54 protein-coding genes and 1 tRNA gene (2 of these 55 cut by a window edge) are annotated in these 57,671 nt (G+C 48.6%); 32 read left to right on the top strand and 23 right to left on the bottom strand.

Annotation, left to right across the window (positions count from 1 at the left end):
* The 6 genes in view from mggS to TRQ2_RS08185 are tightly spaced (at most 42 nt apart) and all read right to left on the bottom strand, a layout consistent with a single transcriptional unit that may run on beyond the window.
* Positions 1–350, bottom strand: partial view of a mannosylglucosylglycerate synthase gene (gene mggS, locus TRQ2_RS08210; protein ID WP_012311202.1) — the beginning only. The gene continues 934 nt to the left of window position 1, outside the view; 350 of the gene's 1,284 nt are visible here — the first part of the coding sequence; the start codon lies at positions 348–350; its stop codon lies off the left edge, out of view.
* The gene (locus TRQ2_RS08205; RefSeq protein WP_012311201.1) at positions 347–2,845 is read right to left on the bottom strand and encodes an alpha-mannosidase; all 2,499 of its coding nucleotides are present in this window, start codon (positions 2,843–2,845) and stop codon (positions 347–349) included. The genes mggS and TRQ2_RS08205 overlap by 4 nt, the downstream gene beginning before the upstream one ends.
* On the bottom strand, positions 2,842–3,909 hold the full coding sequence (locus TRQ2_RS08200; protein ID WP_004080048.1) for an ABC transporter ATP-binding protein: 1,068 nt from the start codon (positions 3,907–3,909) through the stop codon (positions 2,842–2,844). The genes TRQ2_RS08205 and TRQ2_RS08200 overlap by 4 nt, the downstream gene beginning before the upstream one ends.
* A gap of 13 nt (positions 3,910–3,922) precedes the next feature.
* A complete protein-coding gene (locus TRQ2_RS08195; protein ID WP_010865285.1) occupies positions 3,923–4,720 on the bottom strand; it encodes a carbohydrate ABC transporter permease in 798 nt (265 codons plus the stop codon).
* Positions 4,717–5,562: a carbohydrate ABC transporter permease gene (locus tag TRQ2_RS08190; protein ID WP_004080044.1), complete on the bottom strand. Its 846-nt coding sequence runs from the start codon at positions 5,560–5,562 to the stop codon at positions 4,717–4,719. The genes TRQ2_RS08195 and TRQ2_RS08190 overlap by 4 nt, the downstream gene beginning before the upstream one ends.
* Before the next feature lie 42 nt (positions 5,563–5,604).
* On the bottom strand, positions 5,605–6,867 hold the full coding sequence (locus TRQ2_RS08185; RefSeq protein ID WP_004080042.1) for an ABC transporter substrate-binding protein: 1,263 nt from the start codon (positions 6,865–6,867) through the stop codon (positions 5,605–5,607).
* Between the two features lie 155 nt (positions 6,868–7,022).
* Between TRQ2_RS08185 and TRQ2_RS08180 the strand changes: the two genes are divergently transcribed.
* A complete protein-coding gene (locus TRQ2_RS08180) occupies positions 7,023–8,090 on the top strand; it encodes a radical SAM protein (protein WP_004080040.1) in 1,068 nt (355 codons plus the stop codon).
* A 4-nt stretch (positions 8,091–8,094) separates the two neighbouring features.
* Here the strand turns inward: TRQ2_RS08180 and TRQ2_RS08175 are convergent, their stop codons facing one another.
* From TRQ2_RS08175 to TRQ2_RS08160, 4 genes are read right to left on the bottom strand one after another with little or no spacing between them, the layout of a single operon-like run.
* Positions 8,095–10,041, bottom strand: coding sequence for an ATP-dependent helicase (locus tag TRQ2_RS08175; protein ID WP_011943957.1), 1,947 nt, complete (start codon positions 10,039–10,041; stop codon positions 8,095–8,097).
* Positions 10,042–10,050: 9 nt separating this feature from the next.
* Positions 10,051–10,419, bottom strand: a complete 369-nt coding sequence (locus TRQ2_RS08170) for a divergent PAP2 family protein (protein WP_011943956.1) — start codon at positions 10,417–10,419, stop codon at positions 10,051–10,053.
* Positions 10,412–11,494: a redox-regulated ATPase YchF gene (gene ychF / locus TRQ2_RS08165; RefSeq protein WP_012311200.1), complete on the bottom strand. Its 1,083-nt coding sequence runs from the start codon at positions 11,492–11,494 to the stop codon at positions 10,412–10,414. The genes TRQ2_RS08170 and ychF overlap by 8 nt, the downstream gene beginning before the upstream one ends.
* A 9-nt stretch (positions 11,495–11,503) precedes the next feature.
* Positions 11,504–11,926, bottom strand: a complete 423-nt coding sequence (locus TRQ2_RS08160; protein ID WP_011943954.1) for a hypothetical protein — start codon at positions 11,924–11,926, stop codon at positions 11,504–11,506.
* A gap of 126 nt (positions 11,927–12,052) precedes the next feature.
* Here TRQ2_RS08160 and TRQ2_RS08155 point away from each other — a divergent pair.
* From TRQ2_RS08155 to TRQ2_RS08100, 12 genes are all read left to right on the top strand, one after another.
* A tRNA-Pro gene (locus TRQ2_RS08155) sits at positions 12,053–12,129 on the top strand.
* A gap of 114 nt (positions 12,130–12,243) precedes the next feature.
* Positions 12,244–12,936, top strand: coding sequence for a phosphoribosylaminoimidazolesuccinocarboxamide synthase (locus TRQ2_RS08150; RefSeq protein ID WP_012311199.1), 693 nt, complete (start codon positions 12,244–12,246; stop codon positions 12,934–12,936).
* Complete coding sequence (purS, locus tag TRQ2_RS08145) at positions 12,912–13,160, top strand: phosphoribosylformylglycinamidine synthase subunit PurS (protein ID WP_004080026.1); 249 nt, start codon at positions 12,912–12,914, stop codon at positions 13,158–13,160. The genes TRQ2_RS08150 and purS overlap by 25 nt, the downstream gene beginning before the upstream one ends.
* Positions 13,157–13,798, top strand: a complete 642-nt coding sequence (purQ, locus tag TRQ2_RS08140; RefSeq protein WP_004080023.1) for a phosphoribosylformylglycinamidine synthase subunit PurQ — start codon at positions 13,157–13,159, stop codon at positions 13,796–13,798. The genes purS and purQ overlap by 4 nt, the downstream gene beginning before the upstream one ends.
* Complete coding sequence (gene purL, locus TRQ2_RS08135) at positions 13,798–15,609, top strand: phosphoribosylformylglycinamidine synthase subunit PurL (protein ID WP_148202955.1); 1,812 nt, start codon at positions 13,798–13,800, stop codon at positions 15,607–15,609. Before purQ ends, purL begins: the two co-directional genes overlap by 1 nt.
* 4 nt (positions 15,610–15,613) lie before the next feature.
* The gene (gene purF, locus TRQ2_RS08130; protein ID WP_004080018.1) at positions 15,614–16,909 is read left to right on the top strand and encodes an amidophosphoribosyltransferase; all 1,296 of its coding nucleotides are present in this window, start codon (positions 15,614–15,616) and stop codon (positions 16,907–16,909) included.
* Positions 16,870–17,487, top strand: a complete 618-nt coding sequence (purN, locus tag TRQ2_RS08125) for a phosphoribosylglycinamide formyltransferase (protein WP_012311197.1) — start codon at positions 16,870–16,872, stop codon at positions 17,485–17,487. Before purF ends, purN begins: the two co-directional genes overlap by 40 nt.
* Positions 17,468–18,826, top strand: coding sequence for a bifunctional phosphoribosylaminoimidazolecarboxamide formyltransferase/inosine monophosphate cyclohydrolase (locus TRQ2_RS08120; RefSeq protein WP_004080014.1), 1,359 nt, complete (start codon positions 17,468–17,470; stop codon positions 18,824–18,826). The genes purN and TRQ2_RS08120 overlap by 20 nt, the downstream gene beginning before the upstream one ends.
* Positions 18,827–18,838: 12 nt before the next feature.
* Positions 18,839–20,032: a phosphoribosylamine--glycine ligase gene (purD, locus tag TRQ2_RS08115; RefSeq protein ID WP_004080013.1), complete on the top strand. Its 1,194-nt coding sequence runs from the start codon at positions 18,839–18,841 to the stop codon at positions 20,030–20,032.
* Positions 20,029–20,964 (top strand): phosphoribosylformylglycinamidine cyclo-ligase, encoded by a 936-nt coding sequence (purM, locus tag TRQ2_RS08110; RefSeq protein ID WP_004080012.1) that lies wholly within the window; start codon positions 20,029–20,031, stop codon positions 20,962–20,964. Before purD ends, purM begins: the two co-directional genes overlap by 4 nt.
* 2 nt (positions 20,965–20,966) lie before the next feature.
* A complete protein-coding gene (locus tag TRQ2_RS08105; protein ID WP_004080011.1) occupies positions 20,967–21,542 on the top strand; it encodes a hypothetical protein in 576 nt (191 codons plus the stop codon).
* Positions 21,508–23,238: an NAD+ synthase gene (locus TRQ2_RS08100; protein WP_012311196.1), complete on the top strand. Its 1,731-nt coding sequence runs from the start codon at positions 21,508–21,510 to the stop codon at positions 23,236–23,238. Before TRQ2_RS08105 ends, TRQ2_RS08100 begins: the two co-directional genes overlap by 35 nt.
* On the opposite strand, the gene TRQ2_RS08095 is transcribed toward TRQ2_RS08100, so the two are convergent.
* Positions 23,222–23,872, bottom strand: a complete 651-nt coding sequence (locus tag TRQ2_RS08095) for an HAD family phosphatase (RefSeq protein WP_012311195.1) — start codon at positions 23,870–23,872, stop codon at positions 23,222–23,224. The two genes, TRQ2_RS08100 and TRQ2_RS08095, sit on opposite strands and share 17 nt — an antisense overlap.
* A gap of 108 nt (positions 23,873–23,980) precedes the next feature.
* Between TRQ2_RS08095 and aspC the strand changes: the two genes are divergently transcribed.
* From aspC to TRQ2_RS08080, 3 genes are read left to right on the top strand one after another with little or no spacing between them, the layout of a single operon-like run.
* Positions 23,981–25,114 carry an aspartate aminotransferase gene (gene aspC, locus TRQ2_RS08090; protein ID WP_011943945.1) on the top strand — a complete coding sequence of 378 codons (1,134 nt, stop codon included), beginning with the start codon at positions 23,981–23,983 and terminating at the stop codon, positions 25,112–25,114.
* Positions 25,089–26,822 (top strand): ABC transporter ATP-binding protein, encoded by a 1,734-nt coding sequence (locus TRQ2_RS08085; RefSeq protein WP_012311194.1) that lies wholly within the window; start codon positions 25,089–25,091, stop codon positions 26,820–26,822. Before aspC ends, TRQ2_RS08085 begins: the two co-directional genes overlap by 26 nt.
* A gap of 4 nt (positions 26,823–26,826) precedes the next feature.
* Positions 26,827–28,662, top strand: coding sequence for an ATP-binding protein (locus TRQ2_RS08080; RefSeq protein ID WP_011943943.1), 1,836 nt, complete (start codon positions 26,827–26,829; stop codon positions 28,660–28,662).
* Here the strand turns inward: TRQ2_RS08080 and TRQ2_RS08075 are convergent.
* Genes TRQ2_RS08075 through TRQ2_RS08045 form a run of 7 tightly spaced genes read right to left on the bottom strand, consistent with a single transcriptional unit; the run spans position 28,655 to position 34,229 of the window.
* Positions 28,655–29,614 carry a HAMP domain-containing sensor histidine kinase gene (locus tag TRQ2_RS08075; protein WP_004080004.1) on the bottom strand — a complete coding sequence of 320 codons (960 nt, stop codon included), beginning with the start codon at positions 29,612–29,614 and terminating at the stop codon, positions 28,655–28,657. The genes TRQ2_RS08080 and TRQ2_RS08075 overlap by 8 nt on opposite strands.
* Complete coding sequence (locus TRQ2_RS08070) at positions 29,595–30,275, bottom strand: response regulator transcription factor (protein ID WP_004080003.1); 681 nt, start codon at positions 30,273–30,275, stop codon at positions 29,595–29,597. The genes TRQ2_RS08075 and TRQ2_RS08070 overlap by 20 nt, the downstream gene beginning before the upstream one ends.
* On the bottom strand, positions 30,250–30,948 hold the full coding sequence (phoU, locus tag TRQ2_RS08065) for a phosphate signaling complex protein PhoU (protein WP_012311193.1): 699 nt from the start codon (positions 30,946–30,948) through the stop codon (positions 30,250–30,252). Before phoU ends, TRQ2_RS08070 begins: the two co-directional genes overlap by 26 nt.
* Before the next feature lie 13 nt (positions 30,949–30,961).
* On the bottom strand, positions 30,962–31,717 hold the full coding sequence (pstB, locus tag TRQ2_RS08060) for a phosphate ABC transporter ATP-binding protein PstB (RefSeq protein ID WP_012311192.1): 756 nt from the start codon (positions 31,715–31,717) through the stop codon (positions 30,962–30,964).
* Positions 31,701–32,531, bottom strand: coding sequence for a phosphate ABC transporter permease PstA (gene pstA, locus TRQ2_RS08055; RefSeq protein ID WP_012311191.1), 831 nt, complete (start codon positions 32,529–32,531; stop codon positions 31,701–31,703). Before pstA ends, pstB begins: the two co-directional genes overlap by 17 nt.
* Complete coding sequence (locus TRQ2_RS08050; RefSeq protein ID WP_012311190.1) at positions 32,528–33,355, bottom strand: PstC family ABC transporter permease; 828 nt, start codon at positions 33,353–33,355, stop codon at positions 32,528–32,530. The genes pstA and TRQ2_RS08050 overlap by 4 nt, the downstream gene beginning before the upstream one ends.
* 49 nt (positions 33,356–33,404) lie before the next feature.
* Positions 33,405–34,229, bottom strand: coding sequence for a phosphate ABC transporter substrate-binding protein PstS (locus TRQ2_RS08045; protein WP_012311189.1), 825 nt, complete (start codon positions 34,227–34,229; stop codon positions 33,405–33,407).
* 225 nt (positions 34,230–34,454) lie between these two features.
* Between TRQ2_RS08045 and TRQ2_RS08040 the strand changes: the two genes are divergently transcribed.
* The 6 genes from TRQ2_RS08040 to aar all read left to right on the top strand — a co-directional run bounded on the left by TRQ2_RS08040 (position 34,455) and on the right by aar (position 39,905).
* Positions 34,455–35,618, top strand: coding sequence for an ATP-binding protein (locus TRQ2_RS08040; protein WP_012311188.1), 1,164 nt, complete (start codon positions 34,455–34,457; stop codon positions 35,616–35,618).
* Between the two features lie 141 nt (positions 35,619–35,759).
* Positions 35,760–36,008, top strand: coding sequence for a TM1266 family iron-only hydrogenase system putative regulator (locus TRQ2_RS08035; protein ID WP_041434417.1), 249 nt, complete (start codon positions 35,760–35,762; stop codon positions 36,006–36,008).
* A 5-nt stretch (positions 36,009–36,013) separates the two neighbouring features.
* Positions 36,014–37,429, top strand: coding sequence for a [FeFe] hydrogenase H-cluster radical SAM maturase HydG (hydG, locus tag TRQ2_RS08030; protein ID WP_012311186.1), 1,416 nt, complete (start codon positions 36,014–36,016; stop codon positions 37,427–37,429).
* Positions 37,416–37,661: a hypothetical protein gene (locus TRQ2_RS08025; protein WP_012311185.1), complete on the top strand. Its 246-nt coding sequence runs from the start codon at positions 37,416–37,418 to the stop codon at positions 37,659–37,661. Before hydG ends, TRQ2_RS08025 begins: the two co-directional genes overlap by 14 nt.
* Positions 37,662–37,668: 7 nt before the next feature.
* A complete protein-coding gene (gene hydE / locus TRQ2_RS08020) occupies positions 37,669–38,715 on the top strand; it encodes a [FeFe] hydrogenase H-cluster radical SAM maturase HydE (protein WP_012311184.1) in 1,047 nt (348 codons plus the stop codon).
* A gap of 50 nt (positions 38,716–38,765) precedes the next feature.
* Positions 38,766–39,905 carry a bifunctional L-alanine/L-glutamate racemase gene (aar, locus tag TRQ2_RS08015; protein ID WP_012311183.1) on the top strand — a complete coding sequence of 380 codons (1,140 nt, stop codon included), beginning with the start codon at positions 38,766–38,768 and terminating at the stop codon, positions 39,903–39,905.
* Positions 39,906–39,928: 23 nt separating this feature from the next.
* On the opposite strand, the gene TRQ2_RS08010 is transcribed toward aar, so the two are convergent.
* Together TRQ2_RS08010 and TRQ2_RS08005 are read right to left on the bottom strand one after the other, a co-directional pair.
* Positions 39,929–42,991 (bottom strand): endo-1,4-beta-xylanase, encoded by a 3,063-nt coding sequence (locus tag TRQ2_RS08010; protein WP_012311182.1) that lies wholly within the window; start codon positions 42,989–42,991, stop codon positions 39,929–39,931.
* Between the two features lie 143 nt (positions 42,992–43,134).
* Complete coding sequence (locus TRQ2_RS08005; protein ID WP_012311181.1) at positions 43,135–43,602, bottom strand: type II secretion system protein; 468 nt, start codon at positions 43,600–43,602, stop codon at positions 43,135–43,137.
* A gap of 214 nt (positions 43,603–43,816) precedes the next feature.
* On the opposite strand from TRQ2_RS08005, the gene gatA reads away from it, so the two are divergent.
* The 5 genes from gatA to TRQ2_RS07980 all read left to right on the top strand — a co-directional run bounded on the left by gatA (position 43,817) and on the right by TRQ2_RS07980 (position 48,912).
* A complete protein-coding gene (gene gatA, locus TRQ2_RS08000) occupies positions 43,817–45,235 on the top strand; it encodes an Asp-tRNA(Asn)/Glu-tRNA(Gln) amidotransferase subunit GatA (RefSeq protein WP_012311180.1) in 1,419 nt (472 codons plus the stop codon).
* Positions 45,232–46,680 carry an Asp-tRNA(Asn)/Glu-tRNA(Gln) amidotransferase subunit GatB gene (gatB, locus tag TRQ2_RS07995; protein ID WP_012311179.1) on the top strand — a complete coding sequence of 483 codons (1,449 nt, stop codon included), beginning with the start codon at positions 45,232–45,234 and terminating at the stop codon, positions 46,678–46,680. Before gatA ends, gatB begins: the two co-directional genes overlap by 4 nt.
* A gap of 4 nt (positions 46,681–46,684) precedes the next feature.
* Positions 46,685–47,422: a hypothetical protein gene (locus tag TRQ2_RS07990; protein ID WP_011943932.1), complete on the top strand. Its 738-nt coding sequence runs from the start codon at positions 46,685–46,687 to the stop codon at positions 47,420–47,422.
* 120 nt (positions 47,423–47,542) lie between these two features.
* Positions 47,543–47,806 (top strand): type II toxin-antitoxin system Phd/YefM family antitoxin, encoded by a 264-nt coding sequence (locus TRQ2_RS07985; protein ID WP_011943931.1) that lies wholly within the window; start codon positions 47,543–47,545, stop codon positions 47,804–47,806.
* Positions 47,807–47,808: 2 nt separating this feature from the next.
* Positions 47,809–48,912, top strand: a complete 1,104-nt coding sequence (locus TRQ2_RS07980; RefSeq protein ID WP_011943930.1) for an ABC transporter ATP-binding protein — start codon at positions 47,809–47,811, stop codon at positions 48,910–48,912.
* A 14-nt stretch (positions 48,913–48,926) separates the two neighbouring features.
* On the opposite strand, the gene TRQ2_RS07975 is transcribed toward TRQ2_RS07980, so the two are convergent.
* Genes TRQ2_RS07975 through TRQ2_RS07965 form a run of 3 tightly spaced genes read right to left on the bottom strand, consistent with a single transcriptional unit; the run spans position 48,927 to position 53,572 of the window.
* On the bottom strand, positions 48,927–50,921 hold the full coding sequence (locus TRQ2_RS07975) for a cell division protein FtsA (protein ID WP_012311178.1): 1,995 nt from the start codon (positions 50,919–50,921) through the stop codon (positions 48,927–48,929).
* The gene (gene mutS2, locus TRQ2_RS07970; RefSeq protein WP_012311177.1) at positions 50,918–53,191 is read right to left on the bottom strand and encodes an endonuclease MutS2; all 2,274 of its coding nucleotides are present in this window, start codon (positions 53,189–53,191) and stop codon (positions 50,918–50,920) included. The genes TRQ2_RS07975 and mutS2 overlap by 4 nt, the downstream gene beginning before the upstream one ends.
* A gap of 3 nt (positions 53,192–53,194) precedes the next feature.
* A complete protein-coding gene (locus TRQ2_RS07965) occupies positions 53,195–53,572 on the bottom strand; it encodes a hypothetical protein (RefSeq protein ID WP_011943927.1) in 378 nt (125 codons plus the stop codon).
* Between the two features lie 46 nt (positions 53,573–53,618).
* Between TRQ2_RS07965 and TRQ2_RS07960 the strand changes: the two genes are divergently transcribed.
* The 5 genes from TRQ2_RS07960 to TRQ2_RS07935 all read left to right on the top strand — a co-directional run.
* Complete coding sequence (locus tag TRQ2_RS07960) at positions 53,619–54,578, top strand: N-acetylglucosamine kinase (RefSeq protein ID WP_011943926.1); 960 nt, start codon at positions 53,619–53,621, stop codon at positions 54,576–54,578.
* Complete coding sequence (gene bglT, locus TRQ2_RS07955) at positions 54,575–55,822, top strand: 6-phospho-beta-glucosidase BglT (RefSeq protein ID WP_012311176.1); 1,248 nt, start codon at positions 54,575–54,577, stop codon at positions 55,820–55,822. Before TRQ2_RS07960 ends, bglT begins: the two co-directional genes overlap by 4 nt.
* 36 nt (positions 55,823–55,858) lie before the next feature.
* Positions 55,859–56,593, top strand: coding sequence for a glycosyltransferase family 2 protein (locus TRQ2_RS07950; protein ID WP_369700801.1), 735 nt, complete (start codon positions 55,859–55,861; stop codon positions 56,591–56,593).
* Positions 56,594–56,782: 189 nt separating this feature from the next.
* Positions 56,783–57,541, top strand: a complete 759-nt coding sequence (locus TRQ2_RS07940; RefSeq protein WP_238514444.1) for a glycerol-3-phosphate acyltransferase — start codon at positions 56,783–56,785, stop codon at positions 57,539–57,541.
* A gap of 5 nt (positions 57,542–57,546) precedes the next feature.
* Positions 57,547–57,671: the 5' portion of an aromatic ring-hydroxylating dioxygenase subunit alpha gene (locus TRQ2_RS07935; protein WP_012311174.1), read on the top strand. The gene runs 871 nt beyond the window's last position; the window shows 125 of its 996 coding nt (coding positions 1–125); its start codon is at positions 57,547–57,549; its stop codon lies off the right edge, out of view.

The following is a 57,671-nucleotide window of genomic DNA, read 5'->3' as shown; positions in this document are numbered from 1 at the left end:
GGCGGAAAGAGTCCAAGGGACCAGATGTTGTTTGGAACGATGAGATCGTAATTTTTCAAGGCTTCGTTCAGGATGTGGAAGAGCTCTTCCTCTTTTTCTTTCAAGAAATCGAGAAACTCTTTTTCACTGAGGAAATCTTTTATTCCTCCGAAGAAGTTCCTGTTCACCCTTTCAAAATCTGGATTTTCAAAACCGATCTCCTTTAGAGTGAGATCGACTCCCTCTTTCTTGTTTTCGGCAACGATGTGGACTTCGTGGCCCATCTTTGTGAGAACCTTCTTCCACTTTTCCATCTCGAGTGAGACACCATCCATGAGACCTCCCCGGTAGTGAATGAGCGCTATTTTCATTCTCTCTCCTCGCTTTCAAAGAGTTCCACCACGTAGTCGTAGGTTCTTCTCTTCATTCGAAGCTCGTTCAGCTCTCTCGCTGTTTTCTCGACATCTATCAGATACTGAAGGGAAAGTTCTATTTCCTTTTTCGTTCTCAGAAGAGAGAAGAGCCGATGCTTCGATCGAGGATCGTCCTTTCCCTCAAGATTGGTAATTTCATCTTCGAGGCTGGAGAGCGTTTCTTTCAAAAATTCGATCACTTCACCTTCCGGGTTCTTTTCCACGGAAACAACGGGAAACTCCGGGAAATTCAAAATGTTCAGTCTCGAAACAAAGCATTGTTTCTCTGAGAGAGACTCTATCGATTTCTCACCTATCTGAAGCGGTCTCAGACCTTCTATTTCTTCGAGGTACGGATTGTACACCCAGAGGTGATACCGATCCTTCACACCGGCCCAGGGGAGAGAAGAGAAGAAGAAAGTTTTCTCCTTTTCGGTGCCGTCAGCTTCAACATCTAAAAGAAGAGGAGGATTATCGAAGAGAAGGTACCATCTGAAGAACTCTTCGCTACGTGGATGAACCGGCAGTTCCATGAACGCAAGATCCACTGTGAAAACTCCTTCACACTTTGCCCCCGGAACATACATCATGGGTCCCGCGTCACCAACTCTGTTTTTAACCTCTTTTGCTATCCACTCAACGGACCTGCTCAAAGTGACGTGTACTTTTCCTTCTTCCATCCAGTACTCTCTAAGACCTCTTGCGAGAATAGTCTTTGAACTTTCTTCACTCCAGACGGACACAAACCCCTGAAACGGAAATTCCCTCACTTCACCTGTTTCTCTTGCTGCAAGCAAAATCTCCTTCAGTTCCTCAGGAGGTGTTTCAGGAAGAAGGTAGGAGTCTTTTTCTTTCCTTTTCACCACGTCAAAAGGCATCTTCGCGAAGATTTCGCCACTTCCCGTTTCATAAACCATTGAAAGCTTGTAGTTTTTCCCCTTTATCTTCAACGCGATACGCCACTTCACGAGCGGGGTTTCATCGAAGATCACGCGTTCTTTCGTCTCGATCAGGCATTGCGAGGAACGTATCGTTCTTTCCAGTTCCACCACCATCGAGTGTTTCGTCTGCAAAACTGTTCTCATCTTCTCCAGAGAAATCGAAAAATCAGTTTCTTCAACAGAGGTGGTGTAAGCGTCACCATCTTCTTTGAACAGTTTCAAAACACCCGCTTTCCTGTTATTCAGAACAAGTGTGCCGTCTCCTTCAAAATAGGCTCTGTAGTATTCGTTTTCCCAGGTGAGTTCCTTCACTTCTTTCTTCTCGTCGGCAACTTCTGTTTTGAACAGCCCTGCACCGTTTGTTTTCAACAGGAATGTCCTCTCGCCATCGCAGAAGTGATGGTTGTAGGAAAAGGGCGATAGAGAGAGTGCGTAGGTTCCCTTCTCAAGACCTAAACGCTCTACAAGGTGCCTCAGCCTGGATTCAACAGAAGATTTCACAAGGAAATACACGTTTCTGTACGTTCTCTCCATTTTTTCGTGGACGGGGTCAGCACAAACACCGCAGCTGTTGTCGTGCGCGAGAGTTTTCAGGTAATCCCTCCAGAAAAGATCACTTAACTCCTCTCCGTTCAAAACAGAGAGAAGATCGTTCATTTTCAAAAGCTTCTCTACAAGATCACTTTCAAGCTTCAGATAAGCTCTTGTGGAGAGTGTCCCTGGAAAGACGCAGGCGTACCTTCCAGAAAGGAGCTCTCCAGAGAGGGTGGGGGCATTTTCAGGGAATCTCTCGGGAAACTCTTCTGGTGAGACAATCTCAACGTTCAGATAATCTTTGGGATCCTCGGGAGAGAGATCTATATCGTATCCGTCGAGAAGAAGAATTTCTCCAGATCTCGAGAATTTTGCGAGTTTTTCCACCTCGTGTTTCAGTCTCTTCTCCGCGATATCCTGCGTTTCCTTCAAATTGTAGAGGTTCCTGTATCCTCCCACGAGGAAAACACCCTGGACAGCCGTTCCATCGCTTCCTTTCCAGAAAAACTCCTGGGAGATCCCGTCGTTTTCGAAGGAAATTCCCATCCACAGAAAGACCTTTTCTATTCCAAAGATTCTGTGCAGTTGAGGTTCCTGTGATATGTGACCGAAACTGTCGAGAAGCCATCCGGCGTTCATGCGTCGTCCAAAACGATTCGTGTCTTTTTCTCCTATCTCGAAGTTTTTCAAAATGGAAGCTTCACCCGGAATTCTCCAGTCTATCTGGATATAATACGGACCAACAAGGAGTCTTCCAGATCTCACAAGCTCTCTGAGATCTTCTTCGAGGTCCGGATGGTAAACGAGGAGATCTTCAACCGCAGCTGTTTGGCCATCCAGAACGTACACGAATTCTGGATTCTTCTGAACAAGCTCTTTCACTCTGAAAAAAACTTCTTTCAGCCATTTAGAGGTCACTTCAGAAGAGGTGAACCACTCTCTGTCCCAGTGGTTGTGAACAACCACCTTCACTTTCATGAGATTCTCTCTCCCGTCTCAGGGTGAAAGAGATGGATCTTTTCAACGTCCAGGAAAAACGTGATCTTCTCACCGCTTCTGAAATCCACATCCCCTGGAATTTTTGCGACGATCTTCTCACTTCCAACGTTGAGATGGAGAATCGTATCCGACATGAGTTTCTCGGCGAAATAAACCTCTCCTTCCAGCTTCAAAGTGTTCGGCTTTTCCTCCAGATAGACGTTCTCCGGTCGAATACCAAGGATCACCTTTTTTGCACCTGGATCGGTCTTCGCGGGAATCTTTATCTCACCGTTTTGGAGGACAACGCTATTTCCTTCCGATCTCACTTCCATCTCTAAGAAGTTCATCTGCGGTGATCCCACAAAACCAGCGACGAAGATGTTCACCGGATGGTGATAGATCTCAGAGGGCGTTCCAACCTGCTGAAGCTTTCCCTGGTTCATCACCGCGATTCTGTCTCCCATCGTCATGGCCTCTGTCTGGTCATGAGTCACATAGATGGTGGTGACTCCAATTCTTTCCTGAAGCTTTTTCAGCTCGCTTCTCATCTTCACCCTCAAAAGTGCGTCCAGATTGGAAAGAGGCTCGTCCATCAGGAGTACTTCGGGTTCGTGAACGATCGCTCGGGCAACGGCAACCCTCTGTCTCTGACCTCCGGAGAGCTGTGCGGGGTACCTGTCGAGGAGTTCGGAGATGTGAAGGAGATCCGCTGCCCACTTTACCCTCTTTTCTATCTCCTCTTTCGGGACTTTTTTCAGTTTCAGAGGATACGCGATGTTGTCGTACACCTTCATGTGGGGCCACACCGCGTAGCTCTGGAAGACCATCGAAATGTTCCTGTCCTTTGGAGGAAGGTTCGTCACGTCGCGATCGTTGAAAAAGATCTTTCCCCCGGTCACCTGTTCGAGACCCGCTATACACCTCAGAAGGGTCGTCTTTCCACAACCAGATGGACCGAGAAGAACGAGGAACTCCCCTTCGTTCACGACAAGGTCGATTCCATCGAGAGCCCTCACATTCCCGAAATATTTCTTCACTCCGTCTATTTTCACCTGCGCCAAGATCGATCACCTCTCATTTCAGGGTGATACCCCACATGCTTACAAGATATTTCCTTATGAAGAATATGAAGACCATCGCAGGAACGGCCATGATCGTTCCCGCAGCGAACTTGAAGTAGTCCGGTGATGCCATGGCGGTGTTCAGAATGTGTGCTGGAAGTGTTCTGTTCGTGAGTGTGAGGATCGAAGAAGCGAAGACTTCGTTCCAGGACATGATGAAGGCGAATATGGCAGATGCGGCGAGGCCAGGAAGAGCAAGAGGCAGCGTGATCCTTATAAACGCCTGGAATCTGCTGAGACCGAAGACCATCCCCGCTTCTTCGTATTCGACAGAGATTCCGGAGAAAACACTGGATGTGATGAGAACGACGAACGGAAGTATCATGGAAGCGTGAGCCAGTGCCACACCAAGCGTGGTATCCGCGAGGTTAAACCTCATGTAAAGAACCACAAGAGGTACCGCCACCACAATCAACGGAATCGATCTTGTCATAAGCATGGAAAGTCTGATGATGTTTTTTCCCGGAAACACGTACCTTGTGAGGGCGTATCCAGCTGGAAGCCCCAGCAGGAAAGAGATTCCTATCGAGATGAGCGCCACCTGCACACTGACCAGAGTGGCTTTCCCACCCCCGAGGGTGACGAACAGCTTGTAGAGATGTTCCAGTGTGAGACTACTCGGAAAGATCCTGCTGGGATTGTAGTAATCCGAGGACGGTGTTAGAGACGCAAGAACAATGAAGAACACCGGCGTCAGAAACCACAGGGAAATGATCACCGAAAGAAAAATTATGAAAAACTTCTTCATCATCGAGCCCCCTCTAAATGTTTTGCACTGAGGAAGGTGATGTAAAACCAGCTAACCACGATGGTGACAAGAGCGATCACGAGAGCGTACGCACTGGCCATCTTTGGGTCGTTCATGAAGGTGTACCAGTAGTAGGTCTCACCAGCGAGAACGGGAATGTCTCTTCCCGCAAGAAGCCACACCACACCGAATATCTGAAACGCGAAGAGAGTCCTCAGAAGGAGCGCCGACATGATCGATGGTTTCAAGAGCGGGAGTATGATCTTTGTGAATTTCTTCCATCTTGAAAAACCGAAGAGATCTGCAGCTTCGAGATACTCTTTGTTTATCGACTGAAGACCCGCCAGGAGGATGATGAAAACAAGGGGAGTAGCCCTCCACACCTCCGTGAGAACGATCACCCAGAATTCCCTCGCTTTGAACATGTATCCAAAGAAATAAATGGGTCTTTCTATCAGATGCAAATTCATGAGAATTTTGTTGAGATAGCCGTTCGGCGAAAATATAGTGTAACTCATGAGTGCTGCTGTCACATCACTCAGAGCCAGTGGGATCGCTATAAAGTAAAGTACCGTCGTGTAACCTTTGAACTTCTGATTGACGAAAAGAGCGAGTCCCAGTGCGAATATGAGCTGAAGGGGAACGATCACTGCTGTGAGAAGAATGGTGTTTTTCATGGCGCCCCAGAAACCACCATTCTCCACAAGGCGCTTGAAATTTCCAAGAAAACCTTCATCGCTTGTAAAAGCGAGTCTGAACGTTTCGAAGAGAGGATATCCCATCAACAAAACGAGATAAAGAACAGCTGGAAGGATCAAAAGAAAAGAAATCCATTTCCCTCTCATGGTGCACCCCCGGAAAAGGGGTGGGGATCCCCACCCCGGGTATCAGAAGAGACTTGCGTCGGGTTCTGGAAGTTCCGCTCCGGATTCTTTGAACAGCTGTCTGATTCGCTCACCGAGTTCCTTCACTACCTTCGCTGGGTCTTCACCCTGGAAGACGATCCTCGTGAAGGCCATTCTGTAGGTTTCGGTGAACTCTCCGCTCTTTGGTCCAAGACTCGGTATGAAGGAAACGATAGAATCCTTCGTGGCGGACTGATTTATCACACCTTCTGCGAGCACTTTGAGGGCACCTTCTGGCACGGCACCAACGGCTTCCTGAACCACTGGGAAGAAACCGACGTTCTTGAGGATTTCAACCTGCATCTCTGGAGAAGTGAGGAAGTCTATCACTTTCGCGGGTTCTTCGAAGTCCGCATCCTTCGGTATGGCAAGGCCCACGAGCACTATGATGTACCCTCTACCCATCGGCCCTCTTGGGACCGGTACAACAACGAAATCGTTAGGCTTTTCAACGATCGCGGGTTTGAGTCTTGCAGTGTGATCCCAGGCGATCCAGACTTCTTCTCTCAGGAGAGGATCGGCCATCCCGTCCCAGGTGGAGCTTGCCGGATGTACGTATTTGAAGAGCTCCTTCAGATAGTTCCACATTTCAACGGCCCTCACACTGTCGAACTTCAGAGCCTGCGCTCCCGTGAAGGATGGATAGATGTAGCCGTGGAGGAACCTGTGCCAGAGTCCCTTCGGTCCGATCGGGAAGCCAAGAAGGGGTTGTTTCGTCTTCTCATAGATGTTCTTTGCCCACTCGAGCAGAGCGTCGTAAGTCCACTTCTCCGTCCCCCTGATGACGTCTTCTTTCGAAAGACCGCGCGGCAGGTAGTCAAACGCCTTTTTGTTAACGGCCATCACGTAAGTTGCCTGGAGCCAGGGAATGAACACCTTTTCACCTTTCACATAAGCGAACTTCTCAAGCGTCTCGATGAAGGTTTTTCCTTCGAATTTGAGATCCTTGAGATCACTGAGGAATCCTTCAGAGGCCATTATGTAGAGGTTTCCCTGGAGGTCTGCAATCAGGTTCAGCGTATTTTTACCGGCTCTGATCTCCGCCTGGAGCCTGCTGTAGAGCTGTGGATACTCGAAGTTGAGGAACTCCACATCGATACCGCTCTTCTTCGAAAATTCCGCGAGTTTGTTGAGCATGAACTCCCTTTCAGCAGCGGGTGTCATCTGTGTGGACGCGAAGTTCACCTTTCCGAACATGAGACCCGCAACGATCAGAAGAACCATGAAAAACAACCACTTTCTCACCTTGAACACCCCCTTGAAAAGATTTTTCAAAATTGGATATGTGATAGAAAATTTTCTACATCCATATCATAATAAAAAATTGCTCCCTTTGTCAAGAGGTGTTAACATAAAAGGGATATTCGTCCTTTTGAACACTCTATGGAGGGTTTTTCAAGATGGGAGTCTGCAGGATTTGTGGTCTTTCACTTGATGAGATCAGCGATTCGATAGGTGTCTGCCTGGAGTGCCTGAGAAAGGGGAATCTGGATTTTGCAAGGAAGGCCCACAGAAAATGGAGGGAAGAGATCGGTCTTCCCGTTGAAAGGTGGGCTCGTGAAGAAGGAAAGGTGTGTTTCCTCTGCGTCAATTCGTGCGTGATACCGGAAGGGAAAACAGGATTTTGCGGCGTTCTCAGAAACGAAGGAGGCAGGCTCTCCTATATAACAGGCTCTCACAGGAAGGCCTTCCTTCACTGGTACTACGATCCCCATCCAACGAACTGCGTCGCACTACCTATCTGTCCGGAAAGAGAACACAGGGGCTTTTACAATTTCGCAGTCTTCTTCGCAGGATGCAACCTCGACTGCCTCTTCTGTCAGAACATAGATCACAAGTACATGGTGAAAGACGGAAGGATATCCGAAGGAAAGATCGTGGACATCGACGAACTCGTTGAGATAGCTATGAAACCACGCGTCTCCTGTGTGTGCTTTTTCGGGGGAGATCCCACTCCCTGGACTGTGTTCGCACTGGAGTTTGCCGTGAAGCTGGGAAATCGCCGAAGGATCTGCTGGGAAACGAATGGTCTTGCTCATCCCAGGATCATGGAGAGGATGGCCAGAGTCAGTCTTGAAAGTGGTGGCATAGTCAAGATAGACTGGAAGGCCTTTTCACCGGAGGTTTATGAAGCGCTGACCGGAGTTGACGGGAAGAGTGCCGTTAGAAGAATCATGGAGAACGTGCAGCTGGTTTCCTCCATGGGTAAGGGAAGAGAAATACCACTTCTTGTTATCAGTGTTCTTGTAATACCTCACTACATCGACGAAAAGGAAATAGAAGGAATCGCAGGGTTCATTTCATCGGTGGATCCAGAAATTCCCCTTGTTCTCCTTGCGTTCGCTCCTCAGCACCTGATGAGCGATCTTCCAACCACCAGAAAACATCACATGGAGAGAGTGAAACAGAAGGCACTCGAAAAGGGTCTGAAGAGGGTGTTCGTGGAGAACGTTTGGCTTCTGAGCTAAAGTCTCATTTCACTTCCCAAAACTCGACGAGTTCAAGCGGTATTCTGTCAATGAAATTCTCTCCGCTTCTCATGATGAACCTGTTTCCGCGGTATGGGTAGGAGGTTCCGGTGACCTGGTAGGAAATATACAGCTGTTCCTTTGCTCTTGTTATGGCAACGTAGAAGATCCTCTCTTCCTCATCGAGATTCCCTTCGGATATCGCGAAATAATTCGGAAAGTCTCCGGGATTCACAGAGATGACAAAAACGACTCTCCACTCGAGCCCTTTTGCCTGATGAACGGTGGTGAGAGTGACCTTTCCCTCTTTTTGAGAGATTTCTCTTTCTATTTCAACGTTTTCCGTCACAGCAAGATCCGTCAGGAAGGATTCGAGACTTGTGTAGCGAGACGCTATTTCAACGAGCCTTTCCAGATCCATCTCCCTTTCACGGAAATCAGGATACCTCGCTTCCAGATATTCGGAATAAAAAGAAGACAGGACGCGCTCTATCATTTCCCCAGGAGAATCGAGCTTTCTGATCTGATCGAGAATATCGATAAACCTGCTGTACTCACCACTGAAACTCACTTTCTTCAGTTCCTGGAAGGGATCCAGACCTTCTTCCACGTAAGCGCTGGCGAGATCCGCTATCTTCGAAGCCGTTCTGTCACCGATCCCGTAGAAGAGCTTTGCAGTCCTCAACCATGCGGATTTGTCCCTTGGATTTTGAACGATTCTGAGAAAAGAAAGAACGTCCTTCACGTGGGCGCTCTCGGTGAATCTGGGACCAGACAACACACGGAAATCTATTCTACTTCGAACGAGTTCCATCTGAAGCTCCAGAGAGTGCGAATGTGATCTGTAGAGAACTGCGATTTCTTCTGGTTTGAACCCTTCTTCTATTAACTCGAGAATCCTCTGAGACACGAACCGCGCTTCTTCGTATCTATCCCAGGTCTTGACAACAACAGGTTTCATACCATCCTTCTTTACCGGCTTCAGTTCTTTTGGAACGGATTTTTTCGGAAGCATGGCGTTTATGAATTTCACAATACTTTCCGTGCTTCTGTAGTTCGTCTGGATCTTGAAGATTTTTGTTCCGGATACCTTTATGAAATCTTCAACGTTTTCGTACCTTGCCCCTCGAAAGGAGTAAATACTCTGGGCATCGTCTCCAACCGCCAGGACGTTGCCGTGTTTCGACGATAGGTGTTCCACTATCCTGTACTGAACGTAGTTGGTATCCTGGAACTCATCAACGAGTACCCAAAGGAATCTTTCCGCCTCTCGATCTCTTATTTCTTTGTTCTCTTCTAAGAGTCTGTAAGCGTAGAAGAGAAGGTCTTCGTAGTCCACCACATTTTGAGAGCGTTTTTCCTGTTCGTAGAGATCGAAGATCTCCGAGATTTCTTCTTTCAAGTCCAGAAACTTTGGATTCTTCACTACGATACTTTCCCTCAAAGATTTGAGAGTATTTTTCATATAAGAATATATAGCCATCAAAACAGAAGGCTGGGGGAAGTTTTTTCTCTCTTCTTTACTCTTTCTTTCGAGGTACTTGCTTCTTGCATGCCTCATGAGGCTCTCCGCGTCTTCTCTGTCCAGGATAGAGTAATTTCGTTCCAAACCCACGTAAGGTGCGTACTTTCTCAAAAAGTAGTTGCACACATGGTGGAACGTTCCGGCGAGCATCTCAGAAAGCTCTCTTCCGGTCACCGTCTTCGCTCTCTCTACCATTTCCCGCGCCGCTGCTCTGGTGAACGTGACCAGAAGAATCCTGGAAGGATCCACACCGTTCGCCAGAAGATAGGCGATCTTGTACGTGATAACCCGGGTTTTCCCAGACCCCGGGCCTGCTATTACAATGCATCTTCCCTCTGATTCAACGACTGCTTTTCTCTGTTCCTCATCCAGATCTTCCAGAAAAGAAAGATTCGCTTCCTTGGGCCTTATCCGGTATTCTTTCATCTCTTCACCTCACCAAAGATGGAGCCGCGCGGGGAAAATGTGGGCGATGAGCATTCCGAGTCCAAGGCCAGCGAGCGCCTCCAGAAAGTTGTGCCCCAGATCCTTCTTCACAGCCGGTCTCAGAACGATGGCATCCATGAATATGATTACAAGGAGAATGGCAGCGATGGAAGTGTAGGGAGAGTCGAATCCCGTGCTTCGGGCGAGTGACCACGCAAGGCCAGAGACGGTGGCCACATGACCGCTGGGCATACCACCGTAGCTCTTCAGCATCTTCACGTCTCTTTTGATCAGAAACTTTATGAACTGAGCCGTCAGGAAAGAAATAACAGCCGTGGTGAACGGCGTGCTCCGAAAAATCTTCCAGACGTCAAGCACGGAATAGGAAATGGATCACATCCCCCTCTCTTACAATGTAATCTTTTCCATGTGTTTCCACAGCTCCGGCTTCACGTGCTTTTTTCAGAGAACCAAATTCCACGTATCTTTCGAAAGGAATAACTTCGGCCTTTATGAACCCTTTCTGTATATCTGAATGAATCAAACCCGCCGCTTCATAGGCAGTGGATCCTTTCTTTATAGTCCAGCTTCTCGCCTCATTCTGCGTCGCTGTCAAAAATCTTATAAGGTTCAGAAGTTTCAAAACCTTCTCGAAAAACTCCCTCCTTTTGTCACCGAAAAGGTTGTACTCTCTCCTGAAAACTTCCGCCTCTTCTTCCGGGAGAAATTTCAATTCTTCTTCGAGCTTCACGTTTATTATAATGTATTCCTCGTCCTTTTCTTTGACGATTTCTTCTATCAGTTTTCTTTTTTCTTCGTCCAATTCATCGACGTTGAAAACCAGTATCTGAGGTTTATCTGTGAGGAGGAAGAGGGATTCGATCACCTCTTCCTCGAATCTGTCGTGCCTTGGAAATTTCGAGGCCTTTTTACCCTGAGAGAGAAACTCCCGAAGATTCTGGAGGAGTTCTACCTCTCTCTTTGCTTCCTTGTCTCCCGTTCTTGCAACTTTCATCCGCTTTTCGAGACGCTTTTGAACAGTTTCGAGATCCTTGAGTATGAGCTCGGTTTCGACTATTTCTATGTCTCTTTTTGGATCCACGTTCTGATACGGATGAGAAACTCTTCCGTCTTCAAAAAGACGGACGACATGGGCTATAACATCCACCTTGCTTATGTGGTCAAGGAACTGATTTCCAAGTCCTTCTCCTTTGCTGGCTCCCTTGACGAGTCCCGCTATGTCCACAACCTCCACGAAAGGATGAACCACCTTTTTCGATCCTTCGTTCTTCGCGAGGAGCTCTATCCTTTCATCCGGCACAACGAAAATCCCCACGTTCGGTTCAATCGTGCAAAAAGGAAAACTTTCCGCAGGTACGCTGTTGTCGGTCAGGAAGTTGAAAAAGGAAGATTTCCCCGCGTTGGGAAGACCTACTATTCCCACCCTCTCCAAAGTATCACCTCAGTATTCATCTTCTTCGTCAAAGAAATCTTCTTCCTCGTCGAAGAAATCCTCTTCGTTGAAAAGATCAAAATCTTCATCCTCATCGTATTCATCTTCTTCTTCCTCGAACTCCTGTTCAGTTTCCGTCTGATGAATGGACAGGGGCTTTCTTGGATCAAGCATGCCGTCGAACACTTTCCTCTCCTTGCCGTTGACTACAAGGTATCCTTCCGCTTTGGCAGGTTTTCCATAGGCAGTGATCACCATCATGATGAGATCTTCATCCACATCGTAACCCGGTTCTGACTCGATCACCAGAGCGTTGTCGTAGTAGAGTTTGTTCTTTACCTCGCTGGCTTGCTTTTGGATTTTACCGTTGTTGAGAATCTCCTTTGCAGCCTCTTCACTGATATGGATCCTGAGGATATACCTGAAGTCCACGCTCTTCACTCCCCTGAGAAATTTTTTTACGCTCTTCGAATTATACAGGAGAAGTTTTAAAAGTCAAGGGTTCGATCGGTAAACGATTGCCCGGTGCAAAATCATATGTTATAATACCAGAGGCTACGGGGAGTAGCTCAGACGGCCAGAGCGCCAGAATCGGGATCTGGAGGTCGCGGGTTCAAGTCCCGCCTCCCCGACCAGGGACGGGAGCAAGGGCTCCCGTTTTTCTGTTTTTTTCAAAGTGTTTACCTCCGATGTAATTTTCATTCATGATTGGAGTATAGAATTTTCAAAAAGGGCGGGGAGGCGAGCGTGTGAATTACGAAGGAAAGACAAAAATTGTTAAGGTCACCGGCGATTATGCCCTGCTCGAGTTCAAAGATGATATAACCGCTGGTGACGGATTGAAGCACGATGTTCTAACGGGTAAAGGATCCATCTGCGCAGAAACGACCGCCATCCTCATGAAATATCTCTCCGAGAAAGACATCAAAACCCACCTCGTTGAATACATTCCCCCTCGAACGCTGAAAGTCATTCCTTTGAAAATGTTCCCCCTCGAAGTGGTTGTGAGATTGAAAAAGGCAGGATCTTTCGTGAGAAGGTATGGTGGAGCTGAAGGGGAAGACCTTCCAGTTCCCCTCGTTGAGTTCTTCATAAAAGACGACGAAAGACACGATCCAATGGTCTGTGTCGATCATCTCGAAATACTCGGCATCGCAACAAAAAAGCAGGCAGAAAAGATGAAAGAAGCGGCGGTGAAAATAACTCTTGCTCTCAAAGAGTTTTTTGAAAGGGCGAACTTCGAACTCTGGGACATAAAGTACGAGTTTGGACTCGACAAAGACGGAAACGTCGTTCTCGGTGACGAAATCTCTCCCGACACGTTCAGATTGAGAAATAAGGGTGAAATCTTCGATAAAGATGTGTACAGAAGGGATCTTGGTGATCCCTTAAAAAAGTACAGGGAGGTGCTGGAACTTTGCCGCTCTTTAAATTCGCAATAGACGTTCAGTACAGGAGCAACGTGAGGGATCCGCGCGGAGAAACGATCGAACGTGTTCTGAGGGAAGAAAAAGGTCTTCCCGTGAAAAAGTTGAGACTTGGGAAGTCCATCCACCTCGAAGTAGAAGCAGAAAACAAAGAAAAAGCGTACGAAATCGTAAAGAAAGCCTGCGAAGAACTCCTGGTGAACCCGGTTGTTGAGGAATATGAGGTGAGGGAGCTGTGAAGCCCAGAGCTTGTGTAGTGGTCTATCCTGGTTCCAACTGTGACAGAGACGCGTACCACGCTCTGGAAATAAACGGCTTCGAGCCCAGTTACGTCGGGCTGGACGACAAGCTGGACGACTACGAACTGATCATTCTACCTGGAGGGTTTTCCTACGGAGACTATCTGAGACCCGGTGCCGTTGCCGCAAGAGAAAAAATCGCCTTTGAAATAGCAAAAGCCGCTGAAAGAGGAAAGCTGATAATGGGAATATGCAACGGATTTCAGATCCTCATAGAGATGGGACTCCTGAAAGGAGCCCTTCTTCAAAATTCGTCTGGAAAGTTCATCTGCAAATGGGTGGATCTGATCGTGGAAAACAACGACACACCGTTCACGAACGCTTTCGAAAAGGGAGAAAAGATAAGAATACCGATAGCACACGGCTTTGGAAGATACGTGAAGATAGATGACGTGAACGTGGTTCTCAGATACGTCAAAGACGTGAACGGCTCAGACGAACGAATAGCGGGTGTTCTGAACGAGAGCGGAAACGTCTTCGGTCTCATGCCCCACCCGGAAAGGGCGGTTGAAGAACTCATAGGCGGAGAAGACGGAAAGAAAGTGTTCCAGTCCATCCTCAACTACTTGAAGAGGTGATGAAGTTGAGATATCTGAACATTCTCAAGGAGAAGCTTGGAAGAGAACCCACCTTCGTCGAGCTTCAGGCTTTTTCAGTCATGTGGAGCGAACACTGTGGATACTCCCACACGAAGAAATACATAAGAAGATTACCGAAAACGGGTTTTGAGGGAAACGCGGGTGTGGTGAACCTGGATGATTACTATTCCGTTGCTTTCAAGATAGAGAGCCACAATCACCCGAGTGCGATAGAACCTTACAACGGTGCAGCAACGGGTGTCGGTGGAATCATCAGAGACGTCCTCGCGATGGGAGCCCGCCCAACGGTCATATTCGATTCACTCCACATGTCCCGAATCATAGACGGTATCATAGAGGGAATAGCCGATTACGGTAATTCCATAGGCGTTCCAACGGTCGGTGGAGAACTCAGGATCTCCTCACTATACGCGCACAACCCCCTCGTGAACGTGCTCGCAGCGGGTGTTGTGAGAAACGACATGCTGGTCGATTCGAAAGCATCGAGACCGGGACAGGTCATAGTGATCTTCGGAGGAGCCACAGGAAGGGACGGAATCCACGGGGCGTCTTTCGCTTCGGAGGATCTCACGGGTGATAAGGCAACCAAGCTTTCAATTCAGGTTGGTGACCCGTTCGCTGAAAAGATGCTCATAGAAGCGTTCCTGGAGATGGTGGAAGAGGGACTCGTGGAAGGAGCTCAGGATCTGGGAGCGGGCGGTGTGCTGTCCGCAACTTCGGAACTCGTAGCGAAGGGGAATCTCGGAGCGATCGTTCATCTGGACCGTGTTCCCCTGAGAGAACCGGATATGGAGCCCTGGGAAATCCTCATAAGCGAAAGCCAAGAAAGAATGGCGGTCGTCACATCACCTCAGAAGGCGAGCCGCATTCTGGAAATAGCCAGGAAGCACCTTCTTTTCGGCGATATCGTTGCCGAAGTGATAGAAGAACCAGTTTACAGGGTGATGTACAGAAACGATCTCGTCATGGAAGTTCCCGTCCAGCTCCTCGCAAACGCCCCAGAAGAGGACATAGTCGAATACACACCCGGAAAGATCCCAGAGTTCAAAAGGGTGGAATTCGAAGAGGTGAACGCGAGGGAAGTCTTCGAGCAGTACGATCACATGGTCGGAACGGATACCGTGGTTCCACCCGGATTCGGCGCGGCCGTGATGAGAATAAAGAGAGACGGGGGGTACTCCCTCGTCACACACAGCAGGGCGGATCTGGCTCTTCAGGATACCTACTGGGGAACCTTCATAGCCGTGCTCGAGAGTGTGAGAAAGACGCTCAGCGTTGGTGCGGAACCCCTCGCTATAACGAACTGCGTGAACTACGGGGATCCCGATGTTGATCCGGTGGGACTTTCGGCCATGATGACCGCTCTCAAGAACGCTTGCGAATTCTCCGGTGTTCCCGTTGCATCGGGAAACGCTTCTCTCTACAACACGTACCAGGGAAAACCCATTCCACCCACCCTGGTTGTGGGAATGTTGGGGAAGGTGAACCCGCAGAAAGTGGCAAAACCGAAGCCTTCGAAGGTGTTCGCGGTGGGATGGAACGACTTCGAACTCGAAAGGGAAAAAGAACTCTGGAGAGCCATAAGAAAACTCTCAGAAGAAGGTGCTTTCATCCTCTCTTCGTCACAGCTTCTGACGAGAACTCACGTGGAGACTTTCAGAGAGTACGGCTTGAAGATCGAAGTGAAACTGCCAGAAGTGAGGCCGGCGCATCAGATGGTGCTCGTCTTCTCTGAGAGAACTCCCGTAGTCGATGTTCCTGTGAAGGAGATCGGAACGCTCTCGAGGTGATGATATGTGCGGAATCGCAGGAGTCTGGAATGTGAAAGATGCCTTTTCTGTCCTTCACGACGTGCTTCTCGGTCTTCAGCATAGAGGACAGGAAAGTGTGGGTGTTGTGGTAGACGGGTTCAAAACGATAAAAGGAAAAGGACTCGTAGACACCGTTCTCACCGAAGACAGGTGGGAAGACGCTGAAAAGGGTATTGGACACGTAAGGTACTCCACGGCAGGATCGCTCGAGGACATTCAGCCAATCGTGGCGTTCACGAGAAAGGGAAGGCTCGCGATCGCTCACAACGGAAACATACCCAACGGCGAAAAGTGGATAGAGATGCTCAAAGAAAAAGGAGCGGTTTTCCAGAGCTCGCTCGACTCGGAGGTCTTCCTTCATCTCATCTCGATGTCTGAAGGTGACCTGAAAGAGTCCATAGTGAAAGCGCTGAAGAAAGTCCCTCTTGCCTACTCACTTCTCATTCTACACGAAGAATTCCTCGCTGCGGCGAGAGACCCATACGGCGTCCGTCCCCTGTTCTATGGAAAATACGGTGATGGAATCGTTGTGGCATCGGAAGACGCAGCGCTGAAAGCGATAGGTGTGGAAGACATAGAAGAAGTTCCCTCTGGAACGGTCGTGTTCTTCTCGAACAAAGGCACAGAAACGGTGAGGTTCTCCAAAAAAGAAAAGCGGTTCTGCTCCTTCGAATTCATCTATTTCGCGAGGCCGGACAGTCACTTTCTCGATCAGAGTGTACACATAGCCCGTTACAGAATGGGTGAAGAACTCTACAGAGAAAACCCGATAGAAGCGGACGTGGTCGTTCCGGTGCTGGACTCCGGACTTTCCGGAGCGATGGGATTTTCTTCGGCTTCGGGTATACCTCTCGACATCGGTCTCATGAGGAACAGATATGTGGGAAGAAGTTTCATCATGCCGGTGGACAGGGAAAAGATCGTCAAGAAAAAACTCGTCCCCATAGAAGACGTTGTGAGTGGAAAGAGGGTTGTTGTAATCGATGATTCGATCGTCAGAGGAACAACCATGGGCATCATCGTGAAGATATTGAGAGAGGCGGGTGCGAAGGAAGTACACGTTGGCATACACTCTCCACCTGTACGTTTTCCCTGTTTCTACGGAATAGATACCGCCAGAAAGAAAGAGCTCGTCGCGGGAGAACGTGCCGTGGAAGAAGTGAAAAAAATAGTCAACGCAGACTCTCTCTTTTACCTTTCACTCGAAGGGTTGAAAAGAGCCATTGGGAGGAGTGAACTGTGTGTAGCGTGCTTCAGCGGGGAGTACCTCCACGAATAGTCGTTCTCGCTTCGGGAAACGGAAGCAATTTCGAAGCGATCGTGAACGCAGCGCGAAGCGGTGAATTGAGTGCGGAAATCCAGATGCTCCTTGTGGACAGAAACTGCTACGCAATAGAGCGAGCGAAAAGACTGCAGATCCCCTGGGAAAGGCTCGAGAAACCCTGGGCAGAGTCTCTGAAAAAAAGACTCGAAGAGTTGAATCCCGACCTCGTGGTCCTCGCCGGTTTCATGAGGATTCTTCCGGCGGAGATCGTCGAAAGGTGGAAGTGGAAGATCGTCAACATCCACCCTTCGCTTCTTCCCGCGTTCCCCGGGACCCACGCCATCGAGAAGGCCTACGAATACGGTGTGAAGGTCACAGGAATCACCATCCACTTCGTTGATGAGGGAGTCGACACCGGTCCCATCATCTTTCAGAAAGCAGTTGAAATAAAGAAAGACTGGTCTCTCGAAAGACTGGAAGAAGAGATCCATAAGATAGAACATCGGTATTATCCGCTCGTCATTCAAAAGGTACTGGAAGGAAAATGGAAGATCGAAGGAAGGAGGGTTATCCTTGAAGAGGATATTGGTTAGTCTCTACGAGAAAGAAAAATATCTGGATATTCTGAGAGAACTCCACGAAAAAGGCTGGGAGATCTGGGCGAGCTCCGGCACCGCCAAGTTTTTGAAATCAAACGGAATAGAAGCAAACGACGTGAGCACCATAACGGGTTTCGAGAATCTCCTCGGAGGGCTCGTGAAGACCCTCCACCCGGAGATATTCGCCGGCATCCTCGGACCGGAACCCAGATGGGATGTGGTCTTTGTGGACCTATATCCACCCCCAGACATCGACATAGGAGGAGTCGCTCTTCTTCGAGCAGCTGCCAAAAACTGGAAAAAGGTGAAACCCGCTTTCGACATGGAAACACTCAAACTCGCGATTGAGATAGACGACGAAGAGACGAGAAAGTACCTCGCTGGAATGACCTTTGCGTTCACCAGTGTGTACGATTCGATAAGGGCCAACCAGTTTGTCGAGGGTATTTCTCTCGCCTTCAAGAGGGAAGATCTTCAGCTGAGGTACGGAGAGAACCCTCACGAAAAAGCGTTTGTGTATGGAAAACCAGCTTTTGAGATTCTGCACGAAGGAAAGACAATCTCATTCAACAACATCTTAGACGCGGAAAACGCGTGGTTCATGGCGAAGAACCTGCCGAGGATGGGTGCGGTTGTGGTGAAACACCAATCTCCCTGTGGTGCTGCGATAGGAGAAGACAAAGTGGAAATCGTGAAGAAGGCCATCGAGGCGGACGACGAATCCAGTTTTGGAGGGATCCTGGCCGTGAACTTCGAAATGGACGAAGAAGTTGCGAAGTCATTGAAAAAGTACCTCGAGGTGATCGTGGCACCTTCCTTCACACAGGAAGCGATCGAGGTTCTCTCTAAGAAAAAAGTGCGTCTCTTGAAGCCTGGGGATTACGCTTCGTGGGCTGGAAAGATGGCATTCGGTTCTCTCGTCCTGAGTGAAAGAAAGTACCCCGAAGGGAATTTTGAACTGGTAGTTGGAGAGCCTCTCTCGGAAAAAGAGCTTGAGGATCTGGAATTCGCTTACCGTGTTGTGGAAGGAGCGAAATCCAACGCTGTTCTCATAGCAAAAGACGGTGTAACTGTGGGAATAGGGAGCGGGCAGCCTTCGAGAAAGAGAGCTGCCTGGATCGCCACCGTGATGGCAGGAGAAAAAGCGAAGGGAGCGGTTGCGGCTTCCGATGCGTTCTTCCCGTTCCCGGACTCGCTCGAAATACTCGCTCAGGCTGGTGTGAAAGCGGTGGTCGCTCCTCTCGGATCCATAAGAGACGAAGAAGTGATCGAAAAAGCCAGAGAACTTGGAATCACGTTCTACAAAGCTCCGAGCAGGGTTTTCAGGCACTGAGGGGTGAAAGCGGTGAGGGTACACATACTCGGTTCTGGAGGAAGGGAACACGCGATAGGATGGGCTTTCGCAAAGCAGGGGTACGAAGTCCACTTCTATCCGGGAAACGCCGGAACGAAGAGAGATGGAACGAACCATCCCTATGAAGGGGAAAAAACCTTGAAAGCCATTCCCGAAGAAGACATCGTGATACCGGGATCCGAGGAATTCCTGGTAGAAGGGGTCTCGAACTGGAGATCCAACGTCTTTGGCCCGGTGAAAGAGGTCGCAAGGCTCGAAGGATCCAAGGTCTATGCCAAAAGGTTCATGAAGAAGTACGGTATAAGAACCGCTCGTTTCGAAGTGGCAGAAACTCCAGAGGAATTGAGAGAGAAGATAAAAAAATTCTCTCCTCCTTACGTGATAAAGGCGGACGGGCTCGCTCGAGGAAAGGGTGTTCTGATCCTCGACTCTAAGGAAGAAACCATCGAAAAGGGATCGAAACTCATCATCGGAGAGCTCATAAAAGGTGTGAAAGGCCCTGTTGTGATAGATGAATTTCTCGCCGGGAACGAGCTTTCCGCCATGGCGGTCGTGAATGGAAGAAATTTCGTGATCCTTCCCTTCGTCAGAGATTACAAGAGACTGATGGACGGTGACAGGGGACCGAACACGGGAGGTATGGGCTCCTGGGGGCCTGTAGAAATCCCTTCCGATACGATCAAAAAGATCGAAGAGCTCTTCGATAAGACTCTGTGGGGAGTGGAGAAAGAAGGCTACGCGTACCGGGGGTTCCTCTACTTGGGTCTCATGCTCCACGATGGTGATCCCTACATACTCGAGTACAACGTGAGACTGGGCGATCCAGAAACAGAAGTGATAGTGACGTTGAATCCCGAAGGATTTGTCAACGCGGTTCTCGAGGGATACCGCGGTGGTAAAATGGAGCCGGTGGAACCGCGTGGATTCGCCGTGGACGTGGTTCTCGCAGCGAGGGGCTATCCCGACGCTCCCGAAAAGGGCAAAGAGATCACCCTTCCCGAAGAAGGTCTCATATTCTTCGCGGGAGTCGCGGAGAAAGATGGAAAACTCGTAACCAATGGCGGTCGTGTTCTTCACTGCATGGGAACGGGAGAGACGAAAGAAGAGGCACGAAGAAAGGCTTACGAACTCGCGGAAAAGGTCCACTTCGAAGGTAAGACCTACAGGAGGGATATCGCTCTATGAAATACACTTACAGAGAAGCAGGAGTCGATGTCGAGAGGGGAGAAAGCTTCGCAAAAACTATAAAAAGCGCTGTAAAACTTCCTGAATGGGTGATGAAAGAGCCCACGGGATACGCTTCCATACTCACGATCACAACTCCCCCCGTTGTTGTAACGGCCGATGGGATCGGCACCAAACTCATCCTTCACAGAAAGCACGGGACCTGGCGCTACGCGGCTGAGGACCTTGTGGGTATGAACTACAACGATCTGGTCTGCGTGGGAGCGAGGCCTGTGGCCTTTCTGGACTACCTTGGGGTCGAGAGAATCTCCGAAGAACACGAGTCGTTCATAAAAGAGCTCGTAAACGTCCTTGACAGCGTGGATGTGAAACTGGTGGGCGGTGAGACCGCTGAGATGCCCGATGTGTATCGTGGAGACTGGGACGCTGTGGGGTTCGCTGTCGGCGTTTTAGAAAAACGGATACCGGTTGATAAGATAAAAGAAGGGGATGTGATCGTTGGTATTCCGTCATCGGGATTCCACTCGAACGGCTGGTCCCTCATAAGAAGGATCATAAAGGAGGAATCCATAAAGATCGAAGAACTTCCCTTTGAACTCCTGAAAGGAACACGCATATACAGAGAAGTCATCGAGTTGTTCGATCTGGTGAAAGGGATCGCACACGTGACCGGCGGGGGAGTGGTGAGGGCGCTGAAGAGAGTCCTCGGAAAGCTTGGGGCGCACGTTTCTCTACCAAAGAGGGACTTCGTTGATTGGATATTGAAATATGTAGACTTCAACGAAGCGGTCAACACCTTCAACATGGGTGTTGGAATGTTTCTGATCGTGGAAAAACAAAAGGTGGACGAGGTTCTGGCCAGAGTGGATGGAACAGTCGTTGGGAAGGTATCCTCAGACTGGAGAATCGAGTACGGAGGTGAGGGGGGATAAGTGTGATCGAGAGTTTCGTTAAAGGATTCAGGGAGATAGTTCAAAATACAAAACTCGCTGTGATAAGCGTTATGGCTCTCGTTCTGGGGTTTGTGACGGAAGTGCTTTACATCTTTGCCGGAAAGTACGATTTTCTGAGCTTCGATTTCTTCGTCATAAAACTCTTTGAAGAGGTACTGCTCGCATTGTTGATGGGACTACTTCTGGTTCCAAGAAGAAGAGAAAATCTTCTCAGTCTTCTCGTGTTTTCAGCGTTTTACGGGTTGACGGTAAGTGCTGGTTTTTCTCTGTTCGTCCTTCCCGGTTTTGTGGCCTTCATGTTTCTCTTCTTTGTCCCCCTGCTCTCCGCTAAAGACGAATCTCCTTCCAGCGTCCTGGAAAAGAACTACAGAATGGTGTTCAAAGGGGAAAAGACGGTGGACGTTTTCCTCGCTGCAGCCGTTGTGTTCATCGTCTGGTTCATACCGTACCTGGGTTCCATAATATCGAATCTCTTGAGAGTCGTTCTGGTCTACTCGATGTACCGGATAATGGAGGGATCCTATGAAAAGACTGAGAGTGACACTGGCTCAGCTTAATCCGACCCTTGGAGACTTCGAGGGAAATCTGAAGAAGGCAATAGAAGCCCTCAGAGTGGCGGAAGACCGGGGAAGTGATCTCCTTGTCTTCCCGGAGCTCTTTCTTCCCGGTTATCCTCCCGAAGACCTCATGCTCAGGCTCTCATTCCTCAGAGAGAACAGAAAATACCTCCAGAAGTTCGCTCAGCATACAAGAAATCTCGGTGTTACCGTCTTGATGGGCTTCATAGACAGCGACGAGGATGCGTACAACGCCGCCGCAGTTGTGAAAGGCGGTGAGATCCTTGGAGTGTATAGGAAGATATCTCTGCCGAACTACGGGGTTTTCGATGAGAGAAGATACTTCAAACCCGGAGAGGAACTCCTCGTCGTGAAAATAGGCAACATCAAAGTGGGAGTTACCATCTGCGAAGACATTTGGAATCCAGTGGAACCGAGCGCCTCGCTTTCCTTGGGTGAGGGAGTTCATCTCATAGCGAATCTTTCGGCTTCTCCCTACCACGTGGGGAAACCTGTTCTGAGAAAGGACTATCTTTCCATGAAGGCTTACGACTATCACGTGGCCATGGCCTACTGCAACATGGTCGGGGGTCAGGACGAGCTCGTTTTCGATGGAGGAAGCATGGTGGTTGACGCTTCAGGAGAGGTCATAAACTACGGAAAGCTCTTCGAAGAGGAGATCATCACGGTGGATCTGGATCTGGACGAGAACCTCAGAGTCTCACTGGTAGATCCTAGAAGAAGGTACATGAAGACTCAGAACTATCCGGTGAAAACCGTGGAAGCGGGAAATCTCCGGGAGAAATCCGGGCATTTTGAACCGGTGGTGAATCCTCTTCCTGTGAGAGAAGAAGAGATGTTCAGGGCTCTGATCACGGGTCTGAGAGACTACGTGAGGAAAAACGGTTTTGAAAAGGTCGTGATAGGGCTCAGTGGGGGAATGGACTCTTCCCTCGTCGCGGTCATAGCAACAGAAGCCCTGGGAAAAGAGAACGTGAAAGGTGTCCTCATGCCGTCCATGTACACCTCAAAAGAAAGTATCGAAGACGCGCAAACACTGGCAAAAAATCTGGGCATAGAGACTTTCATCATTCCCATCACGGATGTGTTTCACTCCTACCTCGAAACACTCAAAGGCGTTTTCGCTGGGCGAGAACCAGATATAACCGAAGAGAATCTTCAGGCGAGGATCAGAGGAAACTACCTCATGGCACTTTCCAACAAGTTCGGATGGCTCGTTCTCACAACGGGAAACAAAAGCGAGATGGCAACGGGATACGCGACTCTCTACGGAGACATGGCGGGAGGATTCGCCGTTATAAAGGATGTTTACAAGACAGACGTTTACAGAATAGGAAGATGGTACAACAGCTGGAGAGGAAAAGAGATCATTCCGGAAAACATCTTCGTGAAACCCCCAACGGCGGAGCTCAGGCCGGGCCAGACGGACCAGGAGAAACTACCACCGTACGAGGTGCTCGATGAAATACTGAGACTCTACATAGAAGAAGGGCTCGATCCAGAAGAAATCGCATCAAAAGGCTTCGACAGGAAGACCGTGCTCGACGTGACGGAAATGATACGAAAGAACGAATACAAGAGAAAACAGGCCGCTATCGGCGTGAAGATCTCCACGAGAGCTTTTGGGAAAGACTGGAGAATGCCGATCACGAACAGATTTAAAGAACCTCTTTGAGAACGTTCAGGATTTCCTCGGGTTTCACCAGAGCAACCGCACCCGCTTCAAGAAGCGCTTTACCGTCGTTCAAAGAGTGAACGACTCCATAGATTCTTTCTATGCCGGCGCTTTTTGCGGCTTCAACACCGCTCTTTGAGTCTTCGAAGACCACAACCTTCTCTGGGACCACATTCAACCTTTCCAGAACGAGAAGGTATATCTCTGGATCAGGCTTTCCGTTCTTCACCTGATCACCGAACACCATGACGTCGAAGTACTTTTCGAGATCGAGTCTTCTCAATCTCTCCAGCGCTTCTCGCTGTGGTGTGGAGGTTGCGAGCGCGAGTTTTATTCTTTCGCTCTTTACGAACTCGAGCGCCTCTCTTACACCCGGATTTTCCTTGAGAAGCTCAGAGAAAACGCGCTTTTTTTCTTCGTGGACCCTCTTTTTGAAGTTCTCCAGAGAATCTTTTATCTCCAGAGCTTCCATGAGGATGGGAAGACCTTCTCTTTCAGGAACTCCCATTATTCTCCTGTGGAGATCCTCCGTGTAAGGTTTTCCATAGCTTTCCGCGACTCTTCTGTAAGCTTCGAAGTAGAGAGGCTCTGTGTCCATGAGCACTCCATCCATGTCGAAAATCACCGCTTCCATTCCTTACTCCTCCTTTCTTTTAAAAGAATAACATGAGAAGTTTAACCTGTCTAAATCGGATCTTTGTGGTAGTATTAAATATGAAACCACGACCAGGGGGGGTTCTAAATGGTATCCAGGAGAATATCAGAGATTCCCATATCGAAAACCATGGAACTCGACGCGAAGGCCAAAGCCCTCATAAAAAAGGGAGAAGACGTGATCAATCTAACGGCTGGTGAGCCGGATTTTCCCACACCGGAACCCGTCGTGGAAGAAGCGATGAGATTTCTCCAGAAAGGAGAAGTGAAATACACAGATCCTCGTGGTATCTACGAACTCAGAGAGGGTATAGCGAAAAGGATAGGCGAGAGATACAAAAAAGATATCTCACCGGATCAGGTCGTGGTGACGAATGGAGCGAAACAGGCTCTGTTCAATGCTTTCATGGCCCTTCTTGATCCCGGTGACGAAGTGATCGTGTTTTCTCCCGTCTGGGTCAGCTACATTCCTCAGATCATCCTTGCTGGTGGCACGGTGAACGTGGTTGAGACGTTCATGAGTAAAAATTTCCAGCCCAGTCTGGAAGAGGTGGAAGGGCTTCTTGTTGGGAAAACGAAAGCCGTTCTTATCAACTCGCCGAACAATCCCACTGGTGTGGTGTACAGAAGAGAGTTCCTTGAAGGACTTGTGAGACTTGCCAAGAAGAGGAATTTCTACATAATCAGCGACGAAGTCTACGATTCCCTTGTTTACACGGATGAATTCACATCGATACTCGATGTTTCTGAAGGATTCGACCGGATAGTTTACATAAACGGCTTCTCGAAGTCTCACTCCATGACCGGCTGGAGGGTGGGTTACCTGATATCGAGCGAAAAAGTAGCGACCGCTGTGTCGAAGATCCAGTCTCACACCACCTCCTGTATCAACACGGTAGCACAGTACGCCGCCTTGAAGGCTCTGGAAGTGGACAACTCTTACATGGTTCAGACCTTTAAAGAAAGAAAAAATTTCGTGGTGGAAAGATTGAAAAAGATGGGTGTTAAGTTCGTGGAACCAGAAGGTGCGTTCTACCTCTTTTTCAAAGTCCGGGGTGACGATGTGAAATTCTGTGAAAGGCTCCTCGAAGAAAAGAAGGTTGCACTCGTTCCAGGATCCGCTTTTCTGAAGCCTGGATTTGTGAGGCTTTCTTTTGCCACATCTATAGAAAGACTTACGGAGGCGCTGGATAGAATTGAAGACTTCCTCAATTCTCGTTGATTTCCTGAAGAGAAACTGGCACAAATACCTTCTCGGTGTTCTTTCACTCATCGCGGTGGACCTCCTTCAAGTCTACATTCCACGTGTCATCGGAAAGATCGTTGACATGCTGAACACAGAAACGATGAACTTCGATACACTCAAAATAATGTTGTTTTGGGTGATGGCCGCCGCGAGCGGGATGTTTATTGGAAGGTTCTTCTGGAGATTCTTCTTTGGTGGCACTGCAAGAAAGTTTTTCCTCGAGACATCGAACAAGATGTTCTCAAAGCTGCTCAGTCTCACTCCCGGTTTCTTCGATCGAATGAAAAGCGGTGAACTCATGGCAAGGTTCACCAACGATCTGAGCCTTCTGAGAAGAGTGCTCGGCCAGGGTGCGATACTCTTCTTCGATTCTTTCATCATGATCGTGATGGTCTTTTTCTTCATGATAGGTAACGTGGGTTGGAAGCTCTCCTGGATCAGCTTTGCGCCGCTTTTGCTTCTTGCCCCTGTTTCGATGAGCTTTGGACGACTCATACACAGAAAAGTATCGGAAGTTCAGAGATCCTTCTCGGAACTTTCCGGGTTCACCGAAGAAACGATTTCGAGTGTGCGCATTGTGAAGAGCTTCTCGGTGGAAGACGTCTCATTCAAGATATTTGAAAACAGGGCACTCAAAAACTACGAAGACACTCTCAGTGCAATCAAAGTCTCCAGCGTTTTCAGGCCCCTCATCAATCTTATCGCTTCGACCGCTTTTTTCCTCGCCCTTCTCTACGGTGGAAGAGCCGTTATAAACGGGAAGATCTCTCTCGGTGATTTCATAGCCTTCAATTCTTACCTTGGAATGCTCGTCTGGCCGATGATGGCCTACGGTTTCATGGTGGATCTGTTCCAGAGGGGAAGAGCGGCTATGAGACGTCTGGACACGATCTTCACCGCTCAACCCGAAGTTAAAGAACCCGAGAAGCCGATCAGGATAGATCACTTTGAAAGTTTTGAAGTGAGAAACCTGACCTACAGATACCCCGGAACAGAACGTGAAGTTCTGAAAAACGTCACCATGAAGATAAACAGGGGAGAAATGATAGGCATCGCCGGCAGTGTTGGAAGTGGAAAGTCCACGATAGCAAAGCTTCTCGTGAAGCTCTATCCGGTGGAAAGGGGAAAGATATTCATAAACGGTGTGGACATAAACGACGTTTCTTCGGAGAATATCAGATCCATCGTCACTCTGGTTCCGCAGGAAACGTTTCTGTTCTCAGACACGGTGAGAAACAACATAACGGTCGGTTTGGAAAACGTCGATGAGAAAAAGATCGAAGAAGTGACAAAACTTGCGGCCGTCTACGACGATATCATGAGCTTTCCAGAAAAATTCGACACGATCGTTGGGGAAAGAGGTGTGACGCTTTCGGGCGGTCAGAAACAGAGAATCACCATAGCCCGCGCTCTCATAAGAGATTTCGAAGTTTACATATTCGACGACTGTCTCTCGGCCGTTGACCCTGAAACCGAAGAGAGGATCATAGATTCGATCAGAAAAGGAATGAAAGGAAAAACGATCGTCGTCATAACACATCGATTGAAGGTGTTGAAAAACGCCGACAGGATATATGTCTTGCACGAGGGAAGAGTGATAGAAGAGGGCACTCACGAGGAATTGATGATCAGGGATGGCATGTACAGTAGAATGTACAGAAAACAGCTCATCGAGGAGGGATAGGTAAATGAGCGGAAGAAAGATAGGGGTTGTCACCGGTATATTCCAGTCCAGTCCGTACGAATTCTTCGTTCGAATGACCGCCGAAAAGCCAGGAGAAGCGTACAAGGTATTCGCTCAGATAGAGGATGTTGTGAAGGTTGAGTACCTCACGGGGTACGGCACCGTCGTCACGTACGGAATGATCGTTGATATACAGAACAGATGGGATGGAGATTTGAGAAACGGCTACGAAGAGGAAGTTGCACTCGAGAAGTTGAAACCTGCCTATCCGATATACATCGCGAAGGTGAAGGTGACAAGATCGTTTCTGAAAGAAGGAGACAAGCTCCTCGAAGACGCTCCGGAGATCCCTCCAAACATAGGCTCCCCCGTCTTTCTCGTCGGAGATGAGGAGATAGACATCGCCCTTGGATTCGATGAGTTGAAGAGAAAGAACGTTGCACTGCCAGTTGGCTTGCTGAAGAACGGAAGGCCGGCTTATCTCGATTTGAGATACATCCTGGGAGACAACGGAGCCCACATAAACGTCTCCGGACAGTCCGGTGTTGCGGCGAAAACGTCTTACACCACGTTCCTCGTCAAGTCGATGATAGAAACGTCCAGCAAAAACGATGGAGATCTGATGAGAGAGCTGAGAGAGGCGAGATACATCATCTTCAACGTGAAGGGAGAGAGTCTGCTGTTTCTCGATCGCATTTCGAAGGAGTGGTATTCAGAAAGGGAGAAATGGGATGAAATGTACAGGGTTCTCGGCATTGAACCAAAACCTTTTGAAAATGTCGCATTCTACGCTCCCAGCAGGGAGAAGGGAGCTTACATACCGGATGTCAACAAGAGATTGATCGGTGTGAACGTTTACGGCTGGGACGTGTTCGACATCGTCGAAATGAACCTTCTGGAACTCATGTTCGATCCAGATGAGATGACGAGAAACCAGAACTTTCAGCTCGCGGTCTGGTCCCTCCAGGAGCACCTTTCCCAGAGAATGGAAGAGATGTACCAGGAATTTCTGAAAGAGGGATACATCGTTGACAGAAAAAAACTGCCGTCAGAAGCACTGCGCGAAGTGGTGATGAAGAAAGGTGAAGTCGTGGATCTTCCACTTGATCTCGATAGTTTGATAAAAGATCTTGGAGAAGGTGGAAGGACAAGAGAGTATCTCCTGGGAGAACACGTCCAGAAGCAGACGATCGGGATGCTGATCAGGAGATTGAAAGCCGCTCAAAAGATGGACTTCGACAGACTCTGGGTGAAACCGCCTCTGAAAGTGGAACCGTGGCAGACCAACTATCGGATCGACTGGAACGTGCCGGGAAGGGTCACAGTCATCGACATTTCGAAGTTGAGAGAACGCGCACAGGCGTTCGTTGTAGGTGCGATTCTTTCCGAGGTAATGAGAGAAAAAGAAAGAAACAGCGGTTTCACCCAGCCCGTTTTCATTTTCCTGGACGAGCTGAACAAGTACGCACCAAGACACGGCGGAGGAGCCCTTGCGAACATCTTCAGAGATGTGGCGGAAAGAGGAAGATCTTTCAGAGTGATCCTCATTGGAGCCGAACAGACCGCTTCCGAAGTGGATTACAGGGTAATCACGCAAGCCGCTACGGTGGTTGTGGGCAGGCAGAAAGGAGCCGAACTCATAAAACCCGAATACTCGCATCTCACAGAGCACTACAAGAGAAAAGCAGCACTCTTGAGACAGGGAGAAGTGATCATAGATCAGCCGTTCTTGAACCTTCCTCTCACGGTGAAGTTTCCACTCCCAGCCTGGTGCACGAGAGAAGGCGGGTGGCACAACCCGGAGGGGAAAACGTGGGAAGAAGAGGAGTTCATCATTTGAAGTGAACGATGAACTCTGATCCAACGAGCCACTGAGAGTTCACTTCCAGCCTGTAACCTATCGTGTCGCACAGGTGTTTCACTATGGAAAGTCCCAGGCCAGAACCGGGCGCCATCTTGAGTGCTTCTGAACCTCTGTAGAAGCGCTCGAATATCCTGCTCTTCTCCTCTTCTTTGATACCGATTCCCTGATCTTTCACACTCAGTCTTTCACCGGTGATAGAAATCTCCACCACAGAATCGGGATAAGAGTACTTCACGGCGTTTGAAACAAGGTTCTTCAAGATCGTGTGGAACACGAACCTGTCAGTTTCGATTGTTTCAACATCCACAAAAACGTTTACCTTGATCTTCTTTGACTCGATCTTTTCTCGAAGCTCTTCCAAGACCATGTGAACGACTTCTTCGACAGGAATGTGCTCCATCTTGAGTTCGTAAAGTCTCAGCTGTATCATGGTGAGCACCTTGAGCTGTCTGATGATCGTTTCCATTCTGTCCAAGGAGCGCTCAACTTTTCCGAGTATTTCGAGTTTTTCTGGATCGTTTTCTATGTCCTTCAGAAGAAAAACGTTTGCCTTTGACGCAGAAAGAGGTGTGAACAGCTCGTGGGAGACGGCCGTTACAAAATCGAGTTTTGCCTCGCTGAGAGTTCTCTCCTCGGTGAGATCGTTCACAAAGAGAAGACTCTTCTTCGGAAGGTAGCGGAGGGAGACGAACCTTTTCGAGTGGAGTTCAAAAAAATAGGCGTTTGTTTCAAGGGAGAAATTCTTTCTTTCTTGAACATCTCTGATGAATCTATCCATTTCCTTGCACGTGAAGATCGACATCAGATTCTTTCCCTTTTTGAAGCCGAGTTTCTCACCCGGTTTGTTCGCACCTTCCACTTCCAGGCCCTTCAGTATCACGATCGCTTCTCTGATATGATCGAGATCTTCAAGCTCTATCACCCTCATCACCCCGTGTTGAAAACTTGTATCCCAATCCCCTCACCGTTTTTATCCATCCCTTTCCTATCTTCGATCGAATGGCGCTGATGTGGACATCCACTACCCTGTCAGAGACGTAATCGTCTCCCCACACCCTGTTCAGGATCTCCTCTCTTGAAAAGACCTTGTTCGGGGTCGTGGCGAGGAGTTTCAAAAGCTCGAACTCTTTGGCTGTCATCTCAACGTTTTTTCCATCGTATCTGACTATGTAATCCTCTGGAAAGATCTCGAGTCTTCCAAATCTCAGTACCTTCTGTTCTTTCCCCATCCTTCTCAGAACCGCTTTCACACGTGCGAGAACTTCCCTTGGATTGAAAGGTTTTGTCACGTAATCATCCGCTCCGAGCTCTATTCCAAAGATGCGGTCCATGTCCCTGTCCCTTGCCGAGATGATGATGATGGCCATTTCCGGGTGAGAAACTTTCATCTCGGGAATTTCGTCCATCGCCACACCGTCGGGAAACATGAGATCGAGGAGAAGCACGTTGTACGTTCCTTCAGAGAGTTTTTTCTTGAGATCGAAAAGGGACTCTGCTTCGTCGCACTCGTATCCTTCGGTTTCCAGGTATCTCTTCAACACGCTCCTTATGTCTTCGTCGTCTTCAGCTATCAGCACCTTCACTCCCACTCTCAACACCCCTCAGGAATTCCTTCATGTTTTTTCCCGTTTCTATGTATATGACCTCCTCACAGAGGTTGTTGGCGTGATCTCCCACCCTCTCAAGGTCTCTTGCGATGAGTATGTAAACCAGCGCCAGCTCGGCCGAGATGTTTCCCTCCCTTATTCTTTCCACCACGATTCTTCTGATCTTCTTTTCCATCTCGTCTATCACGTCGTCGAACTTCCAGAGCCTGTAGGCAGAGTCCACGTCTTCTTCGACAAAGGCCTTGAAAGAGTCCTGAACCACCCTCAGTGTACTTCCGAACATGTCCTTTATTTCCTTCAGCATCTCAAACCGGATCTTCCTTTCGGAGAGAAACAGACATTTCTCAGCGATGTTGCAGGAAAGGTCTCCGATCCTTTCCAGGTCGTTGGAAAACTTCAGGATAGTGATGATGTATCTGAGCTGTTTGAGGATGGGGTTGTACCTTGCTATGATCTGATAGGCCTTTTCCTCTATCTCCCTGTTCAGTTCATCTATCATATCGTCTGAGTCGAGCACTTTTTTTGCGAGTGTCTCGTTCATGGTTTCGAGGCTTTCTATCGCATCGTTCAGAGATTCTGAAACAAGAAAGAGCATCTTTGAAACGTCCGATTTCAGAAGGGTCAGTTCCCTTTCGAAATGAACGTGGTCCACCATCCTTTCGCCTCCATCATCCTATTTTTCCTGTCAGATACTCTTCGGTGAGTTTGCTCTTCGGTCTTTCTACAATTTCCCTCGTGGGGCCGTACTCTACGAGTTCGCCCCGGTACATGAAGGCTATGTAATCGGCGATCCTTATGGCCTGTCCTATGTTGTGGGTGACGATCACGATCGTGTAGTTCTCAGAGAGTTCTTCCAGAAGCTTTTCGATCCTTTGAGTCGCAATCGGATCGAGGGCCGATGTTGGTTCGTCGAGGAGGATCACCTCGGGTTCCACTGCAAGTGCTCTCGCTATACAGAGCCTTTGCTGCTGGCCACCCGAAAGTTTCGTTCCGGGTTTGTTCAACTCTGATTTTACTTCATCCCAGAGTGCCGCCTTCTTAAGGGACTCTTCAACGATTCTGTCGAGTACGTGCTTGCTTTTTGTCCCATGAATCCTCGGGCCGAACGCCACGTTGTCGTAGATCGACATCGGAAAAGGAGTGGGTTTCTGAAAGACCATTCCCACCTTTTTTCTGTACTCCGTCACATCGAGTTTCGGATCGTATATGTCCTGCCCTTTAAAGTATATCTTCCCTTCCACCCTGAAACCGGGTATATGATCGTTCATTCTGTTTATACTCCTGAGGAGCGTGGTCTTTCCACACCCGGATGGTCCTATTATGGCGGTTATCTGATTTTTGAAGATCTTCATCGTCACGTTTTTGACGGCCACTTTATCACCGTAGTAAGCGCTGAAGTTTTCGATCTCAATTATTGGTTCCATTCTCTCTCCTCCTCAGAAAGAAAGCTGCACCGTATATCAGAGCAACTATTATCATCAGAAAGGCTGCTGTTCCCTTTGCCATCCACTGAGCGGACTCACCGTACGCTGCCGTGATGTAGTAGATGTGGGTTGGAAGAGTCATGACAGGTGAGAAGAGTCCCTTTGGAAGTTCTGTTGAGTAGAACACCGCACCCGTGAGCAGAACGGGAGCGGTTTCTCCCAGGGCTCTCCCACCTCCAACGAGAACGGCCGTGATGATACCTCTCCTCGCCGCTGGAAGGAGTACTTTGAAGATGACCTCCTCTTTCTTTGCCCCGAGGGCCAGTGCGGCTTCCCTTATCTCAACGGGTATGGCCTTGAGGGTTTCCTTCGTTGAAGATGCGATGACAGGAAGTGTCATGAGTGAAAGAGTCAGTGCAGCGGCGATCATGGACGTTCCAAACTGAAGGGCCACACAGAAGAACGCCAGTCCAAAAAGTCCGTAAACCACCGAGGGAATTCCGCTCAGGGCCGTCAGAGAGATATCTATCCACCTTGCAACAACGTTTTCTCCGTATTCGGAAAGGAACACCCCTGTGAAGATACCAAGAGGAATCGAGATCAGGAAAGTCAGAGCCATGAGATAGAAACTTCCGAGGATGGCAGGAAAGATGCCTCCCTCTGTCATACCGCTTCTTGGATAGTCCAGGAAGAAGGAGGGAGAGAAATACTTCGCTCCTCCTGCAACAATGGAAACGAAAAGAAACAAAACAACGGCAAAGACCACGTAACTAACTACACGAAACACGTAAGAGATGATCAGGTCCTTCTTCATCCTGTCTGCCTCCTCGATATGTATCTGGAAAGTCCCGTCAGAACAAGAGAGAGTACAAGAAGGATGAAACCTGCCGCAAAGAGCACATGATAATGCATACTTCCGACGGCAACCTCACCGATTTCGCTAGCGATCGCTGCTGTCAGGGGTTTTACGGGATCGAAGAGCGAACGTGGAATTATGGCGGCCCCTCCTCCCACCATGAGGACTATCATGGTCTCACCAACCACTCTGTTCACGGTGAGAACGAAGGCGTTGAGAATCCCGGGAAGGGCAGCCCTTGTGGTCACCCTTAAAGTTGTTGTGAAACGGGTGGCACCGAGAGCGAGCGCACTTTCCTCGAGGGCTATGTCAACAGAGTCGAGCGCTTCCAGTGAGAGTGAAACCGTGTAGGGAAGTGCTGTGAGAACAAGACCGATGGAGGCCAGAAGGAAATTCTCTGTGGACCAGATGTCGAAGTGTAGCAGAATGGGTGCGATGTAGAACAGAACAAAAAGCCCTATGATCACAGAAGGAGTTCCAGCAAGGAACTCCACCGTGGTCCTTACAAGGCTTTTTTCGAGATCTCTGGCGTACGTGTGGAGAAAGAACGCTACCAGATAACCGAGGGGAAGAAGAATGGCAGAAGAGAATGCCGTCAAAAGAAGCGTTCCCGCGATCATGGCGAGCATTCCATACTCCGGTGGATCTGCCGTTGGGTACCAGTAGACACTCGTGAAAAGCTCGCCCCCGACTTTCACGAGGGCGGGCCAGGCCTCCTTCACAAGAAAGAACACAAGAAGAAAAAGAGCGAGGATACCAATGATGGAAAAGACGAATATCACAGATTTTCTGAAGAAATTCGCTACCTCTCTGTTCAGAGTGAATCCCTCCTTACCAACCGTAAGCAGCCACGTAACCGGCTTTTTCTAACAGTTCCTGTCCTTTCTTCGAGAATGCGAACATGATGTACTCGAAGACAAGACTTCCCATTTCAGGAAAGCCGTTCGTCGCATCGACGAACATGAAGAGCGGTCTTGCTAGCGGATACTTCCCCTTCAGGATGTTTTCCTTCGTCGGGTAGATGCCGTTCACCTTCAGAACTTTCACGTCGTCAGTGACGTATCCAACACCGACGTAGGCGATGGCGTAAGGATTTCGTGCCACGTTTTCTATCTCGATTTGGGTGCTCTCGACCATTCTCACGTAGGGTGCCATCCTCGCACCACCGAGGACCTTGTTTTCAAAGGTTTCGTAGGTTCCAGAGGCGGTGTTTCTCGAGTAGACGGCGATCCTTTTTCTTGGAAGATTCGGGTTCACCTGAGACCAGTACTGGATCTCACCGGTGTAGATCTTCTTCAACGTCTCTATGGAGATGTCGTCGATTCCAAGTTTTTTGTTCACGACGATGGCTATCCCGTCGAATCCAACGAGGAACGGTATGAAGTACTTTCCTTCTTTGTTCATTCGTTCGATCTCTTCAGGTTTGAGCCATCTGCTGGAGTTGGCGATGTCTGCGGTTCCGTTGAAGAGGGCGGCTATCCCCGTGGAAGATCCTGCACCTTCGAGCGTCACCTGAACATCGGGATGAACCTTCTTGAACTCCTCGATCCACAGCTGTGCGATGGGAAAGACCGTGTTGGAGCCCTTGATGACGAGCGTTTTTGCTACAAGGAAAACCGATACCATCGCAAAGAGCAAAACAAAGAACCTCTTCATAGAAGACACCTCCTCGAAATGGGTTTCACCATTTTGTAGTTTCCAGACTTTCTTTATGCCACTATCCGTTGTTTGTTAAGAAATGTTAAGTTCCAGAGAGCGTTCTGTGGTAGAACGTTTTTTGGCGAAAATCGTTCTATATCGAAACGATTTTTGGAATATTTTGAATAATAGTTCTATCACAGAACGAAATATGATAAAATTCGTTCCGAAGGAGGGAGGAACATGTACGATCAGATCATAGAGAGATTGGAGATTCAAATGAACAGAATGATCAGTTACTTACCTGAGAAGAGAAGATTGTTTTTTCAGGATCTGGAGGAGAGGTTTACGCCCAGGGCGATTCTTCTCTATGGTCCACGCGGCACAGGAAAAACCACGTTTCTTCTGTCCATGGCAAAAAAGAACGGTTTCCTCTACGTCTCAGGTGATGATTTATCACTGCTGAACGTTTCCTTCCACGAACTTGCACAGGAGATTTTAAAGAATTACCCGGGAATTGTGATCGACGAAGTCCATTTCCTGAAAAACTGGAGTGTTATCCTCAAGGTCCTGTACGATACCTTCCCGGGCAAAACGATATGGGTGAGCGACAGCAGTTCTATAGTGATGAAAAAGGGAACCTCAGATCTTTCAAGAAGATTCGTCCTGATGAAGCTTCCCCTCATGTCCTTCAGAGAGTTCATTCATTTTGAGACCGGAAAAGTTCTGGAGAAATTGAACTCCCCATTCGTACCGCTCTCGGATTATGCAGCCAGTTTAATGAAACAGGTCGATGTGATGAGTTTATTCAGGGATTATCGTGAGAAAGGAACAAGACCCTTTTACAGGGAGGGGAACTTCAGGGAGAGAATGATGAACATTTTGGACAAAACCATATACTACGATATACCGCACCTCATCGGTACCGTAACTGAGAATCACATCGGGGTCATGAAGGCAATCGTTGGGCATCTTCTCTATTCCAGAATCCCCACAATAAACATCGAGTCCATGAGCAGAGAATGGGGTGTGGGAAAGCAGAAACTGTACCAACTCCTTCATGTGATGGAGGAGATAGAACTTGTGAACATCGTCCGGAAAGAGAGAGCAGAAAAACCGTTTTCGAAAGGCTCGAAGATATTCCTGGCAGATCCCTCCATGTACCACGTCTTCGAAGGAGAAACGGGAAATTTCAGAGAAGCGTTCGTTGTTTTCGCCCTGAAAGAGAAAGGGAAAATATACGCTTCGAAAAACGAAGAAGAGGCCGATTTCATTTTCGAGGGGATGAAACTCGAGGTTGGAGGAAAAAGGAAAAAGAGAAAATCCAGTGATTTCGTGATCAGAGACGACATCGATCTTCCCGTCAGAAATTCCATTCCCATGTGGGTGCTTGGAATGTTGTGGTGATTCTCAAAAGGTGGTATAATATAAACAGAAAGTGAGAAAAATCACAAACCTCCTGAGGTGGAGGGAAAAATCCTGACACCGGGGGAGGGGATAGATGGAAGTATACCCCCTCTCCCGGTGAGCGGAGAGGGGGATTTCGTTTTGGAGAAGAGATTCTACATACTCACTATCGTCGTGGAAGACAGAGAAAGAGCCTACCGACATGTGAACGAACTCCTTCACAATTTCTCCGAAGACATTCTGCTCAGAGTCGGCTATCCCGTCAGAGAAGAGAACATGGCGATCATATTCCTCGTTCTGAAAACAGACAACGACACGATAGGTGCCCTCTCCGGAAAGCTCGGCCAGATTTCCGGTGTTCGCGTGAAAACAGTTCCTTTGAAGAGGTGATGTGTATGTATGTGTTTGTGAAAGAGCGTGTAGAGAGCAGATCTTTCATACCGGAAGAAAAGATATTTGAACTTCTGGAGAAAACGAAAAACCCGGATCCTGCAAGGGTGAGAGAGATCATCCAGAAGTCGCTGGACAAGAACAGGCTCGAGCCGGAAGAGACGGCCACCCTTTTGAATGTGGAAGATCCAGAGCTTCTGGAGGAGATATTCGAGGCGGCCCGCACTCTGAAGGAGAGAATATACGGAAACAGGATCGTTCTCTTTGCACCGCTCTACATAGGAAACGACTGCGTCAACGACTGTGTCTACTGCGGTTTCAGAGTCTCCAACAAAGTGGTGGAAAGAAAAACGCTCACGGAAGAACAGTTGAAAGAAGAAGTCAAAGCCCTCGTCTCCCAGGGCCACAAAAGGCTCATAGTGGTCTACGGAGAGCATCCAAAGTACTCTCCGGAGTTCATCGCAAGAACGATCGACATCGTGTACAACACGAAGTACGGCAACGGTGAGATCAGAAGGGTGAACGTCAACGCTGCACCCCAGACGATAGAGGGCTACAGGATCATAAAGTCCGTGGGAATCGGTACTTTCCAGATCTTTCAGGAAACGTACCACAAAAAGACGTACCTGAAACTCCATCCCAGGGGTCCCAAATCGAACTACAACTGGAGACTTTACGGTCTGGACAGAGCGATGATGGCCGGTATCGACGACGTAGGAATAGGCGCCCTCTTTGGCCTTTACGACTGGAAATTCGAGGTGATGGGACTTCTCTACCACACGATCCACCTCGAGGAGAGGTTCGGAGTGGGACCACACACCATCTCCTTCCCAAGGATAAAACCTGCCATAAACACCCCATATTCACAGAGGCCGGAACACATCGTGAGCGATGAGGACTTCAAAAAACTCGTTGCCATCATACGACTTTCTGTTCCATACACAGGAATGATCCTCACGGCAAGAGAGCCCGCAAAACTCAGGGATGAGGTCATAAAACTCGGTGTCTCACAGATAGACGCCGGCTCAAGAATAGGGATCGGAGCGTACTCTCACAGAGAAGACGACGAGGACAGGAAAAGGCAGTTCACACTCGAAGATCCAAGACCTCTCGACCAGGTGATGAGAAGTCTTCTGAAAGAAGGTTTTGTCCCATCCTTCTGCACCGCATGTTACAGGGCAGGAAGAACGGGAGAACACTTCATGGAGTTTGCAATCCCCGGTTTTGTGAAGAACTTCTGTACACCGAACGCTCTCTTCACGCTCCAGGAGTACCTCTGTGACTACGCAACGGAGGAAACAAGAAGAATAGGAGAAGAGGTCATAGAAAAAGAACTCCAGAAGATGAATCCAAAGATAAGAGAGAGAGTGAAAGAAGGCCTTGAAAGAATAAAGCGCGGTGAGAGGGATGTCAGATTTTAAAAAGATCCTCGAGGAGATTGCAGAGAAATACGACTGCAAGATCTGGATATCCGAGCGAATCGGAAGAAGATGGTCATTCTATAAAGACCTGAAAGCGGGGAGGGAAAAGTTTCTCCCCGCCCAGATCCTCCTTGAAAACGGAAGGTTCGGTGTCTTCGCAGAAGACTTCCCCGAGGACAGAAAGGACGAAGTGATTCCTCTTCTGAAGAAGATTCTGGAAGAACTGGAGTGATGAAGCCGTGACAGGACATGAAATTCTGGAAAGACTCGAAAGAAGAGAGTTCACAAGAGAAGTTTTAAAGGAGGCACTCTCCAGAAATGACAAGGAGTTCAACGATGCGCTCTTCAAACTCGCCGATGAGGTGAGAAAGAAATACGTCGGAGACGAGGTTCACATCAGGGCGATCATAGAGTTTTCCAACGTGTGCAGAAAGAACTGTCTCTACTGCGGCCTGAGAAGAGACAACAAGAATTTGAAGAGATACCGAATGACACCGGAAGAGATCATCGAGAGAGCAAAACTTGCCGTTCAGTTCGGAGCAAAAACGATCGTTCTTCAATCCGGTGAAGACCCCTATTACATGCCGGATGTGATATCGGATATCGTGAGGGAAATAAAGAAGATGGGAGTTGCTGTCACGCTGAGTCTTGGAGAGTGGCCAAGAGAATTTTACGAAAAGTGGAAGGAAGCGGGAGCAGACAGGTACCTTCTGAGGCACGAAACGGCAAATCCTGCTCTTCACAGAAAACTGAGACCAGACACATCCTTCGAAAACAGAGTGAGGTGTCTTCTCACCCTGAAGGAACTCGGCTATGAAACGGGAGCCGGATCGATGGTGGGCCTTCCGGGGCAGACGATAGATGACCTTGTGGATGACCTTCTGTTTCTGAAAAAATACGATTTCGACATGGTGGGAATAGGTCCTTTCATCCCTCACCCGGATACACCACTTGCGAACGAAAAGAAGGGAGATTTTATCCTCACACTGAAGATGGTGGCACTCACAAGGATCCTTCTTCCAGACTCGAACATCCCGGCGACCACCGCCATGGGAACGATCGTTCCAGGTGGTAGAGAGATCACGCTCAGGTGTGGAGCAAACGTCATCATGCCCAACTGGACCCCTTCACCGTACAGACAGCTCTACCAGCTCTACCCTGGAAAGATCTGTGTCTTCGAAAGAGACACCGCGTGCATTCCCTGTGTTATGAAGATGATAGAACACCTCGGTAGAAAACCGGGAAGGGACTGGGGCAGTAGAAAAAGGGTCTTTGAAACGGTCTGAACATGAGTTAAAATATGGTTCGGTACACAATCTCAACAGGAGGCTTTCTCATGAACATAGACGACATCCTGTTCTCGTACGGGGAAGAAGATGTCCCTTTCAAAGCGCTGTCGTTTCCCATCTTCGAAACGACTAATTTCTACTTCGACAGTTTCGACGAGATGTCAAAAGCCCTCAGAAACGGAGACTACGAATTCGTTTACAAAAGAGGAAGCAATCCCACAACAAGATTGGTGGAGAAGAAACTGGCAGCGCTGGAGGAGTGTGAAGATGCCCGTCTTGTTGCTTCTGGAATGAGTGCCATTTCGCTTTCCATCCTTCACTTCCTCAGCTCGGGAGATCACGTCGTGTGTGTGGACGAAGCTTACTCCTGGGCGAAGAAGTTCTTCAACTACCTTTCAAGGAAGTTCAATATAGAAATCAGCTACGTTCCTCCAGATGCGGAAAAAATAGTCGAAGCCATCACGAAGAAGACAAAGCTCATCTACCTCGAAAGTCCCACAAGTATGAGGATGAAAGTGATCGACATAAGAAAGGTCACAGAAACAGCAAGAGAACTCAAGATAAAAACCATCATAGACAACACCTGGGCGTCGCCGATCTTTCAAAAGCCAAAGCTTCTGGGAGTGGATGTGGTGGTCCACTCTGCGACGAAGTACATCTCAGGACACGGAGACGTGATGGCGGGAGTGATCGCAGGAGACGTCGAAGATATGAAGAACATCTTCGTCGATGAATACAAAAACATCGGACCGGTTCTCTCGCCCATAGAAGCCTGGCTCATTTTGAGGGGTCTTAGAACGCTGGAACTCCGTATGAAAAAGCACTACGAAAACGCTCTTTTGGTGTCTGACTTCCTCATGGATCACCCGAAGGTCCTAGAGGTGAACTACCCGATGAATCCAAGATCACCGCAGTACGAACTCGCTTCCTCTCAGATGAGCGGTGGCTCAGGATTGATGAGCTTCAGGCTGAAAACAGACAGCGAAGAGAAAGTAAAAGAATTCGTCGAAAGTCTGAAGGTTTTCAAGATGGCTGTGAGTTGGGGAAGCCACGAAAACCTTGTTGTTCCAAGAGTAGCGTACGGTGACTGTCCTAAGGAGGACGTGAACCTCATCAGGATACATGTTGGCATCGGAAATCCTGAGAAACTCGTGGAAGACCTCGATCAGGCACTCAAAAAAATATGAAGCCCCCGGACGGGGGCTTCTTTTCATTTCAGGAGTTTCAGGTTTCCGAACTTTGAAGGATCTCTCCAGCTGTTGTTCGTTGGATCACTCCAGGAGATGATACCAACCCTCTGACCCTTCTCGTTCGCATCGTTCACCTGAACGTTGAAACCTATCACCGTGTTCGGACTCGGCTTGATCGTCTTCCACTTGATGGCCGCCTCTACTATGTAGCCTCCCTCGATCAACTTCACCGCCGTCTTGAACCTCGCCGCACTCGCTCCCGTCCCAAACGACTGCTCGTTCATGTAGTTCACCCTGAACTGCGCATCATCGTCTTCGTAGTAGCTTGTCTTGTGGTTGTTCTCGTCTATGAAGATCTCCACCGAATCTTGCTCCCACGGATTGCTGTTGTCTTTGTTCAAAACCGGATCCTTCACTATCGCAAGAACGTACAGATTCTCCTCGTCCCACAGCACCCTCACCTTAGCCGTTGCGTTCTTCTCCAGTGATCCCATCGCAACCGATTTCGTCTCTATCTCCTCCGTCGTGTTCCAAATATCGTCGATCTCTCCATCGATGACTGGTGTTCCATATTTCGCCGTTGCCACCATCACTCCCTCAAGTTTCAGCGTTCCGTAGTTCATCGTGTTCGTCTTCTGGCTGTTCGTCGTGTCGCTCCAGCTGTACCATTTCCCGTCGTCTATCACCGCTACATCGAACCCTATGTAACTGTCTTTCCTGTACTCCACACCAGGTATCGTGATCGACATCTCAAAACTGTACCTTCTGAATCCAGGCCCAACGAATTTCTTCACCTCTACGTCTTCCCTGTTGACCTCACTCTTCCAGTTCGTCCACAGCACAACGTAGGTGTCATCCGGCTGCAGGTATGGTGTCCTTTCGTTGTTCGGGTTGATGAAGATCGCTACTCCATCCTCTGCTGGCTTCTTCGTCGCATCCTGAACCTCTCCGTACACGTAGATCGTGCTGTCTTTCCATATCGCTCTGATCGTTGCCTTCACGTTCCCTTCTTCATCGTAGATCTCTATCGGCTTCGACATCAGATAGGAGTCGTCCATCTTTCCAACCACCACGGCCTCACCCTCTGAGATGGTAGAGGTCTTTGGCAGTGGCGGAAGAAGTTCAGGATCCACAACTCCCCAGAAGGCAAGTTTTGTCTGGTAGTACTCATCGAACAAAAATGGCCAGTTGTTTCTTCTACTCCAGGCGTCTCCGTCGTTCAGGCCGAACATCGTCACGCTGGTGATCACGTTGCTGTACTTTCTGAAGATGCTGAACAGCTGGGCATATTTGTGTGCAAGTTCCACCTCCACGTTTCTTGGAAGCCTCTCGTAGTAACCTCCGGAGCTTTTGTAAACACTGATGTCCAGTTCGGTTATGTGAATTTCTATACCGGGGATGGTGCTGAACTTTTTGATGGCCTCTTCGATCTGCCTGATGTCCGTTGCAAGACTGATGTGACACTGCATGCCTATCCCATCGATGAGACCTTTCTCCTTGAAACTCTTCACAAGATTGTAGATGATGTCTCTCTTTTTGGGTTCGAAGGTGTTGTAGTCGTTGTAGAAGAGTTTCGCATCGGGATCTGCTTCCCTTGCAAACCTGAACGCAAGTTCTATGTAGTCAGGCCCCATGATCTGATACCACGTCGATCTTCTCAGTCCATCCGGCTGGTTTGGATCGACCGCTTCGTTTACAACGTCCCATGCGTAGACCTTCCCCTTGAAGTGTCCAACAACGGTGTGTATGTATTCTCTGATCCTTTCTGTCATCTCTTCTTTGCTCAGAAGGTTTCCATTTTCGTCTTTGAAGAACCACTCGGGCGTCTGATTGTGCCATACCAGTGTGTGACCTCTCACGGAGATCCCGTTCTTAAGTGCTGTGTCAACGAACAGATCAGCGAGTGAAAAGTCAAACTTCAGTTTGCCGTTTTCAACACCGGCGAACAGATTCACCGGTTTCATGTTGTTCCTCTCCGTGACACTGTTGAAGTGCTTTTTGAGAAACTCAAGGTCAAAGGGAGTGAGGATGGATTTTTCGGAGATCCCGGCACCGACTTTGAATTGATCCTTGAAGACCTCTTTCAGGGAAGGTACATCCTCTTCGAACGACACAAGCGGTCTGTCGTAGATCTTCACATCGTCGATGTAGAAGTCCGTGTTCGAGCCATCCGTGTAGACGTAAAGAACAAGTTGATCCACGTCCACTCCTTCTGGGAGTCCAAAGATACCAAACAGCCTCACCCACTTTCCTGACGGAACCGTCCTTCCATACAGCCAGATGGGGTGCTTCGTTGTGATTTCGTCTTTGAACTTTCGTGTCATCCTCATGAGGATGCCGACAGGGCTTCCAGAATCCTGATACACCCACATCTCGAAGGTGTAGGTCTTTCCTGGTTTTACGATGCTTTTCAGATCGAACTGTGCTCCCTCCCAGCTGGCAGACCTTTCAGAGATGAGAAGGGCGTTTCTACCGGTGTGAGAAACCCTGGAAGTGACCTGAAGTTTTGCATTTCCTCGTGGTATCCAGCCTTCGGCTGTTTCACTCTCGAAGGAGCAGTGAAGAACCGGTGGAGGTGCCTGAACTTCATCCGGGCTGGAGAGTTGAAGTTCATCGATGTAGAACGGAAAGTTCGTTTTTTCAGGTGAGGCAACGATCAACGAGAATTTTTCTGCTCTCTGAGGTGACGTGAAGATCAGTTCCATCTTCTTCCAGACATCCGGTGTGACGACTTTATCGAGGAGTATCTCGTACCTTTCTCCACTTTCATCCACAACTCTGGAAAGAACGCTGAAGAGTTGAGGTGTGTTCGACGTCTGGTACACATAAAAGAAAACCCTGTACTCTTTCCCCGGTGAAACCTTTCCAGTGAGGTCAAACTCCACTCCATCCCAGAGTGAAGTTCTGCCATCCACTTTCAGGGAGTAAACTCCTCTGAAGGAAACGTCCTGTGAGAGTGTAACAACTGCCCTTCCAAAGGGTGAAACCCCTTCTTCCTCCCTTTCAAAGTTCATGATTTCACCTCCAGTGACAAGAGCGCTCACAAGAACAAGGAAAAGACACAATCTCAGAAGAGACCTCATGGAAACCCCCCCCTCTTGTTATTTTCAGAAAGGAAAAAACTTCTTTGAATCAATTTTCAAATTTTAAAAAACACCAGACAGGGGTGATCTATAAAAAACCAGAAGCCCCCGGACGGGGGCTTTCTCTCTTTCAGGCGGGAGTGTTACCACCAGAAGGCCTGGACATAAGCGGTTATTCCAATTTCAGTGTCATTCGTCACAGTTGCACTCCCAGTACCTCCAGCAAATACGTCTTTCAAACTGTTGTAGACCAGGTTGGCTATGTTTGAATCATTTGTGTCGTAATCAACGGTGATCACTATGCGGCTGTTAGCAGCGTCGGCGTTAAAGTCTGTGCCATTTGCAAACAGATCTCTTTCTGCCTGGCCAACAAATCCCATGGAAACTGCATTGTCAACGTCCAAATCGGCAACATCATCTGATGTCGGTAATGTTGCTGTGATCCACTGCTGAAGACCTGTTACGTAGTTTCTGAGCTGAACCGCAAGCCTTGTCGCCCTCGCCTTCTTCATCGCACCTGTTGCGGTCGGAATGAGCACTGCCATCAAAGCCGCGATGATAGCCATGACGATCAAAAGCTCAATCAACGTGAAACCCGCTCTTCTCCTCATAAAAACACCTCCCAAGTTAAAATTTGTTAAATATAGATTTTACTCTTATGAATTATACAACCTGTTGTCGGTTTGTGTCAAGTGCTGAAAAGTTTCCAATAAGGTCCTTGTTTATTCTGAAATATGTTCATTTTCCATTTCAGAAGAAAGTTCATCGCTCTTCTGAATAATTCTAACACGTCTCTGATATAATTCTCAAGAGGAGGTGATCGGTTTGGACTTCAGAAGGCTCACAATAGAAGACTCCTTGAAACTCCCTGACGAAGAAAGGGAAAATCTCCCCCGTCTTTCCTTAGAGGCGATAAAGAAGTTCGACCCCCACGTGAAGGCGTTCATCTCCGTCAAAGAAGACGTCTCCGTGGAAAAGAATGGAAAGTTCTGGGGAATTCCCATCGCCATCAAGGACAACATCCTGACCCTCGGAATGAAAACGACCTGTGCTTCTAAAATCCTTGAGAACTACGAATCTGTTTTCGATGCCACCGTTGTGAAAAAACTGAAAGAAGCGGGCTTTGTTATCGTCGGAAAAGCGAACCTCGACGAGTTCGCGATGGGATCCAGCACCGAAAGATCCGCGTTCTTTCCCACGAGAAACCCCTGGGATCTCGAGCGAGTTCCCGGTGGCAGCAGTGGAGGATCTGCCGCTGCGGTCGCTTCGGGAATGGTCGTTGCGGCGCTCGGAAGCGACACAGGAGGTTCTGTGAGACAGCCCGCCTCGCTCTGCGGGGTGGTCGGGTACAAACCCACCTACGGACTCGTCTCTAGGTACGGCCTTGTGGCATTTGCAAGCTCTCTCGACCAGATAGGTCCCATCACGAAGACGGTGAAAGATGCGGCGATACTTATGGAAATCATCTCCGGAAAAGACGAGAACGACGCCACAACGATGGATAGGAAAGTTGATTTCCTTTCGGAGATCGAAAACGGCGTCGCAGGTATGAGATTCGCCGTTCCGCAGGAGATCTACGAGCACAAGATAGAAGACGGTGTGGCAGAGAGATTCGAAGAGTCCCTCAAACTTCTCGAGAAGCTCGGTGCGAAGGTGGAAAAGGTCAGCATCCCGCACATGAAATATTCCGTCGCCGTCTATTACGTCATCGCTCCCGCTGAAGCGAGTTCCAACCTCGCCAGGTTCGACGGTGTCAAGTACGGCCTCAGGGTAAAAGAGAAAGGACTCAGAGAGATGTACATGAAGACCAGAAACGTCGGGTTCGGTGAAGAAGTTAGAAGAAGGATCATGATCGGAACATTCACCCTCAGCGCTGCCTACTACGAAGCCTATTTCAACAAGGCCATGAAAGTGAGAAGAAAGATCTCCGATGAACTCAACGAGGTGCTCTCGCAGTACGACGCGATCCTCACCCCCACTTCCCCAGTGACGGCTTTCAAGATCGGAGAGATAAAGGATCCTCTCACCTACTACCTCATGGACATCTTCACGATACCCGCAAACCTCGCGGGACTTCCCGCGATCAGTGTGCCGTTTGGATTCTCAAACAACCTCCCCGTTGGTGTTCAGGTAATTGGCAGAAGGTTCGCGGACGGGAAAGTTTTCAGAATAGCGAGAGCCATAGAGAAGAACTCCCCCTACAACGAAAACGGCATGTTCCCGCTCCCGGAGGTGAAAGCATGAGATACAGACCCGTCATAGGTCTTGAGATACACGTTCAACTTTCAACGAAGACCAAAGCGTTCTGCTCTTGCCCGGCGGATGTCTTCGAGCTTCCCCCGAACACGGCGATCTGTCCCGTCTGCACCGGCCAGCCGGGAGCCCTTCCTGTTCCCAACGAAGAGATGATCAGGTTTGCCGTGAAGACCGCCCTCGCATTGAACTGCAAGATTCACAAGTACTCCAGATTCGACAGAAAGAACTACTTCTATCCTGACCTTCCCAAGGGGTACCAGATCAGTCAGTACTTCTACCCGATCGCAACCGAGGGTTTCCTGGAGATAGACGGAGACGAAGGAAAGAAGAAAGTCAGAATCAGAAGACTCCACCTCGAGGAAGACGCTGGGAAACTCGTTCACGAAGGGGACTCCATCACCCGCGCAAGCTACTCTCTGGTCGATATGAACAGATGCGGTGTTCCCCTAATTGAGATCGTTACAGAGCCCGATATTTCTTCCCCAAGAGAGGCTCGTGTTTTCATGGAGAAGTTGAGATCCATCGTGAGGTACCTCGGCGTGAGCACGGGAGACATGGAAAAGGGAGCACTTAGATGCGACGCGAACATCTCCGTCGTTGACACAGAAACGGGAAGACAGAGCAACAGGGTGGAAGTGAAGAACATGAACTCCTTCAGGTTCGTCGAGAAGGCTTTAGAGTACGAGTTCGAGCGAATCGTGAAGGCGATGGAGAGAGGAGAAGACGTGGAAAGAGAGACGAGAGGCTGGGACATGACCACGAAGACCACCGTTTCCATGAGAGGAAAAGAAGAAGAAAGCGACTACAGGTACTTCCCGGAACCGGACATACCGCCCGTTGTTCTCTCTGACGAGTATCTCGAAGAGGTGAAAAAGGAACTCCCAGAACTTCCAGACGAGAAGGCGAAGCGCTTCATGAGAGAGTACGATCTTCCGGAGTACGACGCAAAGGTGCTCACCTCGAGTAAAGAACTCGCCGAGTTCTTCGAAGAGTGTGTGAAGGTGGTGAACAGGCCGAAGGATCTCAGCAATTGGATCATGACAGAAGTTTTGAGAGAACTCAATGAAAGAAACATAGAAATCACAGAGTCAAAACTGACCCCTCAGCACTTCGCTGATCTCTTCAAATTGATGGACGAAGGAAAGATCTCCATAAAGATCGCAAAGGAGATATTCCCTGAGGTCTTCGAAACAGGAAAGATGCCCTCTCAGATCGTGGAGGAAAAAGGTTTAGTTCAGATCAGCGACGAAAAACTCATCGAGGAACTGGTGAAAAAGGCAATGGAACAGAACCCAAAGGCCGTTCAGGATTACAAATCAGGCAAAAAGAAAGCGGCAGGTTTCTTCGTGGGATACGTGATGAGAGAGACGAAAGGAAAAGCGAATCCGGAACTCACGAACAGGATCATTCAAAAACTCCTCGAGGGGGAGTGATATTTTGAAAAAGTTCCTTCCTCTTCTTTTTATTTTTGTGGTGGGCGTAGTCGTTCTTCCCGCCTCTTTCACCTGGACGTCCGATGGATACCGCGTCAAATTCGGTGACACACTCTTTTTTGAAGTCTTCAACGACGGATGGGGTGTGGGAGTGAGTCTCTCGAAGAGTGCGACGAACTACCAGAAACTCGGTTTTCTCAAGGTGAAAACCTCAGAAGTCACTTTGAAGACGGGTCTTTCTTTTGGGAACGGCTGGAACGTTTTCTTCTGCGTTGATCAGAAAGATGTGATTCCGTTTCCCGGAAGCCTCTATTATGAGTTCTTCATCGGAAGATCGGGTGGGTACGCTATCCTGGAACAGGACTACATCGTGAAGATCGGTGGGTACAGACTATCCCTCGACAACTTCGCCTATATGTCCAGGGACACCGTCATGTTCCACAGCGGTCAATTCTCCATGGGAGGCACCTCTTTTGCGTACAGAGCTTTGAACAACACGGTTCTCTTTGGCATCTCAGATCCAGACAACGTTCTCTTTTTGGGAGCCGGACTGCTCAACTGGAAACTCGCCGGAGGAGCAGGATTCAACTTCACACCCATAAACGGTGTGGATGTCAAGCTTCTTGTTTCAGCCGCCGTAGATGAGGTCTCTTTTGGATTCATGACACGTGCAAAGAAGGGAAATACCGATCTCACCTTTGTTCTGAACACGAACGAGTTCTACTTCAGTGTGAAATTTTAAGAATCCGCACGATATTCTTCAATAAACGGGGATATTTCTCGATATCCCCGTTTTTTTGTTCGAAACAGGGCTTGTAATTTTTTGTAAACTTGACTATAATTCTGGTCAGGGAGTGATGAAATGGATCTGAGCAGGGTTTCTTTTTACAGTCTTGCGGACGCGAAAGCGCGGTTCTCCCAGGTTGTCGAAGAAGCGAAAACGAAAGACGTGGTCGTGACAAAGAACGGTGTGCCCGCGGTTGCTGTCATTGACTACGAGAAATACAGAAAACTCATGGAATTCATGGATGAGATCCTTGATACTTATCTGCTGGACATCGGGAACGTGGAGAAGTATCTCGAGCTCAAAAAGTATTTTGAATTCAACGATTCACAGGAGGTGTGAGAATGGCTCAGGTTGTCCTTGAAAACGTCACCAAGGTCTACGAAAACAAAGTCGTCGCTGTGAAAAACGCGAATCTCGTCGTCGAAGACAAGGAGTTCGTGGTTCTCCTTGGACCATCCGGTTGTGGAAAAACGACCACTCTGAGGATGATAGCTGGACTGGAGGAGATCACAGATGGAAAGATCTACATCGACGGCAAAGTTGTGAACGACGTCGAACCAAAAGACAGGGACATCGCCATGGTGTTCCAGAACTACGCTCTGTATCCACACATGACCGTCTACGAAAACATGGCCTTCGGCTTGAAGCTGAGAAAATATCCAAAGGACGAAATCGACAGAAGAGTACGTGAAGCTGCGAAGATTCTCGGAATAGAAAACCTGCTCGACAGAAAACCGAGACAGCTCTCAGGTGGTCAGAGGCAGAGGGTTGCCGTTGGAAGAGCCATCGTGAGAAATCCGAAGGTTTTCCTCTTCGACGAACCGCTCTCCAACCTCGACGCGAAACTCAGGGTACAGATGAGAAGCGAACTCAAGAAGCTCCACCACAGACTCCAGGCAACGATCATCTACGTGACACACGACCAGGTGGAAGCGATGACGATGGCTGACAAGATCGTCGTCATGAAGGACGGAGAGATTCAGCAGATAGGAACCCCACACGAAATATACAACTCTCCAGCGAACGTCTTCGTTGCCGGATTCATCGGTAGTCCTCCAATGAACTTCATCAACGCGAGAGTCGTGAGAGGAGAAGGCGGTCTCTGGATCCAGGCATCTGGCTTCAAAGTGAAGGTGCCGAAGGAATTCGAAGACAAACTCGCAAACTACATCGACAAGGAGATCATCTTCGGTATCAGACCTGAAGACATCTACGACAAGCTCTTCGCACTGGCACCAACTCCAGAGAACACGATCACAGGTGTTGTGGATGTGGTCGAACCTCTCGGAAGTGAAACTATTCTCCACGTGAAAGTCGGAGATGACTTGATTGTGGCATCCGTCAACCCGAGGACTCAGGCAAAAGAAGAACAGAAAATCGATCTGGTACTCGACATGACGAGAATGCACGCCTTCGATAAAGAAACGGAGAAGGCTATTATCTGAGGGGGCCGGCCCCCTCACTTTTTTACTTTGAACTCGATCACGTCCCCATCCTCGAGCAGTTCAGTGAACATGGCTCTCCTTCCGTTTTTGAGAAGTTCGTAGTCCTTGAGTCCGTCCAGTTTCAAATCCTTGAGAAGGTCTATTACCATGGGTTTGAAGTCTTTCAGTTCCACTCTTTCTTCGTCTATCCTGTGGAGGATTTTCAAAGGGATTTTCTTCAATTCGCCGTTGAACGAGACAGTGATGTGGGGAACTTCAAGTGCTTCCTCCAGTGTTTTCCTTCCCTTTTCAACGAGGTCGATCTCTTCTCCGAGCGGAACTTCTTTATCGTCTTTCAAAGGAACTCCCCCTTTGAGAAGATCAAAATTCACGAGGGAGATCCATTTCTCTTCGCCGTTCACCACGATCCTTGTCTTTCCGTAGGAGATCTTTGACTTTATCTCGGAGATCTTTATCTTTTCCGGAAAGCTTATCACATCTCCTTCTTCTACGTCCGCGTCGGGTGGTACTGGCGTTCCGTTCTTCACGATCTCCGGTAAGATCTCCTCCACTTCTCCATCGGGAAGTTTCACTTTCACAGGTTTCACAAGGTCCTTTATTCTCAGTGGAGTTTTCTCCTCTTCGGTTTGAATATCTATCCTGTCACCGTGCTTCACTCTGGAGGAGAGATTCGCCTCTTCGCCGTTCACGAGAATCTTCACGGAGGTTCTTCTCTTTGGCCTCAAGAGAGTTTTTCCGTTTAGTTCAAAGGAAATCATCTCTCCACCTACGAGCGAGGAGAACCTGTATCCCGCCTGTATGAGCACCTGCATGACCGAGTACCTGCCCACTCCTCCCATGAGCTTCACAGGAACCCCGTTCACGAAGACCTGAGAGAAAACGGATCCCCTGTTTCTCATGGCACTGTAAGCGATTCCCACAGGAGTAATGTACTCGCTTCCTTTGACCTTTCCGGTGAGATCCTCAACAAGACCGGTGCTTTCTACACTCTTCAGAGATACCCTGTCAAGAGGAAGATCCATCTTCCTGGCAAGACTTTCCACAAAACCTGGTACCTTCGCGCCGCCGCCGACCACCATCACAACAGAGGGGGCTCCACCGTTCAGCTCTGTCACGACCGTTGAGATCTCCGTTGTGATCTGATCCACCACAGGCTTTATCGCTTCGGAGACCTCCCGGGCGTTCAACTCGATTTCTCTGTCCAGTATATTCTTCACCTTCACTCTTTCTTCCGAAAAAACGGTTCTCTTCACGTGTTCCGCCGTCTGAAAGTCGAGCAGAAATTTCTTTCCTATGGCTTCCGTTATCTCGTCACCCGCCATGGGAATCATTCCGTAGGCCACCACCGTTCCTTCCTTCGAGATAGCTATGTCGCTCGTTCCCGCGCCCACATCGACGAGAGCTATGTTCAGATACCTGAGATCCTCCGGGACGGTCAGATCCATCGCCGCTATCGGCTCCAGCGTCACGTGAACCGGAGTGAGTCCCACAGTCTCCAGAACCCTCATCAGGGAATCCACAACGTGAACGGGAAGGAAAGCAGAGACCACCTTAACATAAGCCTTCCCGCCTCTGTGTCCCTCAAGCTTTTTCATCCACATTCCGTCGAGTCTGTACTCGACGACGGAGTATCCCACACAGAAGAAGTCCTCTTCCACACTTTCCTGCGCTTTAGTCACCGCTTCTATTTCAAGCTTCATAACGTCTTCGCGGGTGATGTGTCCGGTCTTGGAAAAATCCAGCTCCGCCTCACCTACTTGAGTTTTCAGGAACCTTCCCGCGAGGGCTACAGCCACCTCTTTCAGTTCGATTTCGTTCCTCGACTCGAGTCTTTCTTTCACCTCTTTCACCGTTTCCGCCACTCCGAGCACATCGTGAACCTGACCGTCGAACATCGTGCGTGTTTTGTGTTCTATCAGTTCAGAATCCACGATTCTGATCGTACCTTTCTCCTCGACGACGATCAAACCCGCTATCTTTCTGGTACCCACATCGAGAGCGAAGATCACACTTTCACCTCCACCACCGTGACACCCGTTCCCCCCTCAGAAGGTGTTCCGAATCTGAAAGAAACCACTCTTTTGTCCTTTCTCAGTATTTCCCATACTCCAGATGCGAGCTTTCCGGTGCCCTTTCCGTGTATTATGTATCCCTTGCTGATGCCGTTCATCATCAGGTCATCGATGAACTTCTTCACAACCGGCTCCGCTTCTTCAACCGTCATACCCCTTATGTCTATCTCCGTTCTGAAGCTCGAAGGCCTGTAAGAGACCGCTGAAGATTCTTCCTTCTCCTCTTTTTTAGCCTTTTTCAGTTTCGAAACGGGCACCTTCAATCTGAGAAAGCCAAAGTCAACAAGGGCGGTGCCACTTTTCACCTCAACGACCTTCCCCACAGAGGTTCCACCTTCCATTTTCACGTGATCTCCGGGTTTTATTTCTTCTTCGGTCGCTTCTTCGATTCTCTTTTGCTCCAGATCTTTCTTCTCTTTCTCTATCGTCTTCACCGCTTCTCTCATCTCGTCAACGCTGCCAGTTTTTGCCACGTGTATCGCCTGATCGAGTTCCTTCTTGACCTTTCTGATGTAATCGTTGAGCTCCCTCAGCTCTTTGTCGAACTCTTCTATCTTCATCCTCCTCAGCTTTTTGTAATCTTCCTCGTACTTCTCCCTCAGTTTCATGTACTCTTCGCGTTCTTTCTGGAGTTTTCTCTTCTCCTCTTCAAGAAGCGAGATCTTCTCGTGGAGAGACCTTATGAGTCCCTCGAGTTCCATCTCCTCCCGAGAGAGTCTCGATCTGGCGTTTTCGATTATACGTTTGTCGAGTCCCAACTTTTCTGCTATCTGGAAAGCGTGAGAACCTCCTGGAACTCCAACCAGAACCCTGTAAGTTGGTGAGAGGGTTTCCGGATCGAACTCCATGGAGGCGTTCAAGAGCAGAGGATGGTTCATGGCGAAGACCTTCACAGGTGTGAGGTGTGTGGTTACAAAGATCGTTGCTCCTTTTTCCAGAAGATCCTCTATTATCGCGACGGCAAGGGCGGCTCCTTCCACCGGATCCGTCCCCGAGCCCAGCTCGTCGAGGATGACCAGTGAATCGCTGTCTGCATTCTTCACGATCTCCACGATCTTCTTCATGTGCGACGAGAAGGTGCTGAGGCTCTGTTCTATGCTCTGCTCCTCACCGATGTCCGCCATGATCTTTGGAAAGACCTTCAGCTCCGTTCCTTCATCACAGGGGAGAGGGAAGCCACTCATCATGAGGGCGGTAAAAAGACCAACGGTTTTCACAGTCACGGTCTTTCCGCCCATGTTTGGACCCGTTATGATGAAACCTCTTTTGTTGGGTGGAAGCTCAAGATTTATTGGAACGACTCTCTCCTTTGGTATCAACGGATGTCTTGCGTTGACAAGTCTTATCCGCGAAGAAGGTTTCACGACGGTTCCGTTGAACTCTCTTGCGAACTTCACCCTCGCGTAGAGGGAGTCGAAACGCGCTATGAGTTCCACGTTCCTCTCAAGGTCGTTGAGCCTGGAAAGGAGTATGTTCGTCAGCTGCCTCAGGATCCTGCTGATCTCCAGCCTTTCCTCCTCTTCTAAAAGACGCACTCTGTTGTTCAGTTCGACGAACTCGTCGGGCTCCAGAAAGACGGTGGCACCGGAAGAGGAGAGATGGTGAACGATTCCCCTCACTGCGTTCCTCATGGAAGCCTTCACGGGGAAGAGATACCTTCCATCCCTGTAAACGTACATCTGTTCCTGAAGGATCTGAGAGTGCGTCCTGACGAAATCATCGGCCTTTCTCTTTATCTCGCTGGCAAGACGCTTCTTTTCCGTTCTGATCTCCCTCAATCTGGGACTCGCACGGTCCGAGATCTCTCCATCCTGTTCTATGCACCTGTTCACCTCTTCCACGAAATCTCTGAAGGAGCTGAGTCTGGAGAAGGTCTCTTTGAGCCTGCTGTATTCACGCTTTTCGAAGTCCTTCTTCAGGATGTCACAGCCTTCGAGAAACACGGAAACGCGAAGAAGTTCCCATGGTTCCAAGGCTGAACCGGACTTCACCCTCTCCACTTCCTGAGAGATATCGTTCAATCCCTTTATGGGAGGCTCTCCCCACCTGGCAAAATAGTTCAGAAGCTCCTCCACGAGTTCGAGCTCGTCCCACGGATTCACCGTCGGTTTGAGAGTGTCCAGATGTTTTCTTCCCAGGTCAGAGAGCGCGTATTTCTTTACTATCTCCACAACTTTTGGAAAATCGAGTGATTCGAGATAATCCACTCTTCACCACCCCAGTCTCACGAACAGAGGAAATCTGATGCTCGAGTCCTTCAGCGTTATTGAATAACCAAATCCCCATTTTACTCCTTCATGCTTTTTCCAGAAAAAATTGACGACGGCAAGATAGGGTTTTAAAGAAAAGCCTACCCTTGTCTCAAGGGTAAACATGAAATCCCCCAGATCCAGATTCCTCACAGCACCGACGAAGAAACAGATGGAGGAAAAGCCCCAGAGTTCCACTCCCGCTGTGAACTCTCCAGTGTCCATGCCCACGGACGACACGGTTTCTCTTTCCGAAAAATCGTAGGAAAAGCTCACAAAGACGTCTCCCATCATCTGAACGGAGACGATCACAAGCAGAGCGAGAATGATTTTTTTCATGTTTTCCACCCCGAAACGATTATACTATGATGGGGAGGTGAAGAGATTGCTCTTTCTCGGAGTGGATGTGGGGGGAACGAAAACACAGGCCGTCCTCAGCGATGAACAGGGAAACGTTCTGGCTGTTCACAGAGGAAAAGGAGCGAACTATCAGGTCGTTGGAAAGGAAAGCGCTGTCAGGAATCTCAAAGATGTGATCGAAGGTATCCTGAACAAGGCAGGAAAGACCAGAGAAGAGATCGATTTTGCCTTCTTCGGATACGCGGGAGCGGACTTCGACTACGAGATGAAGATTGTGAGAGAAATACTGGAAAAGCTCGGTCTTGAAAAATTCGACTTCGACAACGACGGAAGGACCGCCCTGAGATCGGGGGTTTTCGACGACATTGGCATCATGGTGAGCTGTGGAACAGGTAGCATCTCCTACGCATCGGACGGCAGAAGGGTGAACAGAATAGGAGGCCTTTCTTTTTCACTGGGTGAGAGACTCGGTTCACACTACATCGCTTCTCTTGTGACCTCCGCTGTGATGAGGGCAAAGGACGGCAGAGACGACTGGACGACGCTCGTTGAAGAGGTGGAAAAAGAGATCGGCCCGGTGGAGAACCTTCTGAGATACGACTACGAAGGAGGATACACAGCAGAGCTGGTCAAGAGAGTGAATCAGGCACTGTTCAGATGCGCCGAAAAAGGTGATGCGGTTTCTCTCAGAATTTTCGATGAGATCGTGGTTGAAGTGAAAAAAATCATCGACGCGCATAGAAAGGCACTGAACTTCACACCTCCCATCAAACTGATCCTGGAGGGAAGCTTCTTCAAGAACGCACCTTCCCTTCTGATAAACATGATAGAAAGCGCCACCGGAAAAGAATACGAAATCGTCATACCGAAGCACGACCCTGTAATCGGTGCCGTGTTGTTTGCAATGGAACGCTCTGGACTGAGAGTAACAGAGGACCTTTACAACAGACTGGTGAGGAACTACCTCAGGGAGGTGAAGAAATGAGAATCGCGGTGATAGGTGGAGGAAGCAGCTACACCCCGGAGCTGGTGAAGGGACTTCTCGACATCTCCGAGGATGTTCGCATCGACGAGGTGATCTTCTACGACATCGACGAAGAAAAGCAGAAAATCGTCGTTGATTTTGTGAAAAGGCTCGTCAAAGATAGGTTCAAGGTGCTCATCAGCGACACCTTCGAGAGTGCTGTCGTGGACGCGAAGTACGTGATCTTTCAGTTCAGACCCGGCGGACTCAAAGGTAGAGAAAACGATGAGGGCATTCCGCTGAAGTACGGTCTCATAGGTCAGGAAACAACAGGGGTTGGGGGATTTTCAGCGGCTTTGAGGGCGTTTCCCATAATAGAAGAGTACGTTGATACCGTGAGAAAAACATCGAACGCGACCATCGTAAACTTCACCAACCCATCCGGCCACATCACGGAGTTCGTGAGAAACTACCTCGAATACGAAAAATTCATAGGCCTTTGCAACGTTCCCATAAACTTCATCCGGGAGATCGCAGAGATCTTCTCAGCAGAGCTCGAAGACGTGTTCCTGAAGTACTACGGCCTCAACCATCTGAGCTTCATAGAGAAGGTCTTTGTAAAAGGTGAAGACGTGACGGAAAAGGTCTTCGAGAACCTGAAGCTGAGGCTCTCCAACATACCAGACGAAGATTTCCCGGCGTGGTTTTACGACTCGGTGAGGATCATCGTGAATCCTTACCTGAGATATTATTTGATGGAGAAAAAGATGTTCAAAAAGATCTCCTCGCACGAGCTCAGAGCAAGGGAAGTGATGAAGATAGAGAAAGAACTCTTCGAGAAGTACAGAACCGCTACCGAGATACCGGAAGAACTCACAAAGCGCGGCGGCAGTATGTATTCCACTGCGGCGGCTCACCTGATAAGAGACCTCGAAACCGATGAAGGGAAGATACACATAGTGAACACGAGGAACAACGGCTCGATCGAAAACCTCCCGGATGATTACGTTCTCGAGATTCCGTGTTATGTGAGATCCGGTAGGGTCCACACGCTCTCGCAGGGGAAAGGAGATCACTTTGCTCTTTCCTTCATCCACGCGGTGAAGATGTACGAACGACTCACAATAGAAGCGTATCTGAAGAGATCGAAAAAACTCGCCCTGAAGGCTTTGCTCTCCCATCCCCTCGGGCCGGACGTGGAGGACGCAAAAGACCTTCTCGAAGAGATACTGGAGGCAAACAGAGAATACGTGAAACTGGGGTGAAATAATGGAACCAAATCTGCTACACATTGCGATCGTATTTTCATCTCTCCTGATATCCTTACTTTACTTTTTTTCTCCAGAAAGCGGTTCCTTCACACCAACGGTTTTTCCAAGGAACCGGTAGGAAAAATCTCTGTTATAATACCTGCAAGAAATGAAGAGAAAAACATAGGAAAAATTCTGAAACTTTTAAGCATACAAAGGGTTAAACCGCACGAAGTTATCGTTGTTGATGACAACTCTACAGATAGAACAAGCGCTGTAGCAGAAAATTTCAAAGACGCTTTTGAAAGATTCATATTGATCAGACTAACCAAAGATCCGCCAAAAAATTGGGTAGGAAAGACCTGGGCAATCTGGAACGGATATCAAAACTCAAGTGGAGAAATTCTGATATTCATGGATGCAGATGTGGAGCCTGAAGAAGGAGCGATTGAGGTTCTTGTTGAGATCCATAAGAAACATCCTGGATTGATTTCCGTCTGGCCTTATCAGAGATTCGAGAGGTTCTATGAGCACTTGAATTTGGTGTTCAACTTAATGATCGTCTACGCGAGTAACATGCTCGGCTTTCCATCAAAAAGGCCAAAAGGAGCTTTTGGCCCTGTGATACTGACTTCGCGAAGGGATTATATGAAAACAGGCGGCCATGCAGCTATCAAAGATTCTGTTCTTGAAGATCATAAAAAACGGGATCAAGGTGATGAATTTCTTAGGAAATGGGATTATAAAGTTCAGAATGTATCCAGAAGGGTCCAGACAACTGTCTGAGGGATTTTCGAAAAACATTTCTTCAGGTGCCTTGACCGGCGGGATTTTGAGCTTCCTACTCGCTTTGATATGGATTTCTGGTTTTTATTACTCCTTCACGTCCTTTAGAACACCGCTTTGGTGGTCTATGATATATTTCATATTTTCCCTGATTGTCTATTTGCTTTCTAAGCCTCTGGGGGACTACAGGTGGTACGATGCCTTTCTATATCCGTTGCATTTCACCTTCTTCGCTGCCGTCTTTTTCCATTCACTTTACAAAACACTGGTGCTAAAAAAGGTCACGTGGCGCGGAAGAGAAATAAAAATAAGATAGCGTTGGAGGAGAGAAAATTGATGTTAAACTTTTTTCTAATAACAATTCAATTTTTATCCGGGGCGGTTATGTATTCTCACATAATCGCAAAGATAAAGGGTATCGATCTAAGAAAAATTAGAGATGGAAATCCTGGTTCATCAAATTTGTGGCGTGCAGCTGGTTGGAAATACGGTTTTCCAGCTCTGATGCTTGATTATTTCAAAGGTACTTTCCCCATAGCATTTTTCGTATGGAACGAATCCTTCCATGTAAATCGTTATGTTATCGCATTTGCAGCACTTTCTGGAATACTCGGTCACGCGTTTTCACCTTTTCTGAAATTCAAAGGTGGAAAGGCTATCGCAACAACCTTTGGAGCTTGGTCTGTTCTGACAAAGTGGGAAGGACCCATAGTTCTTGGAACTGTTTTCACAATTTTTTCGATACTCCACAGGTTAAGAGGCAAAAACAAAACAACGCCGGAAGAAGATGCCTTCAGGGTTATGATAGGATTTGCCGCACTGTTAATTTACACGATGTGGAAGGTTTTCAACGGTATGCCCGAACTGGCTATACTCTACTTTGGAAATTTTTTGATTGTATTTTATAAACACCGTTTGGAACTAAGAAGGTATCTTAAGGGGGTATAAAAGACATGATAAAAAACCAGTGGTACGTTGTACTGTCTTCCAGAGAGCTTAAGAAAGGCCAGTTGATAGGTGTTACAAGGTTTGGTGAAAAACTCGCTTTCTGGAGAGGCAGCAATGGAAAGGTTCATTG

The organism is Thermotoga sp. RQ2 (assembly GCF_000019625.1).
GTDB lineage: Bacteria > Thermotogota > Thermotogae > Thermotogales > Thermotogaceae > Thermotoga > Thermotoga maritima.
This window is presented reverse-complemented; position numbering and strand designations above follow the sequence as displayed.

Coding starts and splice junctions, on each gene's coding strand:
- TRQ2_RS08205 (WP_012311201.1), bottom strand. CDS start 2,845: ATGAAAGTGAAGGTGGTTGTTCACAACCACTGGGACAGAGAGTGGTTC.
- TRQ2_RS08195 (WP_010865285.1), bottom strand. CDS start 4,720: ATGATGAAGAAGTTTTTCATAATTTTTCTTTCGGTGATCATTTCCCTG.
- TRQ2_RS08190 (WP_004080044.1), bottom strand. CDS start 5,562: ATGAGAGGGAAATGGATTTCTTTTCTTTTGATCCTTCCAGCTGTTCTT.
- TRQ2_RS08180 (WP_004080040.1), top strand. CDS start 7,023: ATGGGAGTCTGCAGGATTTGTGGTCTTTCACTTGATGAGATCAGCGAT.
- TRQ2_RS08175 (WP_011943957.1), bottom strand. CDS start 10,041: ATGAAAGAATACCGGATAAGGCCCAAGGAAGCGAATCTTTCTTTTCTG.
- purL (WP_148202955.1), top strand. CDS start 13,798: ATGAAGTTGAGATATCTGAACATTCTCAAGGAGAAGCTTGGAAGAGAA.
- purF (WP_004080018.1), top strand. CDS start 15,614: ATGTGCGGAATCGCAGGAGTCTGGAATGTGAAAGATGCCTTTTCTGTC.
- purM (WP_004080012.1), top strand. CDS start 20,029: ATGAAATACACTTACAGAGAAGCAGGAGTCGATGTCGAGAGGGGAGAA.
- TRQ2_RS08100 (WP_012311196.1), top strand. CDS start 21,508: ATGAAAAGACTGAGAGTGACACTGGCTCAGCTTAATCCGACCCTTGGA.
- TRQ2_RS08095 (WP_012311195.1), bottom strand. CDS start 23,872: ATGGAAGCGGTGATTTTCGACATGGATGGAGTGCTCATGGACACAGAG.
- aspC (WP_011943945.1), top strand. CDS start 23,981: ATGGTATCCAGGAGAATATCAGAGATTCCCATATCGAAAACCATGGAA.
- TRQ2_RS08080 (WP_011943943.1), top strand. CDS start 26,827: ATGAGCGGAAGAAAGATAGGGGTTGTCACCGGTATATTCCAGTCCAGT.
- TRQ2_RS08075 (WP_004080004.1), bottom strand. CDS start 29,614: ATGAGGGTGATAGAGCTTGAAGATCTCGATCATATCAGAGAAGCGATC.
- phoU (WP_012311193.1), bottom strand. CDS start 30,948: ATGGTGGACCACGTTCATTTCGAAAGGGAACTGACCCTTCTGAAATCG.
- pstB (WP_012311192.1), bottom strand. CDS start 31,717: ATGGAACCAATAATTGAGATCGAAAACTTCAGCGCTTACTACGGTGAT.
- pstA (WP_012311191.1), bottom strand. CDS start 32,531: ATGAAGAAGGACCTGATCATCTCTTACGTGTTTCGTGTAGTTAGTTAC.
- TRQ2_RS08045 (WP_012311189.1), bottom strand. CDS start 34,229: ATGAAGAGGTTCTTTGTTTTGCTCTTTGCGATGGTATCGGTTTTCCTT.
- TRQ2_RS08040 (WP_012311188.1), top strand. CDS start 34,455: ATGTACGATCAGATCATAGAGAGATTGGAGATTCAAATGAACAGAATG.
- hydG (WP_012311186.1), top strand. CDS start 36,014: ATGTATGTGTTTGTGAAAGAGCGTGTAGAGAGCAGATCTTTCATACCG.
- TRQ2_RS08025 (WP_012311185.1), top strand. CDS start 37,416: ATGTCAGATTTTAAAAAGATCCTCGAGGAGATTGCAGAGAAATACGAC.
- aar (WP_012311183.1), top strand. CDS start 38,766: ATGAACATAGACGACATCCTGTTCTCGTACGGGGAAGAAGATGTCCCT.
- TRQ2_RS08010 (WP_012311182.1), bottom strand. CDS start 42,991: ATGAGGTCTCTTCTGAGATTGTGTCTTTTCCTTGTTCTTGTGAGCGCT.
- TRQ2_RS08005 (WP_012311181.1), bottom strand. CDS start 43,602: ATGAGGAGAAGAGCGGGTTTCACGTTGATTGAGCTTTTGATCGTCATG.
- gatB (WP_012311179.1), top strand. CDS start 45,232: ATGAGATACAGACCCGTCATAGGTCTTGAGATACACGTTCAACTTTCA.
- TRQ2_RS07985 (WP_011943931.1), top strand. CDS start 47,543: ATGGATCTGAGCAGGGTTTCTTTTTACAGTCTTGCGGACGCGAAAGCG.
- TRQ2_RS07980 (WP_011943930.1), top strand. CDS start 47,809: ATGGCTCAGGTTGTCCTTGAAAACGTCACCAAGGTCTACGAAAACAAA.
- TRQ2_RS07965 (WP_011943927.1), bottom strand. CDS start 53,572: ATGAAAAAAATCATTCTCGCTCTGCTTGTGATCGTCTCCGTTCAGATG.
- bglT (WP_012311176.1), top strand. CDS start 54,575: ATGAGAATCGCGGTGATAGGTGGAGGAAGCAGCTACACCCCGGAGCTG.